Genomic DNA, 57,671 nt, shown 5'->3' with positions numbered 1-57,671 from the left:
TGTTTGCTTGTCATTGCCGCCATTATTGGCAACTAATCCTTGGCTCATCACCGGAAATGCCCATGCACTGTTAATTTCGTTAAACGTCATCCAATACTTTACTTGCTTAAAGTAGCGAGTCAAAACTGTTTCCGCAAAATGCTTATAAAACTCGATAAGACGTTTATTTTTCCAGCCGCCATATTTGGTTACCAGATGCAACGGCATCTCGTAATGTGAAATCGTGACAACTGGTTCGATATCGTATTTCAAGCATGTCGCAATAACCTCATCATAAAATTTCAAGCCCGAGGCATTTGGTGTTTTCTCATCACCTTCTGGGAAAATCCGTGACCACGCAATCGAAAAACGATAGCATTTAAATCCCATCTCGCTGAAAAGTTTGATGTCTTCTTTAAACCGATGATAATGATCAATGCCTTGATGGTTTGGGTAGCGATACTTGCTTTTGTCGATGGTCCAGTTGAAATCTGGCCGATTCACAATCGTAAAACGATCCTTGCCTTGTGGTAGCACATCGGCGATTGAAAGACCCTTGCCATCTTCTTGATAAGCCCCTTCAAGTTGATTGGCTGCCGTAGCACCGCCCCATAAAAAATTCTTTGGAAAATTTAGGTATGTCATTGGTCTGCTCTCCTTAAACGCGCTCCCAGCCGCAGAAACCGCGTCTGCTCACGCTCTTTTAAAACGCCTTCACTGGCGCAGCGCGGCTATGCGAAGAACATTAAAGGCAACAGCCGGTCACCCTTAATGCCGCTTCGCTACGCCGCGCTTACCGCGCCAGTTCACGCTCTTTACGCTAATGTCATGACCGGCCGATCATCGGTGGCTCCCTGTCCAAGCGTCGCGATTTGATACTGGTCGGAATTGGTCACAATCATCATCACGGTACTTTCATACCCTTCTTTTTCAATGGCTTCGTGATCGAATTGCACCAATGGCGTTCCAATTTCAACGTGCTGTCCTTGTGCCACAAGTGGTTGAAAATGTTTGCCTTTTAGATTAACCGTATCGATACCGATATGAATCAAAATTTCCGAGCCTTTGTCCGACTGAATCCCAATCGCATGACCGGTTGGATAAAGCAGTCTAATCACGCCAGCAACAGGTGCCTTCACCATGCCGTTTTCAGGAACGATTGCCACACCTTTGCCCATGGTCTCAGATGCAAAGACCTCATCTGCCAAGCCGGTTAACGGCACAAGCACCCCTTTGACTGGTGCTGCTAACGCTTCGCCTAGTTCGCTGTTGGCAGAAGGCGATGTTTTGGCTTTTGCGCCTGCGTTGATACCGCCAAAAAAGTAAGTGAGCACCGTCCCGAGCGCAAACGCAACCACATCGCCAACCACAGAAAGTCCAAAGCCTTTGCCAATAAAAGTTGGCAGTGAAAGCACACTGGCCAAAGCAGCGGCATTTGCCCCGGCACCGGAAATCGCAACGATCATACCGCCGACTGCTCCTGCCACACAAGCAAGATAAAATGGCTTTTTCAACTTCAATGTAATCCCATAAATTGTCGGTTCTGTGATCCCGAATAGTGCGGTAATGGTACTGGAACCGGCAAGACTTTTCATTTTGGCATCACGCGTTCTAAGAAATACCGCCAGTGCTGCACCAGCTTGAGACAGCACTGCTGGCAGCAGAATCGGCATCATCAAATCGGTTCCATTCTGAGCAATATTGTTCATCATCACCGGTACCAGTGCCCAGTGAACGCCGAAAATCACGATCACTTGCCAGAAACCGCCTAGCACTAAACCAGCCAAAATTGGCACACTCTTGTTCAACGACACAATCGCTGTTGCCAACCAACTGCTGACCGTCGCACTGATGGGTCCAACCACAATCAGCGTCAATGGCACAATGACAACCAAAAGACAAACTGGCGCCAAAATGTTACGAACGGATTCGTGCCACAACTTGTTGAAAACTGGTTCTAAGAATTTCTGAACAACAACAACCAGCAGAATTGGCAAGACTGTCGCGGTATAATTCGCCGGCACGACTGGAATACCGAAAAAGTCAATAGTTGTTGCCTTTGCGCCCAACGCGACAATGCCCGGCGACACCATCGCCGCCGCAATCGCCATGGATACAAATTGATTAACCTTGAGTTGTTTAGCAGCGGTAAATGCTAAGGCAATTGGCAGGAAATAGAAAATACCATCTGCTGCGGCCCACCAAATTTGATACGCGCCGCTTTTCGCTGTTAACCAGCCCATGACCACGGCCAAAGATAGCAAGCCTTTCAAAATCCCGGCGCCGGCCATCGCGCCCAAGAATGGCGTAAATACACCGGAAATGAACGTTAGCAAGCTGTTGAAAGCGCTTTTGAACGTCATTTTTCCTTGTGCGGCTGTTTCACCGCTAGTTTCGCCTTCGCTTAAAGATGGTTCCAGTTTCACGACTTCATGGTAAACATCCCCGACATTGTTACCAATCACGACTTGAAACTGACCACTGGCTTCAACCACGGTAATCACACCATCCAACGCCTCGATTTTATCTTTGGGTACTTTTGCACGATCCTTCAATGTAAAACGCAGACGAGTGGCACAGTGCCAGACCTGATTGATGTTTTGTTTGCCACCAATCAGATTTAATAATTGCTGAGCTAATCCTGATTCATTCATTCGGCCTTCCCCCTTTAGCTACACATAGCTACACTTGCGATTCCCACAGCGAGTGATATGGTTCAGTATCTTGCATCACGATGACTGCACTTCGCTGTCTGGTGTTGCATTCTTTCTTAAACGCGATCGCTAGCCTACTTACACTCCGGTTTCTAGCCGGGCTAGCTCACGCTCTTTCTCAAAACGCGTTCGCTGGCGCAGAAACCTGCACATAAGGACCTGAAGCCTAAATGGTCCAAGCCCAACCATTTAGGCTTCAGGCCGCTTATGCTCCGGTTTCTAACCGCGCCAGCTCACGCTCCACAAAAAAAGCCAGAAAGACCGGACTTGTGGTGTACAAGTCGTGTCTTTCTGGTTTTGCCTAATCCAATAGTTACAAGCCAGATGGTTCTGTATTCGCTTTCAACGACACCATCTTATCGTACGCATTAGCACGCGTCAACAACTTTTTTCACTCCGCCAAACTTTTTGCTAAGCGCGCAATATGCATGGTGAGATAGATTTGCTCGTTTTTAGGAATCGCAATCGCTAACTTCTGTTGCATGAATCGGTCAACGTCTTCCATACAGTGATAAGCACGGGCATAATCTTGTTGAAGATGTTTCAACAAGACATAGTCATAGTTTTCCATCTTTAACGACAAAGGCGACGGCGCAGCAGCATACATGCGTTGTAAGAAAAATTTGAGGTGAATAACTAGTCGCTGATAATCAGGTGTTTTGACGTTCATGTCCAGCCCTAGATTGTAAAAGATTATTTTCGTGAGACTCGCAAGGGTTTGAGTAAAGGCAAGTGAGTTAACAGTTTGCTGATGATTCAGATCGTTACTCACAAACTTTAACGCGATGAATCCCGCCTCATCTTCCGGCAATTGTTCATGCAATTGCGCGGCGATTTGATGCAATGCCCATTCGCCCATCTCGTATTCTTGGGTGTAGGCAACCTGAATCTCCCATAGCAATTTGTTGTGCAATACAATCTTCTCATACAGCCGTTGCACCGCAAAATGAACATGATCGGCTAGCTCAATCAACAAATAACTTTTGAACGTGGTTTGCAATCGCTTTTCTGCCTCCTGAATGATTCCAGCGGCCAAATCCAAATAAGCACTGGGCAGACTGGCAATCGTCGCCGTCGCGATTTTCAGCTTTGCTTGATCCTCTGGCACATAGACTTTCATACTGTCGCGCAAGGCCATCTTGGCGTCTTTTTTAGCGCGGAAACCGATCCCACGCTCGACCACGATCACCTCGCGTTGTTGATGTCTGGCCACGACAGCATTGTTGTTCAGCACGTTTTGAATAATCATGGCGACCCTCCCCCAAAGGTATTCGAATCTTCGCTTTGTCGTATTCTCAAAATAGCGTAACAATGATTTTAAAAATTGACAACGTGAACGACTCAGCCGCCGAAAATATCGACATTCAGGGGAGATCTTTATGCCTGTTATTTAGGCTCGGTGCTGGCAGCTGAAACCTGATGATCCGCAAATCGATACAGCCGATCAGCATAAGCCGCCGACTCTGCACGATGCGAAATCATGATCACGATGCCGTGATAGTAAGCCTTGATAGCGTCCAAAATTAATCGTTCGTTTTCAGTATCAAGATTGCTCGTTGGTTCATCCAGCACCAAAACGCTGCTTGGGTGTAACAAGGCTCTGGCCAATTCCAGCCGTTGTTGTTCCCCACTAGAAAATTGCAGTTGTCCTGATACGACATTTTCATCAAGCCCCTTTTCGGCCTGACGCAACCGCGACGTCAGCTTGACTTGATTAAGCACGGTCCAGATTTGCGCATCTGTGATCGTCGCATCGTGCAACGTGAGATTGTCACGCACCGACTCAGAGAAAAAAACTGGCGTTTGTGGCAGATAATTCACCTGCGCGCGCAGTGATGCTGGATCAATTTTGGTCAGGTCAATGCCATCAATTAAAATTCGGCCTTGGGTGAGCGGATACCAACCCATGATCAATTTGGCCAATGTACTTTTCCCAGATCCACTGGCGCCAACAAAACCGACAATCTCGCCGGCATGCAAGGACAACGACACTTGTCGCAAAACGGTCTCGTCACGGCTAGGATACTTAAAGGTGACGTGATCAACTTGAATGATCGCGATTTGATTCAGTGTTCGGGTAGCGTCAATCGCCGCTGATGTTGCTGGCACCTCTTGCAAAAGATTCAATAAATTACGAGCAGCCGCAAAACCATTCAATAGCGAGGCTGGCAAATTGGTTAAAGCTAATAGCGGTCCGAACGTGAGCGGAAACACGGCCAATAATGCTTGTTGCAAGGGTTGCGGCTGGGTCCAACCGCTCAACCACACAATGAATAGCCACGCTACCAGCATTACCAACGTAGCACTCATATTTTTCAATAATTGACCAAACTGGGATTGTTGAAAGGCGGTCGCCTCATGATCAAATCCCTCATTACCGGTTTTCATGCGCGCATCAGCAACCTCTAACTGACGCAAAACCGCCATGCCGCGAACGGATTCAAGCAGGTACTGCTGATTAACCGCTTTTTGACGATCCGCAGCCTGAGCCTTCGCCGTCATCTGCTCGTGCCGATAATACGGAATTAACAGCCCGACAGCCGCATAGCTCACCAACACAACGGCCGCCGCCGGACCATTTAAGCTGCTATAAACGGCAACCATCAGGACACCATAAATAAGGCCAATCGCAACCGGAACAATCGTATGTGCGTAGAAAATTTCCATTGCCTCAATGTCACTGCCAATCAGTTTAAGCAACTTGCCGCTGCCTTGGCTATCAAGTTTAGCAGGCGCCAACTGCACCAATTTTCGATAAACCGCACCGCGCAATTCGGCCAAGACGTGAAACGCCACAAAATGGCCAGCATATTGTTCACCAAAACTACCCAGACCAACAATCACCACCGCGATGATGCCGGGGATTAAAAGGTGTGAGGCATTCTGGGGATCGAACAACATCATCGCAGCCAAAACTAAAACGACGACTTTTGTTAATTCGGCAACCAAGCCAATCAGAAAACTGATGATAATAGCCCCCGTTAAGTGGTGGGTGTAACGCAGTAAACTTCTGATCATGATGGCTGACCTTCTTTCAACATTGCCTCGGGATTATCAACTAAGTGACGATACGCTGGCTGATCGCGGTAAAGCTGTGCATGATCCGCGCTGATTAACTGATGATCGTGAATAAACCAAACAACGTCAGCTTCGGCCATCGCTGACAGATCATGGGAAATAAACAGCACAATTTTCTGACGGCTCAGTCGCTTGATCGCCGCTAAAATAATGGCAGCATTCGCAGCATCAATACTTGATGTCATTTCGTCGAGCAAATACACCGTTTTGTCTGCCAGTAACATGCGCGCAAAGGCCAACTGCTGCCGTTGTCCCGGCGACAGCAACCGCCCACCTTCTCCAACTTCAGTGGCATAGCCATCTTGCAAATCAGTCACAAAGTGCATCAATCCCAATTCATCAAGATGTTGCTGCCACTGATCACCAAATTGATTGCCTAAAAGCAGATTTTCCTTGATAGTGCCGGAAAAAATATAGTCATTGGCAGCCACATACCCAAACACCGCCGCGCGTTGTGCGTTGCTCAACGCAGTGACGGGCGTGTTGTCAGCCATAATCGTCCCGGATAATGGTGTCAGTTGCCCCAACAATGCCTGTGTCAACGTACTTTTTCCTGTACCATTTTCGCCTGCTAACCCATATAACATACCCGGAACAAGGGTCGCATTAATGTCGGATACAAGCGGTGCGTCTGCTTCGTAACCGATAGCAACATCTTGCAAAACCAACTGCTTCAGCGGTCGATTATCCGTGATTTTGACTGTTGCAGGTGTCGTCTTAGACTTCGCAATGGTTGCCAAAATACCGGCTAGTGCCGGACCGTTCGACTTAACCACATGGAAAAAGTAGCCAAGTTGACGGGCATTCACCATCATCATGGCCAATGCAAACCAAGTGGCAAATGCCCCGGCAGCAGGCAGTTGACCCGCAGCAAGTTGCAGTGCCGTCACAAATCCGCCAGCAAACACTGTCAAATAAACAAAACCATTGATAACAAACAATACTTGCAATTGCGTGCGCAGCAAATTCATGGTTGCCTGCCGAAAATACTCACTATCATCGGCGAACTTTTTAGCATACCGATCCGCTGCATTGTACATCACCAGTGTGTTCATGCCGCTCAAATCATTCATAAAGCGACCACCCATCCGCAGAAAGCCGGCAAGATGTGCCTTGTTTTGCGCTGACATCTTTTTCCCCAAAAACATCATCGCAAAGCCGATTAAAAAAACGCATGCAAGTGGCAAAAAAGCCAGCCATGAACCATACCAAACCGACAAGCCAATCAACAGCAAAAAGGTAAGACCTGCTTGGATTAATGTTGGAAATAAGGTGCTATAAAACATATCTAAATTATTCAAGCCGCCAAGATCGCGCTGAATCACCGCATTATCTGCAGCCGTTGCATCCCCTGCATTGTTACGCTGATACAGCGCCTCGAAATAGTGATCTCGCAACTCACGCTTAGCACTCATAGCCCATGCATGACGATGATGGCGCTCATAGCCAATCACATATCCCAGCCAAATCAACACTAAGATCACTGTGATGATCAGGGCATTCCCCGGTCGCTTTGCCGCAAAGTTCAACGCTATCATGATTGGCAACAGTGTTGGCAACCAGTCAAAAACAGTTTCAATCACCCCGGCCCAACGCTGGTCACGGCCATACTTTAGTAATCCTAACAATGATCTGCCTCTTTCTTTCTTGCCTCGACACATGTCGACTTTCATCCGCAAATACGGCAATAATCTATAAAAATTTAAATTGTTTTTTTAGTTTACCACGAGAACTCAATCGTCTTGCAAACATTTTTCGACAACCTTCATCACATAAAAGACCGTCACCAGCTGACAACAGGCTAGTGACGGCCCGGGACTCTCATTATGGGTGAACCAAGCCACCAGTGTCACCGCTCGTTCCCGTACCTGCTTGTGCTGGCTTGATCTCAATCAGTAGTTTATGCGGCAGACAAATACTTTGCTGACCGATCTGACTGATCCATCCTGTATGAACAGCGATTTGATCAGGTGAATTGTCTTCCTTATCCCGAATGCGCGCCCCTTGCACTTCAATGATGTTGTATTGGCCCTTTGCCGGATACAACGTGAACTGCTGATGGCGCGTATGAGTAGTGAGTTGAATACGCCGTTTAACATGACCGTTGATCGAAATCACAGCCACTTTTTGATTTGTATTCACGTTCGCTTCCGTCAACGAAAAAATGCCAACCGGAAGAAAGCATGCCACAAATAAGACGATGATAATCACATAATCAAACGGTCGAACATACTTTTTCAACCAGCGCACTCGAATCCCCCCCTTGTCGCCGTCTATTTTACACGTCATCAACATGCATCGTATGCACAGATGTTGCTATTTTTCCGGCAAATGAAAAGCAAAAAAGCTACGAATCTCATAGGACTCGTAGCCTTTTTGAGGTTATCTTCATCAACCTCACTTACTTAGCGGCTTTTGCGGCACTGATAATCGCGGTCAAATAACCCGACGTATCAGTAAACGTTGCACCAGAAACGACATCGCTGACTTTCTTTTTGCCCTTCAAATCACTAACAGCTGTTTCCAGTTCAGCAATCGTCTTTCCTTTAGCAAATTCGTCAATCGCATTTGAGTTTTCTTGCCAAGTCTGGGTCGCCTTGCCTTTTGACTTCATAATTGCTGAATAAGCTTCGGAATTGGCCCGCTTGGAAGCTAACACGGTGCCAGATTTGATTCCCTTGCCAAAATCGGCATTGGAATTAGGCACACCGCCAAAATCTTTACTTGGCATATACTGGAATTCATCCAAGAAGACATTCGCGATCTTATCCCCTTGCATGGCGACCGTCACGATTCCAAATGATTGGGTACCATGCGGCGCAGCAAGCACTTGCCCTTCCGTGATCGTGTTGTCTGTTGTCTGAATCCCTTCAGCTACCATCCCGGTTGTTGCGGCGTCATAGATAGCCTGTAAGTAACCAGCCGTGTCAGCAAAAGTTGCACCAGAGACAACATCGCTAACCTTTTTAGTATCTTTAACCTTGGCAACATCCGCCTTCAAATCTTCAATCTTTTTACCTTTTACAAAATTCGTGATGGCTGTTTCGTTTTCCTCCCAAGTATGGGTCGCCTTGGCCTCTTTCTTCATCAATGCAGAGTACGGATTGCTATTTTCCGCCTTGGCAATCAAAAACTGGCCTTTAGGATAACTCTTGCCAAAGTCCTTGTTTGAATTCGGGACACCAGTCCAATCGGAACTCTTTTTGACATACTGGAACTCATCAATCTTAGCAGAAACAATCGTGTCGCCATTCAGCGTCACATTTACAGCGGCAAAGGATTGCTTGCCGTGTGGTGCAGCATAAAGCTGACGCATCACTAAGGTGCCGGCTGCCGGCACCTTGGCACTCGCATCGGCGCCGGTATTAATCTTCACCTTAGCATTGCTCGTCTGGCTAGTCGTGCTGCTGCTCTTGCTCGAACTAGAGCTCGATCCACTACTACATGCGGCCAACCCCATGCTGACCAAAAGTGTGGCGCTGAGCACTATTAGTTTTTTCATGTCGTTCTTCCTCCTCGTTGTGTAAGCGATTTCATATATAATGAATTCTATCACAAGAGGAGTTAGATAGCACTTAGTTTTTGATTGATATATCACCGCATGAGTGTATGTGGTTACTACGATATTGCTTTAGACGGCGGCTTTTAAGCTGAACGTTGAAAGGTTCAGCTTTGTAAATATTGAGGCTTGGTTCACACAATAAATAGTGAAACACCTTATTTTGTCACAAAATGAGGCACTTTTTGACAAGTTTAGCTTCAGTTTAGTCTCACTGCTGTTTGGAATTCAACTGATTGATTCGGCATCTACCTGAGAGCATCAATTGCGGGAAGAACTCGAATTTCCTGCTCTTGAACTGATTGATTCGACATCTACCTGAGACCGAAAGTAGTTGATCGTCCGACCTTCTCGGGCTCTTGAACTGATTGATTCGACATCTACCTGAGACACAAACATCTGCGCAACGAGGAAACTGGGTGCTCTTGAACTGATTGATTCGACATCTACCTGAGACCCGGATTCAATCGCCTGAACGTAAGCCTTTGCTTTTGAACTGATTGATTCGACATCTACCTGAGACAGTTGTCAGGATTAAGTGGCGCTAACCCTTGCTCTTGAACTGATTGATTCGACATCTACCTGAGACCCTTGCGCACGGTATAACCGTTGACGTAAGGCTCTTGAACTGATTGATTCGACATCTACCTGAGACCAGAAATGCAACGTTCACAACGTCAATATGGCTCTTGAACTGATTGATTCGACATCTACCTGAGACGATTGACTCCAAGACGAATGATGGTTTTACGCTCTTGAACTGATTGATTCGACATCTACCTGAGACGACGCCTCCAGTATTCACAGCCAAGGTTAGGCTCTTGAACTGATTGATTCGACATCTACCTGAGACAGCGTATATCTATCGTCAGCCCACAATCCCGCTCTTGAACTGATTGATTCGACATCTACCTGAGACCTCGTAAATCGCCGATAACATCAGTGAGATGCTCTTGAACTGATTGATTCGACATCTACCTGAGACGCTGACTAACATCAAAGATTTGCTCACCTTGCTCTTGAACTGATTGATTCGACATCTACCTGAGACTAATCTTGATTATGATGCGAGTTATATTGAGCTCTTGAACTGATTGATTCGACATCTACCTGAGACAAACGCTATTGCCACACAAGACCTTGAAGAGCTCTTGAACTGATTGATTCGACATCTACCTGAGACATAACCGGTGTAAACAGTTCTTCATAAAAGGCTCTTGAACTGATTGATTCGACATCTACCTGAGACGCCGGCGTTAGCTTTTGTGAGGGTACGATGGCTCTTGAACTGATTGATTCGACATCTACCTGAGACGGCGACCCCTCCAGCCAGTCCAGTGGTTAGGCTCTTGAACTGATTGATTCGACATCTACCTGAGACGCGCGCGAGCACCCAGTTGGCAGCACCGTTGCTCTTGAACTGATTGATTCGACATCTACCTGAGACACTTGTTAGTTAATTCATCATTAGATGAAGGCTCTTGAACTGATTGATTCGACATCTACCTGAGACACCAAGATACAACTAACAATCAGAACTCAAGCTCTTGAACTGATTGATTCGACATCTACCTGAGACGCGCGCGAGCACCCAGTTGGCAGCACCGTTGCTCTTGAACTGATTGATTCGACATCTACCTGAGACTGACGTTGAAACCCGTGTCACAATTGTCGAGCTCTTGAACTGATTGATTCGACATCTACCTGAGACTACGGTAATGCGGAAAATTCGCGGCGACGTGCTCTTGAACTGATTGATTCGACATCTACCTGAGACGCGGCTATAGCTTCCACCGCTTCAATTGTTGCTCTTGAACTGATTGATTCGACATCTACCTGAGACGGACGTCAGCAATGAATCGCTGCCACCAACGCTCTTGAACTGATTGATTCGACATCTACCTGAGACTGATCAAACCATCGATGCAATGTTCAGGCGGCTCTTGAACTGATTGATTCGACATCTACCTGAGACTGATGGCTATGATTTTGGAAGTGCGAAATAGCTCTTGAACTGATTGATTCGACATCTACCTGAGACCAGTCGTAATCTTGCCAATCCCCAATTTTTGCTCTTGAACTGATTGATTCGACATCTACCTGAGACAAAAATGACAAGTTAGCGCTACGCCACGCTGCTCTTGAACTGATTGATTCGACATCTACCTGAGACCCTCCTTTAACTTTCGAAGAGGCTATTTGAGCTCTTGAACTGATTGATTCGACATCTACCTGAGACAATTTGGTACTATCATGCTGAATAAACTCTGCTCTTGAACTGATTGATTCGACATCTACCTGAGACCCATACGGCAGTTTCATCGTCTTAAATTCGGCTCTTGAACTGATTGATTCGACATCTACCTGAGACAGATGGGGTACCCGTATATCGAGGTGCCCCGCTCTTGAACTGATTGATTCGACATCTACCTGAGACTGATCAGCTAGTTCTTCAGCATTCGAAGTCGCTCTTGAACTGATTGATTCGACATCTACCTGAGACGTCTGGTACAAATATTGGCTTATCCTTCGGGCTCTTGAACTGATTGATTCGACATCTACCTGAGACTTGGCCCGAAGCGGTTAGATTTGCTCGTCCGCTCTTGAACTGATTGATTCGACATCTACCTGAGACAACCGCTCTTGAAGAACTTCTGTAAGGTTGGCTCTTGAACTGATTGATTCGACATCTACCTGAGACTTATTGGTACTAGGGTTTATGTTGCTACTGGCTCTTGAACTGATTGATTCGACATCTACCTGAGACCGCGAAAGACATTGATTCCAATATGAGCAAGCTCTTGAACTGATTGATTCGACATCTACCTGAGACCGCTGCTAATTTCCGAATGGCTTCGTTGTAGCTCTTGAACTGATTGATTCGACATCTACCTGAGACCGTTGTTTTCACACAATCTCCTAATCAATCTAGTTCACGACTATCAACGAAGTCCTCGTCAATATAGATATACTGGCATTTCTCAAAGTATTTCTTTCGGTTCACTTTTGAGAACTCGATGAGAATGACCTGAAGTTCTGTATCGCCGATCTGTTCAGTCACCGCAAAGAAATCTCTGGCACTTAAATAATGACTGACATTTGTAAGAATGACAAGTTTCTTTTCCTCCAATTTAGTTAACGTCTGAATAAGCGCCTCAATCTTCGAGATTGACTCTGTCGTGACAGCCTCATCAAAATGAACGTTGCAGTATTTCATGATTTGTTCAAGCTTACCACCTGGTTCAACCGTGACTGGCAAGTCGCTCAAAAATGGATCTTGAAGTAAATACATCGCCATTTGTTGCGATTGATCGATCAGTTCGACAAGCCGCTGATTCTCAATCAACAACTCCATCCTCTTATAGATTAGACGTTGAAAAAGTTTATCTAGATCAAGCTCTAGCATTGGATCGCCTATCCACAAACTAGCTTTGCGAATCTCTTGTGGCTCAAGTTGATCATTGCTAAGCACAACTTTATCAAGATCATTGCGCAGCGCTTCAATTAAATCCGTCAACACCTTGGGCGATGCTGTGTCGATAACAGTTACTTCAGAAGGTTTTGTTGTTATCAGTTGGAACGGATAGTAGGCAAGATTCAAATAATCACCGTCCTATCTGCCGAATTGCGAATGTCTTGTTTTGCTTCACCAACCAAGAAGTGCATCGCCTGATATTGAGCCTCTGTTACCATTAGCGTCTGCACAGTCCCAATCGGCGGTTTCATGGCAGCTATTCGATGTTCCAAAAATTCTGCTGATTTTTTTGTTGAACACACCCTAACGTAGATTGAATACTGCATCATCAAAAATCCTTCGTTGATCAACGCTTTTCGAAATTTTCGGTAATTTCGTCGATTCTCAGAAGTCAAAACTGGCAGATCAAACATGATCATTAAACGCATCACTCGATACCTCATTCGGAAATTCCACCTCAATTCGACAATTGTTACGCTTGCCGTCTAAATAGGCTAGACAGTTTTCAACGTGCTCGTCCAATGCGTTTTGAAGAAGGGCTTTCTTGCCATTAAATGTCACTTCTAGATTCAGAAGTGCTATCAAACCATACTTGATGTTTGGCGTCAGGTCAGTGAACTTTTGATTAGCCACCCAGTAATCAATTGCCGGTCTAAATGGTTCCATTAAATCTGAGCCAAGGTTATATTGATTGGCAACGCTGCTATGGTGCATCCCTATTTCTGTGATATGGCCAGCACTTACGATTGCTCGATTCGTTGTAGAAAGCAAGATCGAATACCCGTAATTAAGAGCAGCATTTGTTGCACAGATATCAGAGCGTGAAAAGTCATCTCCGAATATGAGTTTGAAATACTTTCGAGCTGCAGTCGCTTCACGATTTGAATGATCATTGATTTCTAACGTATCAAGGTCATCTAACAATGATTGGTTGTCGTAACCACACAGTTTTGTCACTTGAGCTTGATTGCTCACCTTGGCCGCAACAATCTTCGTCCACAAATTTTCGACCAAGCTTTTTGGCCAATTGACTTGTAAGCGAACCAAATCAGCTTTTCTTCGATCAGAATACAGATTCGTTGTTTCCGTCACCGGCTGACCATCTCTTCCAGAAAAGATAACCTTAGCATTAGCTTCTGCTAGTGTTGTGATCGCATCAGCTGATAGTAGCGCTCGAGTTGTTGTGAAAACAACCTGATTGATATCTTCAATCGGCACATTATTCACTTCACCATCAGTTTGAACAACCAGCGTTCGGTTTTTGGTCGTCACCTTACAATGCTGCGTCACGATCAATGATCGCCATCCCATTCTGCATACCCCCTTGTAATCGCTTCCCCAATATGATTTAATACAAGTGTTGGGACGACATCCCCAACGTTTTGAACTGATTGATTCGACATCTACACGTTGAGATCAAACAAAGCTTCGGCTGAGTTTCAATTTTTGAGCCCATGTTGGGCCATACATACGCCATCCGGGAAAACTCGGGTGGCTTTTTTTGCTTACAAATCGGTTAAGGGAACTTCTCGTTCAAACAAACCTGTTGGAGACTGGTAAATAATGGAGGTGTCCAAGTCTAAGGTTATTCCTGTACCAATCTGTAATAATCCGAAAGGTGTTTTTATATCGAGATTCCTTAAATCACTTCTCATAGCATTTGCTTGAAGGCCAATTAACAATTGACCTATTGTCGCAATTTTCCCTCGTGCGTTATCTGTATCATGCGTTGGAAGTTTAGCGAACTTATCAGTTGCGTCGGCTATTTTTTTACGAAATTGATTAATATCATATAGATTAAAGTAGCTGTTCACTTGAGAAACAATAAACTTGAAAATTTGATCTAACTGGCCTTCTAACTGAGCATCACCGTGATTAGATAGCAAAATATCTTTCCACATTCTCTGATACTCACGTGGCATCCACAGTTCTTGGTAATTGTGCATGTAGGTATCCGAATTAACTAGAAATTGATTGTATTTGCTATTTTTAAATAAGGTCTTTTGCCCCACCCGAGGTAAAACAATCTCAAATAATTGATGTGTGGTTTTTCCCTTTTTGCTTGTCTTTGAAAGCTTTCCATCAATAATCTTTTTTAACGTTTCATTTTCCTTTTGCTCAGAAATACTCTTAGCAACTGCCAATTTAGCAGCATCTCTCGTCGATACTTTCACGACAGCGTACATCGCTTTTTTTGTTAGTCGAACAACAGATAAATAACTACCCGTTTCTTGCGTATATCCTCCGTAGATATCAACTAAATACCCCTTTTTCTTTGGAATTAGTTGTCTTGATCCGCCGCGATTCTTTGAATTTTTGGCTGCATAAAGTGTTTGTTTAAATAGACTTGCCGTCTCAAACCGCACCTCATGCGTAATCAACATACGTTTGAAATTGTAAATACGATCCAACTCATTGATATCACTTGCATTATCCCAGACAATCTCTCCGGTCTCTTTGGCAACGATTTTATCTTTTGCATGTGTCATGTCACGAATAAAGTTGAAGCTCTTTAATTTCTTTACTTCCGTCTTTTTGAATTTTCCATAGGTAAAGAAGGGTTCAAGATTAGGATACCGTTTGAGCAGATACGTCCCGATACGCGCAGCTAAGAAGGCATCGAAGGCGTGATGATAGTGATTTACCTCGCGATTCTTTGGAAAGTCCAGTTCTTTGCGTAACTGAGATGAAAGTCCCGCTTTGACAGCGATAATCTTAGCGTCTGGATATTGATCCGCCACAATTTGTTCAGTGAGTTTGATAATTTGTCGCGTTTCGACCAGTTGCCGAGCAACAAATCCACTCGCGTATTTATCAATTTCGTCAGGCCGCATCTGTAAGTTTCGCAGCTTCCGGCTACTAATCAATCCCGCTGCATGCCATTGACGCCACATTCCATTCATTTGTTTGGCGAATCGCGTCGAAGCGAAGATTGTATCTTTTTCGCGATTGACGAGGGGATGAACAAGAACGCGATTGTCTAAAGAATTATCTTTAATCAACGATTGAGGGAGAATGTGATCAATATCGTAGCTACTTAGATTATCGATATTCAATGGTTCGCCTGTGTAGATGTCACGGCCGCCTTGCATAAAATAAAGCACTAAGCGATCCGTAAAGTCAGCTCTACTGGCAATTTTATCTTCAAGTTCTCCCCGAACACTGCCGGTAATCAGTTCTTGGGCAGCATTTACATAGATCTCTTGAATTTTTCGTTGCCGCGAATTCGTCCGTTTTCCGGGTACTCCGTCTCCGTCCGCTGTCTCAATATAGAGTCAATTTGGAGCTTGCCCAGCAGCGTTTGTGATGTCATCAATAACGCTAAGTACCTGACGCAAAGCTTTCTTGTTGCTCGGTGACGTATAAGCATCATCAATCGCGGCATAAATACCTGATGCTTTTAATTCATGAGCATTTAACTCGGCGATTTTCTGCTTCAGTACCTCGTCTGTCAAAATTTGCATCAGGTTATGACTAGATATAAGTAGTTCTTCAAAAACTGTGCGCCCAGTACTGAGCGTTAACTCATTTAATAGTTTATGAGAAAACTGTCCCCATCCCCGGTAACGAATATTGGCTAAACTGTTAATCATCCCAGCATTTAGCCAACTGATTTCGTTAAGCTTCGTTTTAAAAATCGCCTTATCCTCAAAAATCGTTGACCAAGCAATAATTTTTTCGATATCAGTTTGTTTGTCCGAGTCGTCAATTGCCTCATGCAAAATCCCCTTAAGCTGATTATAAGTAGACAACGAACTCAAAAAGCGTTTCTCATCAGCCAGACCACGAACTTCAGGAATGCGGTCATAATCCCCATGAGCGAGTAAATTGTCAACAAACTGTTTAATAGTGACGGTGTTATGCCTTTCAAAAAGTTCACCTAAGACCTGTTGCTTCTGGTCAAAGCTTAATTTATTGTCATTAACCCGAACATTGTTCAACTCATTAAGCACTTCATAACTCTGATACAGCAAACTTTGCTTAGGCAACACGTCTTCACCAATCAAGTATGTGTCGGTCGTCTTCATCCGCTGAATAAAGGTATTAGCCGAAGCTTCGCGATCTACCTTTTCGTCAAAATTATAAGGCGTGATATTACCATCAGGATCTTTCCGAACCATCCAAGCAAAAACCCCGCCTTGTGCTGCCTTTTGCTCTTTAGCCGTCACCAGTGGCCCAACGTAATACGGAATTCGAAAATTAAGCAATTCATCCAACTGATAAGGCATACTTTGTCGATGCTTTTCCACCGGATTTGGCGCAGCCAGCCAGTCATAATAAACAGACTGATTTTTGATGATCTGATCCAATTCCCGCTGCTGCATTTGGACCGGAATAGCCCCATTTGCTTTGTTGCGTTGCTTAAGCATGAAGTCCGGTTGCACCAAACGTTCAAGCAGTTCAGGAGACTTGGCGTTTGGATGAGCCGTCACTTCTTTAGTTAACGCTTTAACAAAATCTTCACGTACAAATGGCTTAGCATCGTCACCGTCTATATAGCGATCGTAAAGCTGTCGGATTGCTTTAGCCATTCCATCATCTTCAAGTTGTTTTAGATAGTCTTTGAACAATTCGAGATCTTCATGATGTTGTTCATAATCATCAACCTTAGCCTGAGAAAGCGTCTTTCCTGCGGGCACAATACCATTAAGGAGCCGAGCTCGATAAAGATCACGAATCTGGTCCAGAATTTCGGTACCTTCATCAGTCATGGCTGACTCAATGCCTGCCCATTTATCGTCAAGCTGCCCTAATGAAAAGTTCCAAGCAGTGGCCTCAGAACTATCAACTTCGGTCCCTAGCGCCACATTGAGCTTCGTTTTCAGTCCGACCACTGCTTTAGCAAACTCAGTTAAAACCTGCTTCTGCTGCTTCAATATATCCTTGTCGCCATCTTCAGCCAACAAAAGATTGACTAAAGCTCGTTGCGTGTCACTTGGCGTCGCTTTCTCATCCAACAGAACTGTTTTAAACTCATTCACCTTGTTCTCATCAAAAGTGATGTCCAGATCCGGATAAACTTGAGCGTAGGCATCCTGCAATGCAGGGAAAATCTCGTTTAACGCGACCTTGTTTGTATTAAAATCTTTGGCATACCCAGACGTCAAAAAGTGCCCGCGACTTTTCAAAATATGATGAATGGCAAAATAAATCTCGCGAACATCGGCTTTGCTTGGATCTGTCAAAAGCCGAGTGCGCAAATGATACATCGTTGGATACTGTTGGTAAAACTCAGCATCCGTCCGATCATTAAAAAGCCGCTTCTCATACTTGTAACGGGCCTTGTCCTTCGGCGAGATTTCCGAGTACTTTTGCCGCATGAAGAAATTCGGGTCAGTAGGCGTGATATGCGATTCAAAAAAATCACGCAAAAAACTGAGCCGCCAACGATTTCGACTCAAACGACGGCGAGTGGTACGGCTTGCTCGGCGATCCGCTGCTGCTTTTCCTTCTTCAAACAGTCTTGCCCCAATAACCGTTTTTCCCTTCAATCGAATAAGATGACTGTTCTCATCCACAGCCGCAAATCCAATCGAGTTTGAGCCGATATCGACTCCAATGCCATATGGTTTACCTAACTTTGTCATGCTTAGACCTCCAGTCAATATTTGAAACACTTTTAGTATGGCGATTGTTGTAATCGTTTTCAATTCATAAGTTCTAATAATCACCTATTTATCATAAAAATCAGTCAAAAAAACCGTCATCATCAGTCGATACCGGTCGATAACATCACTACCCTAACATCACTGCCAGCCCTATCATGACGTGCATCAAAATAAATGCACTCAGCGTCACCACCAAAATGTTCCGCGAACGTCGATAGACCCAGTATAGTGGCAGCTGTGCGATCAACCCACTGGCGATATTGACAAAGACATGCGGTGCAAGCGGTGTAGTCGTCACAACAGCCGTTACGGTCAGCGCCAAGAGATAAGTTAAAAACAATGCCCAACGCCGATGTTTAGTCGCCAATCGACTAAATAACTGTTGACTAGCTAGGAAAATCATCACCGCAGTTAATTGCGTTGCAAGCGTCATGAAAAAGGCGCGGAAACTAATGAGGCTAAAAGCACCTAAGTTACCAAACTGGGCGGCCTCCAGCGTATTGACAAAATCAACGCCAAACCGAATTGGCACCAAGTCGCCAAGAATCCCGCCAAGTGTGGTCGCAATCAGGTACAAAATGCCATAAGCGAAAACATACCAGATATCCCGCCAACGAAAACTTGCAAAAAGCTGACTCAAGCCATCCCAGCCAGCTGCCCATACAGCGCCAGCAAAAATGATGGCACAGTAAAGAACGCCGCCGAACACGACAACGGCTCGAGTCCAGCCATTAGCAACATTCAGAAAAGTGGTGCCGGACATGTTGAAAAATCCGCCAATCGGATTGCGTGTATAAAAGAGCAGATAGGCAAACAAAACAACCGAGAAGAACTTCAGCCAGTTATTGAACGTAAAATGTGGTTCAGTTTGACTAAAAGGAACTGGCCATTGTTTGCGTTTAGCTAATTTTGTTGCTTCCAATTATTTCTCCTCCTTTAACACAAGTTGAACGAAGCCTTCCAAGTTCATTGAGAGGACCCGGTCTAATTGATTGGTACTGCGATGCCGATAAGCATACGCCGCCGATTCAAACATCATGTACATCCGCCCATCATGCGTGCTGATCTGTTCTAAGTGCGAAGGCATATCAAACGTGTCAATCGCATCACTAGCGCGGAAGATGGTCTTCTTAGGATCGGTTTTAAAGATATATAACGTCGAGTTGCCACCACCATAAGATTGCGACAGAATCGTATAATCCCCATAAAAGGCCATCCCTTGGATTTTCGATAAAATGTCTTGATGCAAAACGGATTGTGTTAACACGTCAAATTGATTCGAGATGCTGGAGGTGAGGCTTTTCCCAACAACCTGCCCCTTATCATTTAAAGGATAACGTTGAATGTTACCTTTTCCGGTTGGATTAAAGAAGCCGACGAACAGCGCATTTTCGTAATAAGTGACAAAAGAAGCTCGGCTAATATTGCCAAGTTGGGCGCGTTGAGAATAAGCCACAGCCTTGGCTTTCTTATCAACATTGTAAGTCAAGGCTGTTTTTAGCTTGATTGCAAAAACTTCAGCCGCATTGTTCCGGCGTCCGCAGATCCAAATGTTATCGTTTTTGGCATCATAAGTTAACCCACCAACATGGGGACGGCCATTCAATACCACTGTGTTAAGCAACTTACCGGTTTTCAAATCCTGAATATACATCACTGAGTTATGAAAACCGTCATGATCATATGCTGTGGTTAATAAGTAATCACCGGCCACCGTAACGCCTTGTGGGGTCATGGTTGTACAAACTTCAACTTCGCCGGTTTCAGCATTGAGTGTTTTCGTTGCCTTTAGACCAGATACTATCGGCTGACTGCTATATTTAACATTGAATTCGTCTGGCGTATAGTTAAATGTTTTAGCGTCTTTAACCGGGCCTAATCGAACCATTAAATCCAAGCGTTTAAACTTTTGCAGCGTTTTTTCGAAGCGACTTTCTGAATATAAGCTGTCAGTGTTGGTCTCTGTCCGTGACGTGTTCGGCTCAACTTGGTAACGTTTAACCGTCCCAATCCCCCAGCCAAAGCCGCCAATAAAAATGATAATGAGTACCAAATCGACAATCAAAATCATGAGATTTTGGCGACTCAATTTTTTCTTCCCATCCCTATTCAAAATACGTTCACCCTTCACGTTCTATAATCGTTATATCAATGTCATCATTATAGCAAACCTTGCTTCTGATCCGCATCACATGACCTTTTGTTTAACAAGGTTTCCTTATAAGGTAATCGAGTCATTTTAATGTTCGAATGAATGATATTATTGTTATAATTTATACAATAAGTTGCATATACACCGTTTGGGAGGGGATATGAATATGAAAAAAATCTTGATTGGTATTGGCATCTTCATTGGCCTCGTCATTCTTGGCGGTGCAGGGTTTTACGCTTGGTATACTCAAAGCACCCCTTATTACACCCAGATTACGACGACAGGCAAGAAGTTTGATGTTATCGATGATGAGACCGGTGCTGCGCGGGATATTGATTATGCCTATACTCAGATGGCCTATGATGAAAAAGGCCACGGTACAGAGGTTGATTTCAACGGTCACAAATCTCGGCCTTTGAAAATGCAAGCTTATCTCCGCCTCGATTACAGCACGCGTCGAAACCAAGTGATTAGTTGGGAAGCCGTACCAAAGGAAAAGGTTCCTAAAGCAGCTTTAGCAAAATTAAATCGCTAATTAAAAAAGGTGCGCTGGCGCAGTTTGAAACCTGCGCCAGCGAACATATTTACAAGGAGATGTTTATTATGACGAATGAACACAAAGTTTTACGTGGGTTGTCTTATATTTCGGTCATTTTTGCCCCCATTCTCTTTCCAATTCTCGTTTGGATTTTCACCCCGCAAGGTTCCGTCACACGGGACACAGCTAAACACGCACTTTGGCTGCATATTATTCCCACCCTACTGAGCATCTTTATCTTTATGATCATTGGCGGTGTCGGTTTCTTCACAAACAGCATCAACGCAACATCCGCCGTTTCACTTATCTTGCTACTTGTTGCCATGGTCGTTGACATTGGGATGGTAGTCTACAACATCTACACAGGCATTAAAATTATCACTTCCTGATTAACCACTCAATATCGCCAAAAAAGGGCGCCTCTCGTCATGAGAAGCACCCTTTTTGGTTTATCAAAATTTCACCGTAGCCCCGCATCCAAAGCATACAAGTTCTGATACCGCTCGTCGTTCTTAGCCAAGTGACTAGGGGTATCATTCATCGTCAAACGGCCATCTTCAAGAAAAATGACGCGATCAGTTTGATTGACGCCTTGCAAATGATGCGTCACCCAAAGAATGGTTTTGCCTTGCAATACTGTGAACATCGTCTCCAGCAAAGCCTGTTCCGTAATTGGATCAAGGCCGACTGTCGGTTCATCCAACAGCACAATCGGCGCATCCTGTAAAAGAATTCGAGCTAGCGACAAACGTTGCCGTTCACCACCTGAAAAGCCGAAACCTGCTTCCTCGACACTGCTGTTAATACCATTCGGCAATTGGGCTACGAGCTGGTCTAACTTGACTGCCTTAAGAGCAGCGGCAACATCAGCATCGCTGGCCTGCTCATTGCCTAAGCGGACATTGTTGACAATCGACGTGTTGAATAAAAACGGACTTTGATCCAACACGGCAAAAAGATTGGTGCGATGCTGCTGATAAGTCAGGACATCTTGACCGTCGACCAACACGTTGCCAGTTGTCGGCGTTAGATCACCAAGTACCAGTTGCAACAACGTGGTTTTGCCCATGCCACTGGGTCCGAGAATCGCAATTTTCTCGCCGCTGTGAACGGTTAGATCAATATCGGTAATTAATTCAGGATCTTTTGGCGTGTATTGAAAACTGAGATGCTGCAATGTCATCTCTTTGAACTGAGTCGGTACTGCTTGTTGTTGCGGTAATTGTCGCGTGACCGGCTGCAAATCGTTGAGATGACGAATCGCATCGCGGTATGTCGGCCATTCGCCAACCCCTTGTGCGATACCGGAAAACGCCTGATCGAGTGGGAAAACAACCAGTACAAACGCCCCAACCCAGTTAGCACTCGCTTGATTACCGGTCCACTCAAGGTTTGTCCAGATCAACATACTAATGACAATTAAGACAAACAGCAGTTGGCCGACAAAGTCTCGGCGCCATTGAAACCGCTTGGACTTCACCGTCGATGCGGCCAACTTTTTAGGCGCCGCCAGACTTTGAGACATAAAATCCTTTTCGCGATGAGTAATGACCCAATCGGACAAACCGAGCACTGAATCCGTCAATGAGACATAGGCATCATGATTCAATTGCTTTTGTTCTGCCTTTCGAAAACGCTCAACTACCAGTCCCCACCAAGGCAGAATCAATACTTGAAACAACAGCAACAACATAATCCATAGTGCACAGCCCCAGTTGAACCAGCCTAGCAACAAAGTGGCAATAACCGTTAGACCAGCGCCGACCACAGTTGGGAAAATCATCCGCAAGTATAGATTCTGAATGTGACCAATGTCATCGGCGAGCAAGCCTAGAATATCGCCGGTTTGATGATGTTCGGACACAAAGGCAGCATCAGTTTCCAACACTTTGTACAATTTTCGCCGCATGTGGCTAGTAATGCGCAACACCCAGTTGTGACTGGTCAACCGTTCAATGTATTGAAACACCGGTCGCCCAATCCCAAAAGCGCGGGTCAAGACAACCGTGACATAAATAGCTGCAAACAATGGCTTCGTGGCACTTTTGTCAATCAGAAAACCTGACGTGAACATCAAGGCACCAGCAAAGACAAAGGTCATAACCCCCAGAATTAACGACCAGAAGAGTAAGCCGCGATAGCGTTTCAAGTCTGGGCGAACCCAGTGCTCATTTTTCAACCAATGCATTGAATTCACCTCGCATTTCGTGCACAAGGGCCTGATACGGCTTAGAATGTGCCGCCAGCTCACTTGGGGTCCCTTCAGCAATGATCTTGCCACCATCAACCACAATCACGCGATCCATTTGGTTGAGCCAGTGTAGCCGATGAGTCGCAAAAATCACGAGCCGGTTTTTGAACAGCGGCACAAGCGTTTCTTTTAACTCGGCTTCAGTTTCAATATCCAAATGGGCAGTTGGTTCGTCAAACAACCAAATCGAGCGATTCGTATCAATCAAAGTCCGCGCCAACGCAATTCGTTGGGCCTGACCGCCGGAAATACCACGGCCGCCTTCCCCGATTCTCGTTGCATAGCCGTCTGCCAAAGTTTCGATCCAATGACTCAACCCCGCCGCCTCAGCTGCCTGTTTCACATCTTCATCTGACGCATCCGGCCGATAAAACCGGATATTGGCAGCGATCGTATCCGCAAATAGATACGGATCTTGTGGGATATAACTCAAATGATCTTGCCAAGCTGCTTGGGTCATATGCGGTACCTTCGTTCCTCGAACCGTCATGGCAGCTTTTTGCGGCTGCAAGAAACCGCCAATCAAATTGAGTAATGTTGATTTACCTGACCCGCTAGCACCGATAATCGCTACTTTTTCCGTGCCGGTAAACTGCAGATTAGCATCTTGAATGCCCGCGCGTTCATTTGGATAGGTGAAATCGAGGTGGTTAATGGTTACCGTATCCTGAGCCTGCCACCTTGAAAAAGCCGGTAACACATTGGTATCAGTAGGTAATGGCTGATCAATCACTTGCCAAATCGCCTTCATCGCATTTTTGCCATTCAAGGTGGCATGGTAGTCAGTCCCAAAATCACGAATCGGCATGAAATATTCCGGTGCCAAGATCAGCGCAACCATTGCTGGATAGAGTGGAATCGCACCATCCATCAACTTGATCCCGAGGAAAACCGCAACAACTGCAATCGACAAGGTGGTGAAGAAGTCTAGCGCAAACGTTGAGAGCATCGCGATGCGCAAGACGCCCATGGTTTGTTTTCGATAGTCTTCCGACACATCGTACACATTATTCGCGTATTGCCGACTAATCCCCATCAACTGCAAAGTTTTTAAACCACGCAAGGAGTCAATGAAATGATTGCTCATCTTTTGAAACCCAGCATATTGGCTTTCAGATTTATCCTGTGCTGCCAAGCCAAGAATCACCATGAACAAAATGATGATTGGAAACATGATCAGCAAGGTGAAGCCAGTTAACCAGTTTTCGTACCAAATATAGGCAACTAAAACCCACGGAATAATACTCATGTTCAGGATTTTGTTCAAAATCAGTTCAATATAATTTTCGGCTTCGGGAATGCCATCCAGCGCCATCGTGACCAAATTACCGGTTCCTTCCTTGGCAACGGCAGCCGGCCCCAAGGCATACAAGTGCTTGAGCAATTGGGCTTGTAGCCAGGCCGAACTAGTCATGGCAAATCGTGCCCCGATGCGATTGCGCACCCAAACAATGAGCTGACGAATCACAAAGGCAGTCGCAAAAAGTCCTAACGGAAGCCATAAGCCAGCTAAACTTTGCCGGTTCCAAGAATGAACGATCCCTTCAGCAAGAAATTTTCCTTGTAATAAAATAACAAAAGCTTGCACGAGCGCAAACCCGGCAAGCATTGTCATAATTCGTTTCATTCCCGAAAGGCGCATGAGCGTCTTATCGATCATTCACTAACCGCTCCTTTTGCTTGAATCCGCTTGTGGAAGACCACATAGCTCCAGATGAAGTATGCCAAGGCAATTGGCAGCAGAATCACAGCGACAATCGTCATAATGGTCAGCGTCAACGGACTAGCACTGGCGTCTTTTACCAAAATGGACATAGCCGCATCTTGGCCAATCATAACGCGTGGGAACAAGCCGTTGAAAATCACACCGACAACCCCGACAAGCCCTAGGGCACTGCCAACAAATGACAACACTTCATTATCTTTAAGCACGCCAACATGAGCGGCAACTGTCGAGCCGACAATCACAACCAAAATCAACAAAGTGCTGATTGGGCGTTCTTTGAAGAAGTCGGTCATAAAGAATAGAAGGACAGCGAAGACAATTTCACCAGCATACAACAAGTAGTACAACTTGCTGTTCCAGTCACGTGCACGCTTGCGCAAGTCGCCAGTCGTTTTCAGACGAATAAAGTTTAAACCGTGCATGAGCATCATCAAAGTGACCGCAACTCCGCCGACAATTGTCAAAAGGTTGATTTGATTACCTAAAGTAGGATAAACATCACCAGCCTTGGTAATTGGTAACGGTTGAATGATCGCGGTAAAAATCATCCCTAAGATGAACGGTGGGATTAAACTGCCGCAAGCCAAAGCCCAACGCCAGATATTTCGACCTCTTTTGGTCTCGGCATGTGCAGCAAATTCAAACGACACGCCGCGAACAATCAAACCGAACAACACAAGGAAGAACATGATGTAAAACCCCGAGAAGAGGCTGGCATACCACATTGGATAAGAGGCAAACATCGCGCCACCAGCTGTAATCAGCCAAACTTCGTTCCCATCCCAATGTGGGCCGATTGTGGCAACGAGTTGATCTTCTTCGTCAGAGTTACGCGCCAATAGCTTGGTTGACATACCAACCCCGAAGTCAAAGCCTTCAAGAACGAAGAAGCCGCTGAAAAGGACAAACAATAAGAAGAACCACAAAATCTGTAACCAGCTCATTTTGCGAACGCCTCCTTAGCAAACGGATCACTGTTGATCCCGTAGTCAGTGTTCAGATCGCCTTCAGGACCCTTCTTAAGCACGCGATGTGAGTAATAAATCATGACACCGCCGAGCAAGGTGAAGATCAAGAAGTAGCAAATGTTAGTGAACAGTAACTGTCCAGCTGTCGTTGTCGGCGAAACCGCATCGGCAATTGAATACAGGCCGTAAACAACCCATGGATACCGACCAAGTTCAGTGATAAACCAACCAGCCGTATTAATGATGAATGGGAGCCACAGCGCAAAGCCGAGAATATACAATAGCCAACGCTGATTAAGCAAAGTATCTTTCTTCTTCCGGCTAAACCAGAGACCTAGAACGCCGAGCAGGAACAGAAGAACGCCACCGCCAGCCATGACCCGGAAGCTCCAGAACAAGGTTTTAACCGGCACATAATAGTCCCTGTCTTTGCCATATTTAGCTTGAAGCTCCTTATTAGCTGTCTCCATGCCTTTGACTGCGCCGTTCATTTTATGATACGACAGCAAACTTAATAGATATGGCACTTCAATGTTGCCAGTGGTCGTATGATCTTTAGTATTGATTAATTCGACAAGCGTCCACGGTGCTGGATCACTGGTATCTTTATAAATTCCTTCAGTTGCCGCAAACTTCATCGGCTGATCTTTAATGATGAATTGTGTCTGCAAATCACCAAAACCGATTGCGCATGCAGAAGCGATGGTGCCAACAATCAAGCCAACTCTAAGAGACTTCTTGTAAAAGTCAACTTGATCTTTTTTAAGCAAACGCCATGCGGCCATGCCGGCTACAGCAAAGCCAGCCGTCGTAAAGGCACCAAAAATAACATGCGGAAATTCAACCCACAGTTGCGGATTCGTGATCACAGCACCAAAGTCGACTAGTTTAACCCGACCCGTTGCTTGATTAATCGCAAAACCGGTTGGATGCTGCATGAAGGCATTCGCCGACAGAATCCAAATGGCTGATAGCGTGGTACCTAGCCATGTCATCCAAATAAAGATAGCGTGAACAGCCGGTTTGAAACGATCCCATGTGAACATCCACAGACCAATGAAAGTCGATTCCATGAAGAATGCCAGTAACGCTTCAATCGCCAGTGGCACCCCAAAGATGTCACCCATGAACCGTGAATAATTAGACCAGTTCATGCCAAACTGAAATTCTTGAATAATACCTGTAACGACCCCAACCGCAAAGCTGAGTAAGAAGATCTTGCCCCAGAACTTGGCCATCTTCTTATATGTTTCATTCTTTTTGCGCACATACATCGTTTCCATAATGGCGGTAACAAGCCCCATACCAATTGAAAACGGCACAAAGAAGAAATGGAAAACGGTCGTCATCGCGAACTGAAAACGAGCTAGCGATAATACGTCCATTGCCAATAGCATATGTTTTTCCTCCCTTACTAGATTGATTCCAATCTAAGTATACCCCTGAGTTTTATTTTTTAAAAACCAAAAACCCAAAAAATAGCATTGAAATAATGCTTTTCAGCATCAACATTAAATCAAAACTGTTATGATATGCAGCTGTATGCTTAATTGACGGCGTTTCGGCCACCAAACAAATATTAGCTAAAACCATTTTGAAAACACCTTTGAAAACGATGGAAGAATGAAAACGTATTTAGGGGCGAATCACTTCTTGAATCAGCGGCGTTTTTTTCGGCGCTTTATCGCCAATATGATAAGCGTTTCTGATCATGTTGCTGATAGCGTCAACGTTCTCGGTGTCGGCATGCAGCGTAACCAACGTATCGCCTTTGGTCACAGGTGTCCCCAGTTTTTTATGCAGAACAAGCCCTACTGCCAAGTCTAAAATATCATCTTTTTTCGCTCGACCGCCACCAAGTTGCATCGCTGCCAAACCGAGAGCATTTGTGTCAATTTGGTCAACAATGCCAGATTCGGCAGCTTTCACAGCAATTCGATACTTAGCTTGTGGCAGTTTGCGTGGATCATCCACTACTGAAGCATCCCCGCCTTGTGCTGTGATCAATTGCTTGAAGGCATTCAACGCACGCCCGTCACGCAGCGCATCTTCGGCTAAGCCGCTGGCAATCTCTAGACTTGCCGCCTTGCCGCCAAGCACCAGTATCTGTGCTGCCAACGCAACGGTAAGATCATGGACATCTTTCGGACCACGATTTTTAAGAATGGCAATAGATTCCGCAATTTCCAGACTATTACCAATCGTAATGCCCAGCGGTTGGCTCATGTCTGTCAACAAAGCCACACTTTTAACCCCAGCGGTTTTGCTGATACCCACCAAGGCTTTGGCCAACGCCCGCGCATCTTCGATGGTCTTCATAAATGCGCCATTGCCGACTTTTACATCAAAGACCAAGGCATTCGTACCACTGGCTAACTTTTTACTCATGATCGACCCCGCAATCAACGGAATCGATTCAACCGTACCTGTGACATCGCGCAAAGCGTAAATCCGTCGATCTGCTGGCGCAACCTCGCCGCTCGCACTGATAATGGCTTCATTGATTTGCTGTACCTGCTGCTTGAATTGGGTTTCGCTTTCCGCAACATTGAAGCCAGGAATGCTCTCAAGTTTGTCCAATGTACCGCCCGTGTGACCAAGACCGCGCCCGGAAATCATCGGCACCGGCACACCTAGACACGCAACCAGCGGCGCCAAAGGAATACTAATTTTGTCACCGACACCGCCAGTACTGTGTTTATCGACTTTAATACCCGGAATATCGCTCAAATCAAGTACGTCACCGGAATGCAGCATTGCAAAAGCAAAATGGCTGCGTTCCTCTGGCGTCATACCATTAAAATAAACCGCCATCAGAAAAGCACTCATCTGATAATCCGGAATTGCTTTTGCCGTATACTGTTCAATCATCCAAGTGAGCTCTTCATTGGTTAAAGCTTTGTGATCACGTTTTTTCGTGATTAAATCGACCATGCGCATCTCTCATCACCCTTTTCCCAGTTATTCATTCCATTGTACCGCGTCACGCGCCGCCTATGTTAAACTCTAAACAATCAGAGCGTGAACCAGCCCGGTCAGAAACCGGAGTGTAAGCGGGCCTGAACGTGATGACCGGGTTTGGGTCATTGCGTTCAGGGTCCTTATACGCAGGTCTCTGGGCTGGTAAACGCGTTTAAAAAGACGCGAACCAATCACCCCTCGGTCATGCCGACCACTCTTTATTGCCTGCGAACTTGTTTAGGAGGAAAACTCGATGGACTTTCAAACATTACATCAACTAAGCAAAACCGAACTACATTGTCATTTAGACGGCTCATTGTCGTTAAGCTGCATTCGTCAGCTCGCGAAAATGATCGACCGAAAATTACCGGCGACTGACGACGAGCTGCGACGACTGGTTCAGGCACCAGCAGATTCCGAGAATTTAGGTGATTATCTCAAAGCCTTTGACTTCGTGGCCCCCTTGCTGCAAACCAAAAAGGCCTTGCAACTCGCGGCCTACGATGTCGTTGAACAAGCGGCTGAAGAAAACGTCCGCTATATCGAAATTCGCTTCGCGCCCGTATTTTCCCTAGCAGGCGGATTATCGCTGGTCGAAGCAACGCAAGCCGTCATCGAAGGCTTGCACCAAGGCATGGCAACATATGACATCATGGCGAAGGCCTTAGTCTGTGGCATGCGACAGTTGCCCAACACCGATAACCAAACAATGTTTAAAAACACCGCCCCACTACTTGGTTCAACACTCGTAGGCGGTGACTTTGCCGGCAACGAAGCTGATTTTCCAACGAACGTGTGCGCGCCGGCCATTAAAACTGCTCAATCTCTTGGCGTGCCGCTTACGTTTCATGCCGGCGAATGTCATTGCCCGCAAAACATTGCTGAAGCGGTACGACTCGGCATTCCGCGGATTGGCCATGCCACCGCTTGTTTTGATCAACCGGCACTCATTGAGAAAATTGTTGAAACTGGCACCACAGTTGAACTTTGCCTCACGAGCAATCTCCAAACGAAAGCCGCTCGGACACTTGCTGAGTTTCCGTATCAGGCGCTTAAAAAAGCTGGTGCCAAAATCACCATTAACACTGATAATCGAACAGTCTCGAATACCACGTTAACCCAGGAATATCAGCGTTATCAGCAAGCTTTTGGTACAACAGCAGCTGACTTTTTAGCATTCAATTTAAACGCCATTGATGCAGCTTTCATTCCTGATGCCGATAAGAAATCATTACGCGACCAGTTACATCAAGATTACGCAACTTATTGTTAATTTTCCCCAATTAAAAGACAAGCCATGATCACGACTATTGCTTGTCTTTTTTACTGCAGTTAACCAAGGCTTTGCTGATCAGGCGCTTAATCATTGCTTAATGAAAGCGCCACAACTTCGTCACGAATAAAGCCCAAATTCACCGCACATTCATCCCGCCAAAGCCACAGCCCCTTGTTATGCTGATTTTATCAACAAACGAAAGAAGGATGATGCATATGTTGATTAATCAAACCGATGTCATCGCAACCCAATTACAACAAATTGCTTACCCGTATATTAACGCCATTACTGAAACCGGCGTCCCGATCACAATTACAACCAATCAAAAACAGCGCGATGACCCCGCCTTTTGGCAGAGCATCAGCGCTATCCTGAAAGCTCGTTTATGGGTACCCGTTTCAAAGAAGTACCATGAATTAACCGACCATGACTGGCTGGCGACACCAGAAATGCCCTAACTAAGCTTGATAACTTGAAAAGGCCGTCGCAGCAAGCAGCAAGGTCAACACAGCATCTGGTGAAAGTGCCGCACTGACTGTCTCAATATGGCCGCTGGTTGCGACTGCGCCAATCACTTCAAGCCCGTACTTAACAATATTCAAGTCACGCTGCGGGGTATACCCACCGTCAAAAACGGGTTCATGATTGTATGTAAAATTCAACTGATCATTTTTGATTGAGCCATCCACATGGTTGACCATGATACGGTCATGGGTGGCGGTCAATGGCGCATTGTCATCTGGCAAGTTTAACTTGTGATCAGATTCAATTGTATAATAATCGGCCTGCTTCATATGCAAGTATTTCTCAGCTGGCTTCTTGAGCACCTTCAAATAATCCACAATTGCGTATACTTTGTTGGGGTCAAGCTGGGTTTTCTTGGCCATCAGGTCATCATTATGCGCCTCAAGCCAGTCTGCTAAATTACTGATACTAAATTGATCCATGTTGTGCCTCCATATTCGTTGCTAATTCTTACGCCAGTATAGCATGGTCTTCAAGTCTGGCGAAGCGGGATTGTCATAAACTTGTTACACATACTGTTATATAATAGTGGTGGGAGATGAGGATGATGCTGAGCAATCGCGAGCCATATCCAATTATCGATTATTTAGGCCGACCTATCAAGTTGTCACTGTTTGTGACCTATCGATTACGCATTAAAAACGGCTATATCCTTGCACTGCGCCGAAATCAACATCAGCAAGTGATCCCGAACCTCATGGCCAAGAATGCGAGCTGATTCGGTTGCGGCAACAGCCACTGATGAACGGTTACTAATTGGCTAGGATGGTGTGTATCAATGCACCATCCTTTTTTGATGGCGCCAGATGCGGCATGATCGCTCAGTCCGGGGAGCGATCTTCCAACTTCGGTCCATGCGGCGTCGCCATTGCCATCATGGCGACTGTCAAAATAATAATAACGCCACCCAAGATTTCCGCAAACCCCATATGCATGTGTAAGAAAACGACTGAAACAACCGTTGCACCCAACGGCTCAAAGGCGTCTAGCAACGTGGCTGCCGTCGGAGAAATGAACTGCAAGCTCGCAAGGTAAACCGAATAAGCAATGATGGTGCCAAAAATCACAATGAACCAGTAACCAGCCCAACCTGCGTGATCTAAATGCGGTATTTCCTTCCAAAAAGGATCAAATACGTCAATCAACAAACCACCAATCAGTTGCGCCCATGCCGTGACGACAATCGGCGAGTGGCGGTGCAACAAACCTGCAGGCAATAAGGTATACGCCGCTGCCGCCAATGCTGCCATGATACCCCAGAAAAAAGCATTCGGCGAAATGGCCAGATGAGTAAAATGCCCTTTGGTAACAACCAAAGCCGTCCCCATCATGGCAAAGCAAATCGTCACAATATCAATTCGTCGCGGCTTTTCGCGCAAACGCAGCGCTAAGAATATCAACACAACCACCGGTGACAGATATTGCAAAATCGTGGCAGTTGCAGCATTGGCTACTGCAACTGCCTTAAAGTAAATATACTGCATCCCGATCATGCCAAACAGAATAAATAGAATTAGCTGCAAGGCATCACGAGTATTCCGCCAAGGTGCTAGAATCGCTTTACGCTCTTTCCAAAAAGCCACGAGCATCAAAACAATTCCGGCGATAATCATCTTCGAACTAATCAGCCATGAAACTTTAATGCCTTGATCAAATAAGGCCTCGCTAATTGGACCAGAGATTCCCCAAAAGCTTGACCCTAAAATTGCTAGAAAAATTCCCCACAGTCGGACGCGCTTCACCAGTCTTGCTCCCTCTTGGGCCGATTCGGATCAGTCCTGCATCACAACATGATCATCAATTAATCCGGCGCCTTGCAAATAATTATACACGATTACCGGCCCTACGAACGCAAAGCCGTTATTTTTCAAATCCTTGGCGATTTTGACCGATAAGGCACTTTTGGTCGGAATTTCCGCACGCGACTTAGGTCGATTGACCAACGGCTTGCCGTTCACAAAATGCCATAAATAGTGATCAAGGCTGCCATACTTTGCCTGAATTTTTAACACAGCTCTGGCATTGGTAATTGTTGCCTCAAGTTTCTTACGATTGCGAATGATATCTTGCCGCTGCAATAACTGCTCGACGTCTTCTTCATCCATAGCAGCTACTTGTTTAATCGCAAAATTATGAAAAGCATCGTTAAAAGCAGCGCGCTTGCCAATGACTAGTTCCCAATTCAACCCAGCTTGGAAAATCTCAAGGGATAACAACTCAAATAACTTTTGATCATCATGAACCGGCACGCCCCATTCATGATCGTGGTACGCGCGCATAGCTGGTGACATTTTGGCAACCCAATCCGTATAACGCTTACGTTCCTGATACCGCTGCAATGCTGCTTCTGTCTTGGCCTCTTCAGCGTGATCATTTGGTTTTACCATTGTCCAGCACCTCCATAAACTTGCATAGGCTTCTCTTTTACGGATACATTACGCCGCGCTGGCAGGGATTGCCAGTGAAGATGCTTGCAAGGCGAGATCATGCGTTCACCAGTGCAACGCTGGACAGGATTGCACAGGTGAACGCGTTCGCAGCCACAGATGCCTACATAATAAGGACCTTGAACCGAACTGGTCACTTACACTCTGTTTTCTAGCCGCTCCTGTTCGCGCTTAACAAAAAAACCGATAACAAGTTTTGTCATCGGCTCACAAACAATCACTTACCTATTTAGTTTTAACGATCAGGACATCGCAAGGTGCCGTGCGGTTGACATATTCCGTGACAGATCCGACAAGGACGCGTTCTACAGCGTTCAAGCCAGTTGCACCGATCACAATGAGATCATTGTGATGGTCGTGCGGAAAATCAGTTGCAATTACCGTCTTGGGATTGCCAAACCGAATGTGAATATCAAGATCATCCAGACCTGCACTTTTGGCTTGATCTTTCAAATTATCTAAGTATTCCTGTGCATCTTGCGTCAACTGATAAACCGCATCGCCGGAAATCATGCCGCCGTAACTGCCAATAAACTGTTTGGTATCAAGCACATTCAAAACATCCAAGTGGGCTCGGTTGGCCAGTGCAACCTTAATGGCCTTGTTAAAAGCTAATTCTGCTTCCTTCGAGCCATCCACCGGTACGAGCAAGCGATCATATTCTTGATCCATTCCGCTCACATCCTTACTTTCTGATTAACTTAAGCATAGAACGCCGAGGAAACGAATACAAGAAATAAATTTGAACACTTAACATAGTAATCTATCGCAAGACCCTGTAAAATAAGACTCAACGGCAGGCTTTACTGATGCGCGTACTGAATCTGATCGAACCCGGTTATTATTTATTAAAATATGTTTTATTTCCGTGGGTTTATGATTGATTTAATACGCATTAATGCTATATTAAAGTTAGTGAGCTTGCATTCTTGAATTTAAGGATTCGGCGCCAAAAAAAATTGAAAGAAATGTGGTGGAAATATGATTACAAATGGTGTTGGCAGCGTGCTGCGACAGATCCGAAAGGGTCGCGGCGAATCAATCGTCGAAGTTGCAAAAGCAACCCATACTTCCCCAGCTAGTTTTACTAAGTGGGAAAACGATCAAACAATTCCGAGTGAACGGAGTATTCGCAAACTTGCAGAATACTATAATACAGATCCGCTCGAATTATTGAGTGTGGCTTATCCGGATAAATATGCTCAGAAGCAAGAAAACGAACAACCGGTCGGTGATGGTCCATCAATCCGTGTTGAGGACTTGTTAGGCAACAACTCAGTTCTGACATACAATGGTGTTCCGCTTGCGGCGGGCACCAAGTCGCTGGTAGCGGCTTTCATTGCCGGATTAATTATCGCTCAGCCTGAGTAAAGTTATTCTTCAAAAAAACCGTCATTTGACGGCTTTTTTTGACCCTTCTGATACGCTCAGTCGACATGCCTTATACACGTATAACCCTTGAAAACAATGCATTCTCGCTCACTCATAAAAGCACAGCCTAATGCCCAACTAGCTGGAAAACTTAAGGATGCATTGCCGGTACCAACAACTTTCGCGTATACTGGAGTCAAACGTTTTCACGATGGAGGAATTAAATTTGGAACCCAATGTTCTTGACATTAAAAATGGACTTAACTTTCGCGACCTCGGCGGCTATAAGACAAAATCCGGACAATTAGTCAAACCTCAGAAAGTCATTCGCTCTGCTAAGTTGAGCGAGTTATCTGACGAGGATTTGCAATACCTTTCCGATTACGGGCTCATCGCCGATGTCGACTTTCGCTCACCCGAAGAACAAGCAGCTGAGCCCGATCGATACCCAGAACACGCGACCTACCATTTTGTGCCGGTTTTCCCAACAGACGAAACCAAGAGTAGTGAACAGGCGGATGCCTTGCAAAAGAGCTTCTCACGTGATCCGCACGCAGGTTTTGAAAACATGGTTAAAACCTACGCCGACATCGTCAAAATGCCTTCTGCACAAAAGGCTTATCGTCAATTCTTCGACATCCTCTTAAGTAACGATGACGAAAATGGTGCTGTTCTTTTCCATTGCACAGCCGGTAAAGATCGAACCGGGATGGGCGCGGTATATCTACTTTCAGCCCTCGGTGTTGATGGTCATACCATTCGCCAAGACTACCTCGCGACAAACGATCTCATTCAGCCGATGGTCGAAAAGAATTTGGCAGCTGCTCGTAAGCATGGCGCAACTGATGCTCTTCTTGCCAACATTCAAGATCTCGGCACGGTTTCGGGTGCTTTTCTTGACAGCGCCTTAGCCACGATCGATGCTGAATATGGCAGCATGCGCGACTATTTGCAAGATGAATTAAAGCTGACCCCCTCTGAAAAACGGGATCTCCGCGAACTTTATCTACAGTAAAAAGCTACGCGAATGAGTTACAACAGTTGATGGCTCAATCAGACAATATCTTTGAGCACATCTATTAAGAAACTGGGAAAACACCTCTGTTGAGTCCCGCAAGCGCGGTGTTCTTTGACAGGCGATGTTTCAGTCCCGGTTTCTTTTTTAATTATGCGTGATCACTTTCTGCGTTCTTAACGATACTGATAACAACAAAAAATAGCTAAATTTAATCGGCATCTTTGCGTTCCTACTCTAACTTGGCTAGAATAATGACATCAATGACGTTAAGAGGTGACCGGGATGGATTTAAAAATGATGATTAAAGCTCATGCTAAAGAGTTGGGAATCGACAAAATCGGCTTTACGACCGCTGATAATTTTGCCGCGCTCAAACCTAGCTTGCTCGCACAAAAAGCGGCCGGTCACACCACTGGCTTTGAACATCAAAATATTGATGAACGCCTATATCCTGATAAAATTTTTGACCAGCCACAAAGTATAATCGCAATTGCGCTAGCGTATCCGGCTAAAATCCATGAGCGACCGCCGCGAACAGGACCCAAACGTGGCCGATTTGCGCGGGCCAGCTGGGGCATTGATTATCACACTGTGCTTGATCGAAAAATGGCGTCACTTATCAAGTTTATTAAACGAACGGCAGAAACTGATCCTAACTTACGTTTCAAACCCATGGTCGATACAGGTGAATTAATCGATGTTGTCGTTGCGCAACGCGCCGGCCTCGGCTTTATCGGCAAAAACGGTCTACTCATCACCCCTGAATTTGGTTCGTATGTGTACCTCGGTGAGATCATTACCAATATTAAGTTTGCCCCTGACGAATCGATGGCCTCACAGTGCGGTGATTGTACTCGCTGTATTGATTTTTGCCCGCCAAAAGCCCTGCTTGGTGACGGTCGCATGAATGGTCAACGCTGTCTTTCCTATCAAACCCAGACTAAAGGCTACATGGATCCAGAATTTCGGCCCATGATTCGCAACGTCCTATACGGCTGCGATATCTGCCAGCAGGTTTGTCCGTTTAATAAAGGCAAGGATTTTCATATCCATCCAGAAATGGAACCCGACCCGGAAACGGTATTACCGGAACTGATTCCAATGTTAACGCTGACCAACAAGGACTTTAAAACGCGCTTTGGCAAACTGGCTGGTGCTTGGCGCGGCAAAAAACCACTGCAACGTAATGCCATTATCGCACTGGTCAACCTGCATGACCGCAGCGCCATTCCTCACTTGCTCGAGGTCATTGAGCATGATCCGCGACCAATGATTCGAGCAACTGCAGCTTGGGCCGTTGGTGAATTACAGCCATCGTCTAATCCTGAAATCGAGACTTTTCTCAAAACGGCCTTGGCAAAAGAAACGACGCCAGAAGCGCAAGTCGCCTTTCAGGATGCACTTGATCACCTAACCCAACATTGAGCATGTTATAATGACTCTTAAGAATACGAGGTGCCTATATTGAAACTATATCAAGGACTCACTCAGGTGCAGGTCAATGAAGAAATGGCCGATGATACACCTGACTTCACCATTACCACCGATCTAACCAAACCGTTGCACTACTCACCATCGGAACTTTACCACTACTTGGATGCGGTCTTAAAACCCGGTAGCCGGCACGATCAGAATAATCTGAAGTATGTCACGGATGCTGCCTTCATCGGCGAAAATTTTGATTTCAACTCAATCCCTTACACTGCTAAGCTAAAGGATTTTGAAGAAAAAATGGCATTTGCTCGCAACCTTGTCAGTGATCTCAATCGTCACGTCAGCGTCAATCTGAATACAAAAAATCATACGTTTGAACTTTTATTCGTTGATTAAGAAAAAATAAAAACCGTTGTTCGGGAAGTTTTCCCCGACAACGGTTTTTTTGTACTTTCAATTTAAGCAGGAATCTGCTATCTAGCGCAAGGCCGGGATCACAGCTGTCAATTGTTGAACAACCAACACACTGAGCGCCATCTTGAGCAAGTCACCAGGAATATAAATCAAAACACTCGCAAGCGCTGGGACAAAGCCCAAACTGGTAGTCGCAGCTAACCACGCGGCACCCAGAAATTCCGTCAAAAGAACCCCACCAAATGTCATACCCAGTACTTTGGTTAACCAAAAATCAGGTTTCAGATAGTGCGTTATGGCCGCATATGCTATCGGTGTCAACAACCAGCCGTACATGAAACCAGCAGTCGGTCCTAAGAAAATAGCAATACCGCCTCGACCGCCTGTCAATACTGGCAAGCCTAATGCTGCCAATGCCAATAACATACCAATTGTGATCGTTGCTGGCCGCGTTGGTAACAACATTGCAACCAACATAACACCCATGTTCTGCAAGACAATCGGCACACCAAGAAAGCCAACAGTGATCGGTGGCGCAAAGGCCAAGCCAATCAAAACTGCCAACAATAGTCCCATCCGTGTCAAAGTTTTTGTTTGCATGAAGTCACCATTCCCATCTTATGTTTCACTTAGGATACCATATCGTGACGCCATGCAGTACCAAAAATCGTTCAGGGCATGTCTCTTTTGTGTTCTTTTGCCGAAAAATCGCCTTTTTGTGGCTAAAATACCCGATTGTTACTTTTCTTCGGTCAATTTACCTTCATAGGCCAGTTTCTCGTTTTCGTAGCCCAGCATGTGATCTTCAAAATGATCAATTTTATAGTCTAGGTAGCGAAGAGTCTTGTTAATATTATCGCGCCGTTCAATCAAAGCATCACGTTGTTCAATAAACAAAGACTTTCGGGCTGCAATTGTTTGATCGCCTTCCCGTAAAAGCTTAACAAACTCGGAAAGCGATTCAATCGACATCCCAGCCTTACGGAGAACCATGATGTAATAAACCCAGTTGACCGCATGTTCATCGTAGTCACGATAGCCACTCTGATTCCGTTGAATTTCAGGCAATAACCCAATTCTTTCCCAGTAACGCAATGTATCCTTTGTCAGATTAAACTTTTTACTAACTTCATCAATTGTCACGCTTATCGCTCCTTCAACAGTCTTAGCAGATCAACGCCATGATTATCTGGCATTCACCCGCAAACTAAGTTCAGTGGTCTAATACCGATCACAACGGACTTTTGACTCAGATAGTCAAATGATCCTTTGCATGATGTGACTCACCATGAGCTCCAATCAATACCTGATAAACCTTTGTCCAAGCATCTCAAAATTTTTAGCACACCAAGACGTTTCTACAACGTTGTCAGCCATGCAGAGATTTCGGCCTTCTTTTGGGCGACATTGTCACCCGCCATACCAAATCCTTGTTTGACTTGCAGTTGCCCAGCTGCCTGTTTAAACGCCTGTTCATAGGTGCCGGGTGTGCCAGCATCGGTATAAAAAGGCCTGAATACAGCTCGACTGCCTTGCACCTGTTTTAGAAAACTCAAAACTGGTGTTGATGGCGCTGCCGACCAAACCGGACCACCAACCAAGATCGTTTCATAACCGGTCAGATCAGGAATAACCGTTGTCAGATGCGGTAAATTTCCGGACGCTACTTGGTGTTTTGCCCGACCAGAGGTGTCATACATATCTGACGAAAAAGTTTGCTCAGGAACACGTAGAGCTAACAGGTCTGCATCTGTCGCCTGTTGTAAATATTTCGCCAATGTAGCAGTATGCCCTGACCATGAATAATACACAATCAGTACTTTACTTGCCATGACAGTCTCCTTTAACCTTCAACCACGATTAGTGACTTAATGGCCTTCCGCTGATCCATCGCATCATAAGCGTCTTGAATATGTTCAAGATCAAAGCGTTGCGTGAAGACTTTGCCTGGGTGAATCTCGCCATTCAAGACGGCTTTGAGCAGCAATTGTTTGTCATCTGTCGTGACCGAAGCGATCCCCCCACGCAGACCAATATTTCGCCAGAACAGATTATTCGTGTTCATCTCTGGCTTTTGAGGTACGCCGACACGACCCACAACTGCGCCTGGACGACCTACTTTAGTGGCAGTATCCACTGACTGTTCAGTGCCAACACATTCAAGCACAGCATCAGCACCTGCGCCGTTCGTCATTGCTAAGACTTTCTGAACTGCTTCATCCCCACGTTCGGGTACAATATCAGTTGCGCCAAAAGCAATCGCCATTTTTTGCCGGTCTTCATGCCGACTCATCGCAATGATGCGCTTAGCACCGCGTAACTTGGCAGCAATGACGCCGCAAAGGCCAACTGCCCCGTCGCCCATGACAACAACTGTATCGCTTTGTTTAACCTCGGCGCTTGCAGCAGCATGATAACCTGTCGCCATGACATCAGCCAGTGTGACAAATGAATTCAACATCTCATCTGAATAATCGCTCGGCTGACCCGGAATTTTAACCAAGGCCCAGTTTGCATTCGTGAAACGTAAATACTGCCCCTGATAGCCACCATTGCCGCCTGCTTCCTGATTCATGCAATCACCATCAAAACCGGCAAGACAAGCCGCACAGTGACCGCAACCATGTGTAAACGGCGCAATGACAAAATCACCGACATGAATATCATGAACTTCAGCACCAACTTCTTCCACAATGCCAATCGCCTCATGACCAACAAGACTATTAGCGTCTCGATGTGAGATGCCGCGGAACCACCATAAGTCTGATCCGCACACACTGGCTCGAACAATCTTGATGATTGCATCAGTTGGCTTTTGAAGCTGCGGTTTTGGTACATCTTGTGTTTCGACTTTACCTGGTTCTAAAAAAACAGCTGCTTTCATTTGAAATACCTCCTAAATGTGAGCGCGAGCCAGCACGATTACCAACCGGCGTGTAAGTGACCTTGGGCGCGATGGTCGCACTTTGACCATTACAACCAAGGTCCTTACACGCAGATTGCTGCGCTGGCGAGCGCGTTATCGTGAGCGCTTTTCCCCAGTTAATAAACCGGTCGATCTGATCCGGCCGTATCAGGATCGGCAATCCCGACACTGTCGTTTTTCAAATAATCAGGATCCGCAATGATCTTAAGCACCACGTCGGCCACACTCTTGCGTGAACCCGAAACTCCGACATAAGTTTCATCTTTATGCGTCAGTTGATACTTAACGTCACGATCATTTAGCCAAGGTAGGCGTAAGGTTGTGTAGTCGAGACCCGACTGTTCAAGAAGTTGATCTGACTTCAGAGCTGATGGTAACCCATTGCCGATAGTCGCCTTGTTCCACTTGCCAAAGGTGCCTGGAACTTCGTCATAGATCCCGAGAACATTCGTATAAATCACCCGCTGCACATGACCAGCCTTCATCCCCGCAATGACATTTTGGGTTTGTTGGCTGCCTTTGCTATGATCAACCACGCCGACAAATACAAAATCCTGGTCAACCATTGCTTTTTTGACATCATCCAACCGATCAAGACTGCCCTCAACCAGTGCGACCCGCGGATTTTTCGCCAACTGCGCCAAGCGTGATTGATGGCGTAAGAACAAGGTTAAATGTACATTGGCGAATTGATCATCGTTGAGAATTTGATTTTCAATCAGTCGTGAAATCTGGCCGTTTGCAGCCATTATCAAAATATTCTTTATCAAAACATCGCCTCCATGTAGATGTGCATCACTTGCTTGAGTTTTCCCCGTAAACTGATATCGCAGTCATCACTGCCGAATCAGCTATAGGGGGATCACCCCAGTCAAGAAAAACGTTATCTGTATCTAATTCGTTTATGGCTGAATCAATAAAGATGCCATGATCGTGGCCAAGTTGCGTTATCTAAACCTTACTTCTTACGAACAAAGGCTATATTAAACCTTTGTGTGCACTCCAATGCAACCACAATCATCATCATTGTTTCGCTAATGAATGTGTTGTTGTCGCTCAATTTACGCAAACTCAATCCAGAGGCTAACTTTGGCCTGTTGTATGCCACACCTACCGTAATCGTCGCCCTTGATTTATTGCTCAAGCTAGTCGGTCTCCTTATTTCTGTGACCATTTTCCCAGCCGCAATGGTGCTGTCAATCTTATTGGCCAGCCTTCTATTGATTTTCTTTCCAAAATCAGCATGAAACAACATGGCACTTTATGAAAATTTGCAAAAAAATAGCTGTGAACGAAATTTCGTTCACAGCTTTCGACTGCCCAGGCTGGATTCGAACCAGCGACCCTTTGATTAACAGTCAAGCATTCTACCACTGAACTACTGGGCAATGAGTATGTATAGTATATTCTCATGTTTCTTAGAAAAATGCAATATTTTTCGTCTTTCTTTTTTGCCATTTCCCTTTAAAAATTTAAAAATAGTTTTGACGTGCGCAGTATGACCACAAAAACACTGACAGTCTTTGGTTATCGCTCGATGAACCTGCATAGTGCCCGTGAAATGGCCGCACGCTGACAAGCAGTTTCATCTATAATAAAGGTGAAAGGTCGTGAACCTATGGATGCTCCTTACCCGAATATGCAAGATCTGCCTGATTTGCCGTCTGAATCCGGCAACGATCAACCAATATGGCAAGCACTTGCCAAAAAAATACCCTCAGTTGCCGATCGCCGTGTTCTCGTCATTCATTGCGGCGATGGTTGGTTTTGTCGTCATGCCCTCAACGGCGGTGCCACCGCGGTTCTCGGTATTGACACCGATGCGGTTGCCATTCAAGATGCCCGCGCTGTTGCCAGCTCCGATCGCTTACGTTATCGCATCATGCCGGATAAATGGCTAAAACTGTTAACTGGACCATATGATCTCATCGTCGGCTCATTTGATCAATCACCAGAGGAGCTACGTGCCATGACTCATGTTTTAAGTGCGCTGCTTAGTCCTAAAGGCCAACTTATTGCCGCTGTTGCACCATCAAAGCAGCCCATTAGCGATGATCTCGCAGTTGATGAACTGATCAGCTCACAACTTGTGATCAATCGTTGGTACCAAGTGACGGATAAGCGGCTCACCCAAACGGAACAATTATATCTGTTGCTTAGCTCGCGGGTTTCGCACTGACATCTCAAGGTGAGCAACGGTCATTGACCACTACAATTAAAATGAGCACAAAAAAAGCCGAAGCACTTGCTCCGACTTTTTTGATGCATTCATTTAATTACTGAAGTACTTCAACGGTTGCGGACAAGATCCCTGCTGCAGGAATCTGGCCACTCGGCATTGCAACATCTAACTGATTAGGATTGCCTGCAGCAAAACTACCAGTATCATTAACTGTCCGAGTCAATGTTTGACCATTGGACATGGTGATACGTAATACGGTGCCTTTAGGGAAGACGCTCAAATTAGCAGCAACGCCACTGTAGCCCATGTTGCTACCTAGAACAGCCGGATCATAGAAGCTGATCTTGAAGGTGCCTTTGTTAGTTGCACTTTGGGTTGGTTGTGACGTCTGAGTTGTCTGAGCAACTGGTTGGCTAACCGCCTGCTGTTGTACTTGTTGTTGCTGCTTTTGTTGCGCAGCTGCCTGCTGAGCCTGTTGCTGTTGAACTTGTTGCTGTTGTGCTTGCTGAGCTTGTTGAGCCTGTTCAGCAGCCTGTTGTTGTGCTTGCTGGTTAGCGTCCGATTCAGCAGCAGCTTGAACTGACGCAGCTGATTCAGCGGCAGCACTTTGCGCGGCAGCACTTTCAGCGGCGCTTTGCGCTGCTGCGGACGCAGCGGCACTCTGAGCAGCAGCGCTTGATGCTGCTTGCGCATTAGCTGACGCAGTTGCGGCCTGAGCAGCTTGTTCGGCTGGTGACGTTGTCTGAGTCGGTGCGGCAGCCGCATCAGCCTTTTTCGTCAATGGTGCCAACTGCTGCAAAGTATTAATACTCAGATAGCGTTCTGGAATCCAGCCGTGGTCTTCAGTTTCATACCAAATTTCTGCGAAGACTTTTTTACTATTCACAAATTTAACGTGTTCACCAGTTGTCACATAACGCTTAACTTGTTGACCCGCTGTCGGTGAGGTCCAAACAGTCGTAGCACCACCGTTGTAGGTAACATCAGCTTCGGTTTTGTCGCTAGCTGGTGCACTGACGGTCGCGGTTTCAGTATTCTTCGTAGCAGCGCTGACGTGACTTGGCTTGGACAATGCCACGGCAGACAGTGCAACTGCTGAGAATAATACTGTACTTAAAAGCTTTTTCATGTTCGTATTCCTCCTGGGTTTGTGTGGTGATTTAACTAACTGAGACTTAGTATAGCTATCCAGTGTTACGAACATGTATTCTGTGTGTTGCGATTGGGTTAAGTTCTATGACAAAAGATTACATTAGATGACATCCTTAACAAACTGACACTTTCTTTTTGTTAAACCAAACTAAAACGGCATCTCTGTCAAACAGATGCCGTTTCACTTCTATAGGAAGAGTCGATCCAATGTTGCTGCCAAAACCTGATGTCCGTGATCCAGTATCCCCGGATTGACGGGGCCTTGCGGTTTGCCTGCTGCCGCACCAATTTCAGCAATCATGTCTGGGGTCACTTCCAGATGGAACTGGAAGCCAACGATATGGTCATGATAAGCGAAGCCTTGCAGCGCATGCTCATTTTCGTAAAGTAATGTACTTCCTGGTAAGCGGCTCATCGCTTCCCCATGCCAGTGGAAAACATTGAGTAACGAGCCATCGGTACCGCGCACGGTGCCGATGCCTTCTTCTGGTTGCGGCATCCGATAAACATTGGCACCAAATGCTTTGGTAATCTGCTGGGCACCTAGACAAATCCCCAACACCGGGCGGCCCAATTTATTGAGGCTGCGGATCAAAATTCGTTCTGCGGCGAGCCAATCAAAGTCATCATTGACGCTCATGGGTCCCCCTAGCAAAATCAATCCATCCATCTCTGCTGGGTTCAGTTGTGCAATTGGATCCCCTTGATCAGGGCGGTAAGTGACCATGTCAACTTGCTTGTCTGCGGCCCAGTCTTTAATCGTGCCAAGATCCTCTGTATCAGTATGCTGCATGACTGTCAGCTTCATGCTGTCGTGCTCCTTTCGTGGCCGCTTAATCTTGGCCTTTCAACGCTGCTGCAAATGGCTTGATTGTGGTCATTGCGGGATCATAAATCGCAAAGTAAACCCGCTTAAACGCCCCTTCAAATTCGGACAATAATAACGCTTTTCGAAACAACTTGGCGACTGGTGCAACTGGATTGCCAAATACGCCGGTTCCAAACGCGCCTAAAATGACCTGATCGACATCATGCGCCTTAAACGCCCGAAGCGTCTGCAGAATTTTAAACGCGATATCGTTCATGGCAGTGGCATCATCTAGCGTTGCATCAATTCGGCGATTAGGTGCTGCGACGGTGACAATGTCGACATATTTGTCTGTTAATCGCCGCCCTTGATCATCGAAAAGCTGGCGAACATGTTCTGCATAGATCAACTTCTGACTAAAAAGCCCGCGATTTGGCTTGCGACGATTAAGCTCATAATAATCTGCCATGTGCTGCTCAAGGGCTGGAACCAAATAAGTCCCCTTGGCAATGGCTTCTTCCTGCGCACGTGCGCCAACTGCAACCCCGCCGCCTGGATCGACCGGACTTGCAAAATTCATGACGCCGATTTTGCCCGTCAGTTCACTCATCAATTGGAAAACATCAACATTACGCAAGGCAATTTGCGGCGGTTCTGTCCCTTTCGCTGGCGTTTGCGGCAATGGTTCGCTAATGACCTGTGTTTTGGGCATTTCTGGTCGTGCCTTAAATGCTGCCATTGTCTCTTGGTACATCTTGACTTGTTCCATTCCTGCCACCTTCAATTAAATATTTTCGATTGACCCAAGCATAACATAGAAGCAAAGTGATGGAATTATCGGTCATCTTTGTCATTCAATGTTAAAATTAACTTTGTACGATACATGAAATGAGGAATGGAATACATGGAAAGTGGCCAAATCGTCCCCAATTTATTGGTGATGCTCGTCACCTTTTTATTCGCGGCATTTTTTGTCGCGTGTGAATTTGCTCTGGTGCAAAGTCGTCCAAGTGCCTTGGAAGAAATGATTGATAATGGTACTGGCCGTAAAGCTAAAGTCGAGCGGGCTTTACGAATGGTGCATAATCTAAACGAGTATCTCTCAACGACACAGGTTGGTGTTTCGCTTGCTGGCATTATCCTTGGTTGGATCGGGGAAACAACCGTTGAGTTTTTGTTGGTTGATCTTTTTGGCTTGACCCACCTGAGCTTGCCTAATGGTAGTCTGCACGCGGTTGGCGCGATTTTAGGCGTGATTATTTTAACCTATTTAGAAGTCGTGTTAACCGAAATTGTTCCAAAGAACATCTCGATTGATTATCCGATCAAAACCTTAATGCTGGTTGTAACACCGCTACATTATTTCCATATTTTGTTCTATCCTTTTGTTTGGCTGCTGAATGTCAGTGCCACCGGGATTGTCAAAATGATGGGGATGAAGCCCGCAGACGAAGGCAACGAAGCCTTTTCGCAAGCTGAGATTCTGAGTCTGAGTAAAAATGCCGTCACAACTGGTGACATGGAACAAAATGATGTTATCTACATGCAGCGGGCATTTGAACTGAATGACAAGACCGCCAAAGACATCATGGTGGATCGAACCAGCTTGTTTGTCATTGATATCACCACCACCGTCAAAGAAGCTTTGCGGGATTACTTAACGCAAGGTTACAGCCGATTCCCGGTTGTTGCGAATGGCGATAAGGATAAGATTCTCGGGTATGTTTACATCTATGACTTGGTCAAGCAAGGTCAAGTCGACCCGTCTGTGAAAGTCTCTAAGCTGTTACGTTCCATCATTAATGTGCCTGAAGTAACACCGATTCATAGTATTCTGGCACAAATGATCAAGAAACAGACGCCAATTGTTGTGGTCGTTGACGATTATGGTGGTACTAGTGGGATTGTCACCGACAAGGATATTTACGAAGAACTATTTGGTACCGTCAAGGATGAAATTGATGATGTCTCTGATGAATACATTCGGCAAACGGATGATCCAAAGGTCTTCCGAGTCAGTGGCAAAACAACCTTGTGGGATTTTGAACGTTACTTCCACACCAATATTAAAGCCTTCACTGATTCAGAAATCATCACCATTGCTGGCTTTATCATGGAAGATCATCCCGATTTGAAACTGCACGATAAGGTCAAGATTGATCATTTCAACTTCACCGTTGCAGATTTTTCCCGCGGCTTTGCTAACTGGTTTGATGTCACACAAGATCCAAAACCAGTTAAACAAACGGTTGCTGAAGAGGTTAAAGAAGCTAAAAACGACGATAACAAGCATTAATCAGGATCAAGCTAAACTTTCAAAAACGTGGTACTCGTTGAGGGGATCACGTTTTTTTATCGTAATCTATTTTTGTGCAATACCGCTAGGCGCACCTACCAGCCGATAAACTAAACCCTAATGACAGCAACGATTTCATTATTTACCCAAAGCCGTTGAGGACGTGCTAGACTGGATTATAACGATTTTAAGAAAGGACACGATATTGTTGACAACAACAGACGTTAATGGTCATCCATATAATCGCTTGCTGCTTGTGATTACCTTGTTGATCGGTACTTTTACAACATTCTTGACGCAAACGATTTTGACCACGGCTTACCCGACGCTGATGGCGGATTTTCACATCAGCGCGAGTGCAGTCCAATGGCTGACCACTGGCTTCATGCTGATTATGGGTATTATGATCCCGGTTTCCGCATGGCTGCTGGATAAATTCAATGTTAAGTATCTCTACTTAACAGCTATGACAATCTTTTTCCTTGGTTCCTTGATTTGTTGGTTAGCACCAGATTTTCAAGTTCTGCTGGCTGGTCGGCTCACGCAGGCGATTGGCGTTGGTATGTCAATGCCGACTTTCCAAACAGTCATGTTCACGATTTTCCCACCTGGCAAACGTGGTAGTGCCATGGGCCTAGCTGGGATTGTTATTGGCCTAGCTCCTGCCATCGGCCCGACGCTTTCTGGTTGGATTCTGCTTAATCATACTTGGCGGGCTTTATTTGCCGTTATTATGCCAATTGCTGCTGGGGTCGTGCTGCTGGCCATCTATAGCATGCGAAAAGTTTTGCCGACCTCGAATCCAAAAATTGATATTCCTTCCATTATTGCTTCGACTTTGGGTTTTGGCGGCTTGCTTTATGGCTTCTCCACAGTTGGTGATGCTGGTTGGACCGATTTCCAAGTACTGATTAGCTTAGCCATCGGCATTATTTTCGTTGCCTTATTCTGCGTGCGCCAGTTACGCCTCGAAACGCCTCTGCTAGAACTGCGCGTTTTCAAATCACGCACGTATACATTGAGCGTCATTTTAACAGCGGTGGCGTTTATGTCGATGGTTGGTGTAGAAATGGTCTTGCCAATGTACATCCAAACGATCCGTGGTGAATCTGCCTTTCACTCTGGGATGATCCTTTTTCCCGGAGCCATCATGATGGGGATTATGAGTCCAATTACCGGCCGGATTTTCGACAAAATTGGGGCCAAGCGGCTGGCTGTTGCCGGTCTGTTCCTGCTAGTTGCCGGATCGCTGCCGCTGGTCACCTTAACTGCTAACACGCCGATTATCTATATCACGATCATTTACACAGTGCGCATGTTCGGCATTACCATGGTCACGATGCCGGTCACCACTGCTGGTATGAACGCCTTGCCAACACACCTGATCAATCACGGGACGGCGGTCAATAACACGGTTCGGCAAGTCGCCGCCTCAATTGGCACCGCAATACTGGTGTCAGTATTATCAGTAGTCACTAAAGATGCAACGCCAGCCGCTAGTGGTCGACTGCTTGACCCGATCCATTACACCAACGCTATGAACAATGCAGTCATTGCCGGTTATCGCGCGGCTTTTGCCGTCTCACTAGTCATGGCAGCGCTTGGTCTCGTTCTCAGCTTATTTTTGAAAACAGACGTCATTGATCGGAGGGACGCCTCATGATTATCTTGTTATTGATCGTCGGTGCGCTTGCCTTTTTCTGGGCTGTTGTGTTAATGCAACCAAGTCGGCGCCGTCAATTAACGATCTGGGTAAGCGCGGGACTTGTCTTGGCCCCCATCCTATTGTTAAGCGTGAATGACCTTTATCACGTTGGCTTCAACATTGACGAAACCACTGAACTGCAGCCATTAGCACCGATGGACGACCAGTTGCAAATTTCGCGGCGGCCCATTGGCACAGCAAAAAAGCATTTCAGCTATCGTTACCTTATCATTTCCGATGCAACCGTTCATACCGCTACACCTAGTACCACGGTCTCAACTCGCATCGAACACGGCACCATTCCGCAAGTTGCAGTGACAACTCAGAAGCTGACTTATAGCAATGCGCTAACCGCTATTTTGTTTGCTGGATCAGGCGAACAAGGTAAAGCAATTGGCAAAATTTACACCTTCACACTGCCAGCAAATTGGCAGATTGTTGATCAGTAAACGCCATCTTGCACTCGCAGAAACCGATTCACGTTCCGTCATCACGCACTCGCCAGCACAAAAATTTGAAGCTGAGCCATACACTTATGATTTGTTAGATCTCAATTGATCTGAGTAATGGGTCTGGCAAAAAGTTTCTTGCCGTGCCAAACTCCGCAATCTCCGGCCAGATGGGTGGCGACGCGAAGCTAGAGCGGAGACGGCGCTTCGAGCCCAAAGACCGGTCTCGAAGTCGCCTAACAACATCAGCGCCAAAGCTCGTCGCTGTGTTGTTTGCACGGCTGAGCCCCATCTGGCCTACGATTGCTACGCTTTGGCACTGAAATCTTTAAAGCCCACCCTGCGCTTTCTATCAAACTACTTAGCGCTAAAAAAAGTCTGACGTTCAGCGAAACACTTCATCTCGCTGAGGATCGTCAGACTTTTTTGATTGCCCGTATTTATTGCGGTTCGGCCAACAGCATGCGGTACAAGGTGCTGATGGGCAGGCCCATGACATTGTAGAAATCACCCTGAATTGACTTGACCAGTAGTGCTCCGGCATCCTGAATGCCATAGGCGCCTGCTTTGTCTTGGTAGGCGTCTTCCGTCAGATACGATTCAACATCCGCTTCACTTAGCGGCCAGAAGGTAACATCAGTCGTCACGACCTGCTGCCGTACGCTACCATTGTCCAAGCGCACCCACAAACCGGTATAAACCTGATGTGTCTGACCACCCAATGCCGTGATCATCTGTTTGGCTTCGGCGCGGTCATGTGGTTTGCCTAATAACTTGCCTTGAAACGCCACCATGGTATCGGCGGCGATAATCGTTGCCCCGGGGTAACTTGGTACAAGTGATTGTCCCTTAGCTGTCGCCAAGCTCTGAACATATGCTGGCGGATCCAACACTGGCAAAGCGCGTTCATTGATACTGGCAGGATGGCTTTCAAAGTCAGGCACAATCCGCTTTAACAATTCCTGTCGCCGTGGTGAATGACTGGCCAAAATGATCATGCTTGCATTTCCCCGCTTTCGTGACTGTCTTGAATCCGTTTGAACATTTTCTCAAGATCGGTGTTTGAAAAGTGAACCAAGACCGGCCGACCATGCGGGCAATTGAAGGGATTCTCACATTCCGGCAACTTCTGCAATAATGCTCGCGCCTGTCTGTCGTCCAAATGGTGATTGGCCTTAATGGCACGCTTACAGCTCATCATGATAGCAGTTTTCTCCCGAAACGCTGCGACTGTCATGCGACCATCACGCAAAACCCAATCCACCATTTCTTTAATGGTATCTTCTTCCTGCCCAGCTTTAAACCAAGTCGGATGATGTTCAACAACAAAGCTGTTTTGGCCAAAATCTTCCAGATATAGTCCAACCGACTCAAGCACGTCCCGATGATCACGAATGCTAATGGCATCAGCCGCGGAATAGTCTAACACAATCGGTACGAGTAAATGTTGTTGGTCGTTGCTGACTTCGCCAATAGCTTGCCGATAATACTCATAGTTCACCCGTTCTTGCGCAGCATGCTGGTCCAAAATATATAACCCATCGCCTGATTCCGCTAGCAAATAAGTGCCGTGGACTTGCGCCAAGTACGTGAGATTTAGAAAACGCTCAGCTGATTCGACATGCGAAATATCAGGTTCCGGTTCATCTGCCACCAAGGTTGGGACCACATTCGAAGCTAGCCGCTGATACCGCTGATCCCATGCAGCCAGACGTTGCGGTTCGTTAAAAATCGGCTGATCATCCAAATCGCCAATCTCAAGATCTGGTGAAGTTGGTGCCGGTGTCGGCTCCTCAGCAGCCGCGTCTGCCAAGTTAGTAGTTGTGTTTTCGCGCAACTGCTGCCCTTGCTGCGGCTGAACTGAGGGCATCGTCTTGGGACTGATCTTATTCAATGTCAGTTCCAGTTGATCCAGATCATACCGTTCTCTTTTTGGCAGATTATCGAGCGCATCCGGAATCAGGTTTTCCTTCGCCAATCGTGTTCGAATCGCCTCGCTGAGCAAATGACTGAGTTGATCTTCCTTGCTCAGACGCACCTCGGCCTTTGTCGGGTGAACGTTGACATCGACCAAAGCAGCATCCATCTCAATGTTGATGACGCCCATTGGATAACGCCCCACCATTAACTTCGAACCGTAACCGGCAATAACCGCCTTAGTCAGTTGGAAGTTCTTAATATAACGGCCATTGACAACTAAACTCAAGTAATTACGCGAAGCTCGGGTCGTTTCAGGCAAACTTGTTAACCCGCTAACCCGAAAATCAAGATCTTGTGCTTTGAAATCAACCATTGAGCGCGCCACAGACAAGCCATAAATTCCGGCCAGCGTCTGGCGCAAATCACCTTGACCAGCTGTGCGCACCACCATATTGCCATCATGTGAAACCGTGAAGGCAATATCAGGATTTGCCATCGCCAATCGGCTGACGATATCCACAATTTTTCCCAGTTCAGTTTGCTGCGACTTCATATACTTCAGCCGCGCCGGTGTGTTGAAGAACAAATCATTCACTTCAACATCCGTACCGCGTCGGTGAGCCGCTGTCGACTGCGCTTCAACTTCACCGCCTTTGACGTGAATCTGGGTGCCAATCCCTGAATCCGTTGCCGTTGTCAACTTTACGTCGGCAACCGCGGCAATACTTGCCAACGCTTCGCCACGGAAGCCCAATGAATGCACATTAAATAAATCACGCGTCGTCAGAATTTTACTGGTGGCGTGCCGCAAAAACGCTGTTGCAACGTCATCCGGGGCAATCCCGATGCCGTTATCGCTAACCCGAATCTCCTGCAAACCAGCCGCGGAAATCAAGACGTCAATTTGCGTTGCTTGTGCATCGATACTATTTTCAACCAGTTCTTTGACAACACTGGCAGGGCGTTCAATGACCTCCCCAGCAGCGATCTGGTTGCTTAATGTTGCCGATAGTTGGTGAATCTTTGGCATAAAATCACTTCTTCTTTAAATGCTTCTGCAGGTCAAATATGAAATTCATCGCGTCCATCGGTGTGGCCGCCATCAAGTCAAATTTCGCAAGTTTCGTCAGAATCGGACTATTCTTTGGCGTCGGTTTTGGTTCTTCAAACAACGACAATTGTTGCTCTTCAACTTGCGGCGCTGGTGCTGGCGCCGTTTTATTGGGTGCATCGGCTTCAAGCTGTTTCAAAATCGTATCAGCACGCGCTAACAAGTCTGCCGGTAAGCCGGCGAGCTTGGCAACGTGAATCCCATAACTCTTATCGGCAGGGCCAGGCATCATTTTGTGCAAGAAAACCAGATTGCCATGCTCCTCAACGGCACCAACATGGACATTCTTTAACTTCGCCAAGGAGTCTGACAAACTAGTTAGCTCATGATAATGCGTTGAGAACAGCGTTTTGGCGTGGACATGATCATGCAAAAACTCAATAATTGCCTGTGCCAGCGCCATCCCATCATACGTTGCCGTGCCGCGGCCGATCTCATCAAAAAGAATCAGGCTGGAAGCCGTCGCGTGGCTTAATGCAGCATTGGCCTCCAGCATTTCAACCATGAAAGTACTTTCGCCATTGGCAAGATCATCAGCTGCTCCGATTCGGGTAAAGATCTGATCAAAAATCGGTAAGTCAGCTACATCTGCCGGGACAAACGAACCCGCTTGCGCCATGATAACAATCAAGGCTAATTGGCGCATGTAGGTACTTTTCCCTGACATGTTAGGCCCGGTGATCAGCAACATATCGGTGTCGTGATTCATGATGACATCGTTAGGAATATAACTGTCTCGGCCAAGTACATGTTCCACGACTGGGTGGCGACCACCCTTAACATTGATATCATGAGTCCCGGCATGCATCGTTGGTCGGACATAATGACTATTTTCAGCCACTGTTGCAAAGCTTTGCAACACGTCCAAAGATGAAATTTGGGCGGCTAAAGCTTGTAGTCGTTTGATCTGGGCTTTGACCTTGTCGCGAATGTCTTGGAAAAGATCATACTCGAGCGCTGTTGAGCTTTCCTGCGCTTCAAGAATCAAGGTCTCCTTTTCTTTCAGCTCTGGGGTGATAAACCGTTCAGCGTTTGTCAGTGTCTGTTTGCGTTCATAGCGCCCTTCCGGTATTTTGTCCAAATTGGACTTAGTCACTTCGATAAAGTAACCAAAAACCTTGTTGTAACGAATTTTAAGTGTGTGAATGCCAGTTGCTTTGCGTTCCGATGCTTCTAGTTCAGCGATCCATTGTTTGGAATTCTTCATGGCATCACGATAGCTGTCCAGTTTTTGATTGTACCCTCGGAGGATCAAGCCACCGTCTGTCACTGAAATCGGCGGTTCGGGTTCAATCGCACGGCGAATCAATCCGGCGACATCGCTGACTGGGTCCATTTTACTGCGAAGTGCCTTAAAACTGCCATCATCAAGCTTACCCAGCACATCCTGAATAGCCGGGATCTGATCCAAAGAGGTTTGCACCTGAATTAAATCACGACCATTAACGGTACCAAAAGCAACTCGGCCAGCTAACCGCTCAAGATCATAGACTTTAGTCAGTCGTTCCTGCAACTCACTGCGTTCAAAAAAGTGATCCAATAAATCCTGAACCTGATTTTGCCGCACACTGATCGCATCAATATCCAGTAATGGTCGATCCAGCCATTGTTTCAATAAGCGGCCACCCATCGCTGTTTTGGTCGAATCAAGCAACGACAACAAAGTGTCACCTTTGCGTCCCGTTCTGCTGTTTTGCAAAATGTCGAGGTTACTACGTGCGTCCTGATCCATTTCCAGATAGGCGGAAGGTTGATAAGCAACCGCTTTTTGAATATGGGCCAAGCTGCGTTTCTGCGTGTTCAATAAATAGGCCATTAGCATCTGCACAACGGCAGCCTCTGCAGGATCAGTTAGCGCCTGTGACACATAACTGCCTTCACTCGTCGGCTCGGCATCAGGTTGGACTGACAGAAGCCGTTCCCCTTGCTTGAGCATTCCCGCGTCGTCATCGGTCAATTCCTCAGGCACAACGATTTCTTTGGTGGCCAGCGCACTCAGTTCGTTTTGCAGAGCAAATTTGCTTTTTAGATCCGTCACTTTGAGCTCACCGGTCGATACATCGGCATACGCAAACGCATAACCTGCTGCATGCGGCATCACAGCGGTAATATAGTTATTCGACTTGGCTGCACCGGCTTTGATGTCAACATTTGTCCCTGGCGTTACCAACTGAATGACGGCTCGTTTAACCATCCCGACAGCTTTTTTAGGGTCCTCCATCTGTTCACAGATCGCAACTTTGTAACCGTGGTCAATTAAAATATCAACGTAACTTTGGACAGCGTGGTGCGGGACACCAGCCATTGGGATAGGATCGTCAGCACTCTTGTTTCGTGCAGTTAATGTTAGTTCGAGCAACTGAGCACCTTTGATGGCATCATCATTGAATAATTCATAAAAATCTCCGATGCGGTAAAACAAAAACGCATCCGGATATTGCGCCTTGATTTCGTTGTACTGCTGCATCATAGGCGTTTCACTGGTTTTTTGCGGCACGAAATTCACCCTTCGTCCTTTGACTTTCTTTGACGTTCTATATGATCCATTTTAACAGGTGCGTCAACTTTGAGCGACCCCCTGGCAAGTGCAAAGAGTGAGTTGTTGCGGTTAGAAATCGAAGCATCGGTAAACTTGAAGTTAAATGGCTGGTTTTGAGCCATTTAGCTTCAAGTTTCTTATGTACAGATTTCCGCGGCTACGTATACGTTCAAACCAAAAAACGATCAGATCATCATGATCTAACCGTTTTGCAAGTAGTCTCCCTACTTCTTCAAATGATAACTGTAAGTGGCAATGATGACATTCTCGCGGCTTGCAAAGGCGGCGCGCAGGCGGAAGTTGGTTTGGTTGTGAAGAATATTCTGCCATTTTTTACGTGGTACGAACTGCGGAATGAGTACCGTGGTTGTAAAGTTCCGTTTGGCGGCGTTGCGCGCGACGATGTCAACGAAGCGAATAGTTGGGGCTTCGATGGAACGGTATGATGAGTGGATATCAACAAATCGCACCTCTGGAAAATCCGCGCGGAATTCGCTTTGGGTTTCTTTTTCCTTATTGGGATTCTCGTCCATCGAAACGTGCATAGCAATGACATAGTCGCCAATTGACTGAGCATAATTTAAGGCCGCGCGCGTAACCCGAGTGACATTACCGACCAAAACAATGACGGTGCTGCCATCGTAATCATGTTGTGCCACTTCGACCGGCAAGCGTAATTGCTCAGCAACTTTGTCATAATGATCGCGAATTTTATAAAACATGAAAATGGCGAGTGGCATCACAATAAAGAATGGCCAGATATCAAGCAATCGGTAAGCAAACAGGATGACGAGAATTGCAAAGGAAATCAACGCGCCAGAGAAGTTAGCAATCGTTTTGCCAATCCAACCTTTTCCGCGATGACGGAACCAATGGATAATCATCCCACTTTGCGACAAGGTAAATGGAATGAACACACCAACCGCGTACAACGGAATCAGCCGTTCAGTTGATCCTTGGAAAATCGTAATCAGCGCCGCGGCTCCTAACGCCAGTGTCAAAATCCCGTTAGAGTAACCCAAGCGATCGCCACGATCCAGATACATATGCGGCATAAACTTATCTTTGGCCAAGTTAAAAGCCAAAACTGGAAAAGCTGAAAATCCGGTATTAGCTGCCACAGCCAAGATCAAGGCGGTCGCAAATTGAACAACGTAGTACATGATACCTGCTCCGCCAAAGGTCTCTTTGGCCACCTGCGAAAGCACCGTCACTTTGGCCACCGGCACAATACCGTACCAATAGTTCAAAAATGTAATACCAGCAAAGAAGAAGCCAAGGATGGCAGCCATGATGGCCAACGTTTTAGCCGCATTCTTTTCTTTAGGTATTTTAAAGAACGGCACCGCATTACTAATTGCTTCAACCCCAGTCAGTGAACTGGACCCACTGGAAAATGCCCGGAAGATCAAGGCCATCGAGACTCCCGGAATCGCTGCACCGACAAAGGAAGTTGCCTTGTACGGAATAGCGCCTGTTGCCACTTGGTAAAGTCCCCAGATGATCATACCCGTCATGACGACAACGAATAAGTAAACCGGGACCATCAAAAAATTGGCCGATTCACTCATGCCACGTAAATTCATGCTCATCAAGATGAAAATGATGATCAGTGAAATGATCACCTGCTTGCCATAAAGCGCAGGAATTGCACTGGTAATCGCTTCAGCACCCGCGGAAACTGAGACTGAAACCGTTAGCATATAATCAATCAGTAATGAAGCGCCTGCGGTTAGACCGGCATTTTTACCTAGATTTTCGCTAGCGACAACATACGCGCCGCCGCCACTAGGATAGGCGTGAATAATCTGGCGATAGGATAGTGTCAATGAAATCAAGAGCACTAAAACAAAGGCAGCGATCGGCAATGAGTACCAAATCGCAGCCGCTGACAATGTCGTCAGAACTAAGACAATTTGTTCAGTCCCGTAAGCCACACTTGAAAGCGCATCTGACGATAACATCGCCAGTGCCTTGAAAATGTTAAGCTTTTGACCGCCTTCCTCAGAAGATTTCAGTGGTCGCCCAATAAACAGGCGCTTTAAATGCATCATTTTCATTACTCCTATATGAACCGAATGTATCGGGAAAATTTAACCAAAACACAAACAATCATCAGTGTAACCTAAATAGACGCTCAAGCCTACCTTATCTAACGCAACATGACAACTTGGTGAGATTCCCTGACGAAAAGCCCCAACAATATCGTCCTAACTAGCATGATGTGCAAAAAAGCAAAAACGGCCACCTTCTCGGTGATGCCCGGGAAAGTGGTCGTTTTCGTTACGCCTTTTCGATAATCACAACATCATGGACCTTCAACTTGCGATGAACCTCGTGCTCGATCTCGCTTTTAGCAGCGTGGTCAATTTTAAGGTCAGCTTTAGGCGTATCAGGCAACAGTTTTTCCAAGACAAAATCAATCTCAGCATCTTTAATGGTGCGTTTGTCGTGGGTTAAGACGACATCGACTTGGTCAAATCCTTCAACGTAATAAACATGAACAGATCCTAACGTATATAATTCAAAAAACTTAACCGGCTTTCGATTATAAAGATACCGCATTGTGTTCGGTAACATTTTGTGCAAGCTGGCGTTAAGCCGAATGGGATTTTGAATCAGCTTCATCAAATCGCCCCTTTTTTTTGTGTGAGCGTGAGCCAGCGCGCTTAGCGACCGGAGTGTAAGTGGACCTGAATGTGATGGCCGGGTTTGGGCCATTGCATTCAGGGTCCTTACACGCAGGTCGCTGCGCTGGCGAACGCGTTATGACTGAGCGTGAGCCAGCGCGCTTAGTGACAGAAGTGTAAGTGGCCTTGGACGTGATGGTCGGTCTTTGACCATTGCGTTCAAGGTCCTTACACGCAGGTTGCTGCGCTGGCGAACGCGTTATGACCGCGACATCGCTTTGATGTCCACGGCTGATGATCTTACTAATTAACCATCAGACAACATGAAACTATCTTTATTTTACCAATGAATGCCCCTTAGTGACTAATGATTAGGCACAGAAATGTTAATTAACTCCTAGATTGCAATAATAAAGTTACCACTTAGAAAGAGGCTTGCTCACTGCTTGAACTGGGGT

At 46.0% G+C, this 57,671-nt stretch carries 48 protein-coding genes, 1 tRNA gene, 1 pseudogene and 1 CRISPR repeat array (1 of these 51 running past the window's edge); of the genes and pseudogenes, 14 read left to right on the top strand and 36 right to left on the bottom strand.

Features of this window, described 5'->3' with window-relative positions:
- The 13 genes and pseudogenes from ACWPAB_RS07120 to ACWPAB_RS07060 form a co-directional block, all read right to left on the bottom strand.
- A protein-coding gene (locus ACWPAB_RS07120) for a glycoside hydrolase family 1 protein (protein WP_003580476.1) crosses the window boundary here: on the bottom strand, window positions 1-624 show its start. 825 nt of this gene lie to the left of the window's left edge; 624 of the gene's 1,449 nt are visible here — the first part of the coding sequence; its start codon is at window positions 622-624; its stop codon lies beyond the left edge, outside the window.
- Between the two features lie 170 nt (window positions 625-794).
- Window positions 795-2,633 carry a beta-glucoside-specific PTS transporter subunit IIABC gene (locus ACWPAB_RS07115; RefSeq protein ID WP_003580477.1) on the bottom strand — a complete coding sequence of 613 codons (1,839 nt, stop codon included), beginning with the start codon at window positions 2,631-2,633 and terminating at the stop codon, window positions 795-797.
- Between the two features lie 451 nt (window positions 2,634-3,084).
- Window positions 3,085-3,942: a PRD domain-containing protein gene (locus ACWPAB_RS07110; RefSeq protein ID WP_003580480.1), complete on the bottom strand. Its 858-nt coding sequence runs from the start codon at window positions 3,940-3,942 to the stop codon at window positions 3,085-3,087.
- A gap of 137 nt (window positions 3,943-4,079) precedes the next feature.
- Entirely contained in the window at window positions 4,080-5,711 is a 1,632-nt protein-coding gene (locus tag ACWPAB_RS07105; protein WP_003580481.1) for an amino acid ABC transporter ATP-binding/permease protein, read from the bottom strand.
- The gene (locus tag ACWPAB_RS07100; protein WP_016381600.1) at window positions 5,708-7,399 is read right to left on the bottom strand and encodes an ABC transporter ATP-binding protein/permease; all 1,692 of its coding nucleotides are present in this window, start codon (window positions 7,397-7,399) and stop codon (window positions 5,708-5,710) included. The genes ACWPAB_RS07105 and ACWPAB_RS07100 overlap by 4 nt, the downstream gene beginning before the upstream one ends.
- A 196-nt stretch (window positions 7,400-7,595) precedes the next feature.
- A complete protein-coding gene (locus ACWPAB_RS07095; protein ID WP_003580488.1) occupies window positions 7,596-8,021 on the bottom strand; it encodes a NusG domain II-containing protein in 426 nt (141 codons plus the stop codon).
- Between the two features lie 151 nt (window positions 8,022-8,172).
- Entirely contained in the window at window positions 8,173-9,273 is a 1,101-nt protein-coding gene (locus tag ACWPAB_RS07090) for a hypothetical protein (RefSeq protein ID WP_016382231.1), read from the bottom strand.
- 280 nt (window positions 9,274-9,553) lie between these two features.
- Window positions 9,554-12,229: direct repeats of the CRISPR family, unit length 36 nt; unit sequence GCTCTTGAACTGATTGATTCGACATCTACCTGAGAC.
- Between the two features lie 24 nt (window positions 12,230-12,253).
- On the bottom strand, window positions 12,254-12,931 hold the full coding sequence (gene csn2 / locus ACWPAB_RS07085) for a type II-A CRISPR-associated protein Csn2 (RefSeq protein WP_003586316.1): 678 nt from the start codon (window positions 12,929-12,931) through the stop codon (window positions 12,254-12,256).
- Window positions 12,928-13,233 carry a CRISPR-associated endonuclease Cas2 gene (gene cas2, locus ACWPAB_RS07080; RefSeq protein WP_003586314.1) on the bottom strand — a complete coding sequence of 102 codons (306 nt, stop codon included), beginning with the start codon at window positions 13,231-13,233 and terminating at the stop codon, window positions 12,928-12,930. The genes csn2 and cas2 overlap by 4 nt, the downstream gene beginning before the upstream one ends.
- Window positions 13,211-14,116: a type II CRISPR-associated endonuclease Cas1 gene (gene cas1 / locus ACWPAB_RS07075; RefSeq protein WP_003586311.1), complete on the bottom strand. Its 906-nt coding sequence runs from the start codon at window positions 14,114-14,116 to the stop codon at window positions 13,211-13,213. The genes cas2 and cas1 overlap by 23 nt, the downstream gene beginning before the upstream one ends.
- 194 nt (window positions 14,117-14,310) lie before the next feature.
- Window positions 14,311-18,393: pseudogene (gene cas9, locus ACWPAB_RS07070) on the bottom strand (type II CRISPR RNA-guided endonuclease Cas9).
- A gap of 148 nt (window positions 18,394-18,541) precedes the next feature.
- Window positions 18,542-19,336, bottom strand: a complete 795-nt coding sequence (locus tag ACWPAB_RS07065; RefSeq protein WP_003584827.1) for a hypothetical protein — start codon at window positions 19,334-19,336, stop codon at window positions 18,542-18,544.
- Window positions 19,337-20,503 carry a YncE family protein gene (locus tag ACWPAB_RS07060; protein ID WP_003571221.1) on the bottom strand — a complete coding sequence of 389 codons (1,167 nt, stop codon included), beginning with the start codon at window positions 20,501-20,503 and terminating at the stop codon, window positions 19,337-19,339.
- A 223-nt stretch (window positions 20,504-20,726) separates the two neighbouring features.
- Here ACWPAB_RS07060 and ACWPAB_RS07055 point away from each other — a divergent pair, with 223 nt between their 5' ends.
- Together ACWPAB_RS07055 and ACWPAB_RS07050 are read left to right on the top strand one after the other, a co-directional pair.
- The gene (locus ACWPAB_RS07055) at window positions 20,727-21,101 is read left to right on the top strand and encodes a YxeA family protein (protein ID WP_003566940.1); all 375 of its coding nucleotides are present in this window, start codon (window positions 20,727-20,729) and stop codon (window positions 21,099-21,101) included.
- A gap of 68 nt (window positions 21,102-21,169) precedes the next feature.
- Window positions 21,170-21,493 (top strand): DUF4870 domain-containing protein, encoded by a 324-nt coding sequence (locus tag ACWPAB_RS07050; protein ID WP_003566944.1) that lies wholly within the window; start codon window positions 21,170-21,172, stop codon window positions 21,491-21,493.
- 71 nt (window positions 21,494-21,564) lie between these two features.
- Here ACWPAB_RS07050 and cydC read toward each other — a convergent pair whose 3' ends face one another.
- The 5 genes from cydC to ACWPAB_RS07025 form a co-directional block, all read right to left on the bottom strand.
- Window positions 21,565-23,292 carry a thiol reductant ABC exporter subunit CydC gene (gene cydC / locus ACWPAB_RS07045; RefSeq protein WP_003584829.1) on the bottom strand — a complete coding sequence of 576 codons (1,728 nt, stop codon included), beginning with the start codon at window positions 23,290-23,292 and terminating at the stop codon, window positions 21,565-21,567.
- Window positions 23,273-25,015: a thiol reductant ABC exporter subunit CydD gene (gene cydD, locus ACWPAB_RS07040; protein WP_003571227.1), complete on the bottom strand. Its 1,743-nt coding sequence runs from the start codon at window positions 25,013-25,015 to the stop codon at window positions 23,273-23,275. Before cydD ends, cydC begins: the two co-directional genes overlap by 20 nt.
- On the bottom strand, window positions 25,012-26,025 hold the full coding sequence (gene cydB / locus ACWPAB_RS07035) for a cytochrome d ubiquinol oxidase subunit II (RefSeq protein ID WP_003584830.1): 1,014 nt from the start codon (window positions 26,023-26,025) through the stop codon (window positions 25,012-25,014). The genes cydD and cydB overlap by 4 nt, the downstream gene beginning before the upstream one ends.
- Window positions 26,022-27,446, bottom strand: coding sequence for a cytochrome ubiquinol oxidase subunit I (locus ACWPAB_RS07030; RefSeq protein WP_003584831.1), 1,425 nt, complete (start codon window positions 27,444-27,446; stop codon window positions 26,022-26,024). Before ACWPAB_RS07030 ends, cydB begins: the two co-directional genes overlap by 4 nt.
- A 238-nt stretch (window positions 27,447-27,684) precedes the next feature.
- Window positions 27,685-28,989, bottom strand: a complete 1,305-nt coding sequence (locus ACWPAB_RS07025; RefSeq protein ID WP_016382081.1) for a pyrimidine-nucleoside phosphorylase — start codon at window positions 28,987-28,989, stop codon at window positions 27,685-27,687.
- A 274-nt stretch (window positions 28,990-29,263) separates the two neighbouring features.
- Between ACWPAB_RS07025 and add the strand changes: the two genes are divergently transcribed.
- Together add and ACWPAB_RS07015 are read left to right on the top strand one after the other, a co-directional pair.
- The gene (gene add, locus ACWPAB_RS07020; protein WP_003584833.1) at window positions 29,264-30,283 is read left to right on the top strand and encodes an adenosine deaminase; all 1,020 of its coding nucleotides are present in this window, start codon (window positions 29,264-29,266) and stop codon (window positions 30,281-30,283) included.
- Window positions 30,284-30,501: 218 nt separating this feature from the next.
- Window positions 30,502-30,744 (top strand): hypothetical protein, encoded by a 243-nt coding sequence (locus ACWPAB_RS07015; RefSeq protein ID WP_003566960.1) that lies wholly within the window; start codon window positions 30,502-30,504, stop codon window positions 30,742-30,744.
- On the opposite strand, the gene ACWPAB_RS07010 is transcribed toward ACWPAB_RS07015, so the two are convergent.
- Window positions 30,745-31,233, bottom strand: coding sequence for a hypothetical protein (locus ACWPAB_RS07010; RefSeq protein ID WP_016382082.1), 489 nt, complete (start codon window positions 31,231-31,233; stop codon window positions 30,745-30,747).
- Window positions 31,234-31,358: 125 nt separating this feature from the next.
- On the opposite strand from ACWPAB_RS07010, the gene ACWPAB_RS07005 reads away from it, so the two are divergent.
- A complete protein-coding gene (locus ACWPAB_RS07005; RefSeq protein WP_003566964.1) occupies window positions 31,359-31,529 on the top strand; it encodes a hypothetical protein in 171 nt (56 codons plus the stop codon).
- Between the two features lie 103 nt (window positions 31,530-31,632).
- Here ACWPAB_RS07005 and ACWPAB_RS07000 read toward each other — a convergent pair whose 3' ends face one another.
- The 3 genes from ACWPAB_RS07000 to ACWPAB_RS06990 form a co-directional block, all read right to left on the bottom strand.
- Window positions 31,633-32,553 carry a DMT family transporter gene (locus tag ACWPAB_RS07000; RefSeq protein ID WP_003566966.1) on the bottom strand — a complete coding sequence of 307 codons (921 nt, stop codon included), beginning with the start codon at window positions 32,551-32,553 and terminating at the stop codon, window positions 31,633-31,635.
- A gap of 30 nt (window positions 32,554-32,583) precedes the next feature.
- Window positions 32,584-33,198, bottom strand: a complete 615-nt coding sequence (locus tag ACWPAB_RS06995) for a DNA-3-methyladenine glycosylase I (protein ID WP_003588566.1) — start codon at window positions 33,196-33,198, stop codon at window positions 32,584-32,586.
- Between the two features lie 285 nt (window positions 33,199-33,483).
- Window positions 33,484-33,930: a universal stress protein gene (locus ACWPAB_RS06990; RefSeq protein WP_003566971.1), complete on the bottom strand. Its 447-nt coding sequence runs from the start codon at window positions 33,928-33,930 to the stop codon at window positions 33,484-33,486.
- 309 nt (window positions 33,931-34,239) lie between these two features.
- Here ACWPAB_RS06990 and ACWPAB_RS06985 point away from each other — a divergent pair, with 309 nt between their 5' ends.
- From ACWPAB_RS06985 to ACWPAB_RS06970, 4 genes are all read left to right on the top strand, one after another.
- The gene (locus ACWPAB_RS06985) at window positions 34,240-34,629 is read left to right on the top strand and encodes a helix-turn-helix domain-containing protein (RefSeq protein WP_003566973.1); all 390 of its coding nucleotides are present in this window, start codon (window positions 34,240-34,242) and stop codon (window positions 34,627-34,629) included.
- 226 nt (window positions 34,630-34,855) lie between these two features.
- On the top strand, window positions 34,856-35,644 hold the full coding sequence (locus ACWPAB_RS06980) for a tyrosine-protein phosphatase (protein ID WP_003584839.1): 789 nt from the start codon (window positions 34,856-34,858) through the stop codon (window positions 35,642-35,644).
- Window positions 35,645-35,929: 285 nt separating this feature from the next.
- A complete protein-coding gene (queG, locus tag ACWPAB_RS06975; protein ID WP_003584840.1) occupies window positions 35,930-37,072 on the top strand; it encodes a tRNA epoxyqueuosine(34) reductase QueG in 1,143 nt (380 codons plus the stop codon).
- Between the two features lie 39 nt (window positions 37,073-37,111).
- A complete protein-coding gene (locus ACWPAB_RS06970; RefSeq protein ID WP_003566980.1) occupies window positions 37,112-37,477 on the top strand; it encodes a hypothetical protein in 366 nt (121 codons plus the stop codon).
- 81 nt (window positions 37,478-37,558) lie between these two features.
- Here ACWPAB_RS06970 and ACWPAB_RS06965 read toward each other — a convergent pair whose 3' ends face one another.
- From ACWPAB_RS06965 to ACWPAB_RS06945, 5 genes are all read right to left on the bottom strand, one after another.
- Entirely contained in the window at window positions 37,559-38,095 is a 537-nt protein-coding gene (locus ACWPAB_RS06965) for a biotin transporter BioY (protein WP_003571251.1), read from the bottom strand.
- Between the two features lie 138 nt (window positions 38,096-38,233).
- Window positions 38,234-38,638 (bottom strand): MerR family transcriptional regulator, encoded by a 405-nt coding sequence (locus tag ACWPAB_RS06960; protein ID WP_003566985.1) that lies wholly within the window; start codon window positions 38,636-38,638, stop codon window positions 38,234-38,236.
- A gap of 215 nt (window positions 38,639-38,853) precedes the next feature.
- Complete coding sequence (locus tag ACWPAB_RS06955) at window positions 38,854-39,327, bottom strand: flavodoxin (RefSeq protein ID WP_003584841.1); 474 nt, start codon at window positions 39,325-39,327, stop codon at window positions 38,854-38,856.
- An 11-nt stretch (window positions 39,328-39,338) separates the two neighbouring features.
- Window positions 39,339-40,379 (bottom strand): zinc-binding dehydrogenase, encoded by a 1,041-nt coding sequence (locus ACWPAB_RS06950; RefSeq protein WP_003584842.1) that lies wholly within the window; start codon window positions 40,377-40,379, stop codon window positions 39,339-39,341.
- 158 nt (window positions 40,380-40,537) lie between these two features.
- Window positions 40,538-41,191: an SDR family oxidoreductase gene (locus ACWPAB_RS06945; protein WP_016382176.1), complete on the bottom strand. Its 654-nt coding sequence runs from the start codon at window positions 41,189-41,191 to the stop codon at window positions 40,538-40,540.
- Window positions 41,192-41,416: 225 nt separating this feature from the next.
- Here ACWPAB_RS06945 and ACWPAB_RS06940 point away from each other — a divergent pair, with 225 nt between their 5' ends.
- On the top strand, window positions 41,417-41,668 hold the full coding sequence (locus ACWPAB_RS06940; protein WP_012491880.1) for a hypothetical protein: 252 nt from the start codon (window positions 41,417-41,419) through the stop codon (window positions 41,666-41,668).
- 69 nt (window positions 41,669-41,737) lie between these two features.
- Here the strand turns inward: ACWPAB_RS06940 and ACWPAB_RS06935 are convergent.
- A tRNA-Asn gene (locus tag ACWPAB_RS06935) sits at window positions 41,738-41,809 on the bottom strand.
- Between the two features lie 230 nt (window positions 41,810-42,039).
- Here ACWPAB_RS06935 and ACWPAB_RS06930 point away from each other — a divergent pair.
- Window positions 42,040-42,600, top strand: coding sequence for a class I SAM-dependent methyltransferase (locus ACWPAB_RS06930; RefSeq protein ID WP_003606616.1), 561 nt, complete (start codon window positions 42,040-42,042; stop codon window positions 42,598-42,600).
- A gap of 97 nt (window positions 42,601-42,697) precedes the next feature.
- Here ACWPAB_RS06930 and ACWPAB_RS06925 read toward each other — a convergent pair whose 3' ends face one another.
- The 3 genes from ACWPAB_RS06925 to ACWPAB_RS06915 all read right to left on the bottom strand — a co-directional run bounded on the left by ACWPAB_RS06925 (window position 42,698) and on the right by ACWPAB_RS06915 (window position 45,332).
- Window positions 42,698-43,732 carry an RlpA-like double-psi beta-barrel domain-containing protein gene (locus tag ACWPAB_RS06925; protein WP_016382177.1) on the bottom strand — a complete coding sequence of 345 codons (1,035 nt, stop codon included), beginning with the start codon at window positions 43,730-43,732 and terminating at the stop codon, window positions 42,698-42,700.
- A gap of 210 nt (window positions 43,733-43,942) precedes the next feature.
- Window positions 43,943-44,563 carry a type 1 glutamine amidotransferase gene (locus ACWPAB_RS06920; RefSeq protein ID WP_003599692.1) on the bottom strand — a complete coding sequence of 207 codons (621 nt, stop codon included), beginning with the start codon at window positions 44,561-44,563 and terminating at the stop codon, window positions 43,943-43,945.
- A 25-nt stretch (window positions 44,564-44,588) separates the two neighbouring features.
- Window positions 44,589-45,332: a TIGR02452 family protein gene (locus ACWPAB_RS06915; protein WP_016382288.1), complete on the bottom strand. Its 744-nt coding sequence runs from the start codon at window positions 45,330-45,332 to the stop codon at window positions 44,589-44,591.
- A gap of 135 nt (window positions 45,333-45,467) precedes the next feature.
- On the opposite strand from ACWPAB_RS06915, the gene ACWPAB_RS06910 reads away from it, so the two are divergent.
- From ACWPAB_RS06910 to ACWPAB_RS06900, 3 genes are all read left to right on the top strand, one after another.
- Window positions 45,468-46,859 (top strand): hemolysin family protein, encoded by a 1,392-nt coding sequence (locus ACWPAB_RS06910; protein ID WP_016382289.1) that lies wholly within the window; start codon window positions 45,468-45,470, stop codon window positions 46,857-46,859.
- 205 nt (window positions 46,860-47,064) lie between these two features.
- Window positions 47,065-48,522 (top strand): MDR family MFS transporter, encoded by a 1,458-nt coding sequence (locus tag ACWPAB_RS06905; protein ID WP_016382290.1) that lies wholly within the window; start codon window positions 47,065-47,067, stop codon window positions 48,520-48,522.
- Entirely contained in the window at window positions 48,519-49,013 is a 495-nt protein-coding gene (locus ACWPAB_RS06900) for a DUF4811 domain-containing protein (protein WP_003571266.1), read from the top strand. The genes ACWPAB_RS06905 and ACWPAB_RS06900 overlap by 4 nt, the downstream gene beginning before the upstream one ends.
- A gap of 440 nt (window positions 49,014-49,453) precedes the next feature.
- Here the strand turns inward: ACWPAB_RS06900 and ACWPAB_RS06895 are convergent, their stop codons facing one another.
- From ACWPAB_RS06895 to ACWPAB_RS06875, 5 genes are all read right to left on the bottom strand, one after another.
- Window positions 49,454-50,011, bottom strand: coding sequence for a Maf family protein (locus tag ACWPAB_RS06895; RefSeq protein ID WP_076665409.1), 558 nt, complete (start codon window positions 50,009-50,011; stop codon window positions 49,454-49,456).
- Complete coding sequence (mutL, locus tag ACWPAB_RS06890) at window positions 50,008-51,963, bottom strand: DNA mismatch repair endonuclease MutL (protein WP_016382294.1); 1,956 nt, start codon at window positions 51,961-51,963, stop codon at window positions 50,008-50,010. Before mutL ends, ACWPAB_RS06895 begins: the two co-directional genes overlap by 4 nt.
- A gap of 4 nt (window positions 51,964-51,967) precedes the next feature.
- On the bottom strand, window positions 51,968-54,541 hold the full coding sequence (gene mutS / locus ACWPAB_RS06885; RefSeq protein ID WP_076665410.1) for a DNA mismatch repair protein MutS: 2,574 nt from the start codon (window positions 54,539-54,541) through the stop codon (window positions 51,968-51,970).
- A 266-nt stretch (window positions 54,542-54,807) separates the two neighbouring features.
- Entirely contained in the window at window positions 54,808-56,637 is a 1,830-nt protein-coding gene (locus ACWPAB_RS06880) for an APC family permease (protein ID WP_003571271.1), read from the bottom strand.
- A 229-nt stretch (window positions 56,638-56,866) separates the two neighbouring features.
- Window positions 56,867-57,211 carry a DUF1827 family protein gene (locus ACWPAB_RS06875; RefSeq protein ID WP_003567020.1) on the bottom strand — a complete coding sequence of 115 codons (345 nt, stop codon included), beginning with the start codon at window positions 57,209-57,211 and terminating at the stop codon, window positions 56,867-56,869.
- Window positions 57,212-57,671: the final 460 nt, after the last annotated feature.

It is taken from the genome of Lacticaseibacillus sp. 30 (assembly GCF_053819265.1).
This window is presented reverse-complemented; position numbering and strand designations above follow the sequence as displayed.

What these genes read in the sequence shown, in the direction of transcription:
- ACWPAB_RS07115 (WP_003580477.1), bottom strand. Translation starts at nt 2,633, where the DNA reads ATGAATGAATCAGGATTAGCTCAGCAATTATTAAATCTGATTGGTGGC.
- ACWPAB_RS07110 (WP_003580480.1), bottom strand. Translation starts at nt 3,942, where the DNA reads ATGATTATTCAAAACGTGCTGAACAACAATGCTGTCGTGGCCAGACAT.
- ACWPAB_RS07105 (WP_003580481.1), bottom strand. Translation starts at nt 5,711, where the DNA reads ATGATCAGAAGTTTACTGCGTTACACCCACCACTTAACGGGGGCTATT.
- ACWPAB_RS07090 (WP_016382231.1), bottom strand. Translation starts at nt 9,273, where the DNA reads ATGAAAAAACTAATAGTGCTCAGCGCCACACTTTTGGTCAGCATGGGG.
- cas2 (WP_003586314.1), bottom strand. Translation starts at nt 13,233, where the DNA reads ATGCGTTTAATGATCATGTTTGATCTGCCAGTTTTGACTTCTGAGAAT.
- cas1 (WP_003586311.1), bottom strand. Translation starts at nt 14,116, where the DNA reads ATGGGATGGCGATCATTGATCGTGACGCAGCATTGTAAGGTGACGACC.
- ACWPAB_RS07055 (WP_003566940.1), top strand. Translation starts at nt 20,727, where the DNA reads ATGAATATGAAAAAAATCTTGATTGGTATTGGCATCTTCATTGGCCTC.
- ACWPAB_RS07050 (WP_003566944.1), top strand. Translation starts at nt 21,170, where the DNA reads ATGACGAATGAACACAAAGTTTTACGTGGGTTGTCTTATATTTCGGTC.
- cydC (WP_003584829.1), bottom strand. Translation starts at nt 23,292, where the DNA reads ATGCATTGGTTGAAAAATGAGCACTGGGTTCGCCCAGACTTGAAACGC.
- cydD (WP_003571227.1), bottom strand. Translation starts at nt 25,015, where the DNA reads ATGATCGATAAGACGCTCATGCGCCTTTCGGGAATGAAACGAATTATG.
- cydB (WP_003584830.1), bottom strand. Translation starts at nt 26,025, where the DNA reads ATGAGCTGGTTACAGATTTTGTGGTTCTTCTTATTGTTTGTCCTTTTC.
- ACWPAB_RS07030 (WP_003584831.1), bottom strand. Translation starts at nt 27,446, where the DNA reads ATGCTATTGGCAATGGACGTATTATCGCTAGCTCGTTTTCAGTTCGCG.
- ACWPAB_RS07025 (WP_016382081.1), bottom strand. Translation starts at nt 28,989, where the DNA reads ATGCGCATGGTCGATTTAATCACGAAAAAACGTGATCACAAAGCTTTA.
- add (WP_003584833.1), top strand. Translation starts at nt 29,264, where the DNA reads ATGGACTTTCAAACATTACATCAACTAAGCAAAACCGAACTACATTGT.
- ACWPAB_RS07015 (WP_003566960.1), top strand. Translation starts at nt 30,502, where the DNA reads ATGTTGATTAATCAAACCGATGTCATCGCAACCCAATTACAACAAATT.
- ACWPAB_RS07010 (WP_016382082.1), bottom strand. Translation starts at nt 31,233, where the DNA reads ATGGATCAATTTAGTATCAGTAATTTAGCAGACTGGCTTGAGGCGCAT.
- ACWPAB_RS07005 (WP_003566964.1), top strand. Translation starts at nt 31,359, where the DNA reads ATGCTGAGCAATCGCGAGCCATATCCAATTATCGATTATTTAGGCCGA.
- ACWPAB_RS06995 (WP_003588566.1), bottom strand. Translation starts at nt 33,198, where the DNA reads ATGGTAAAACCAAATGATCACGCTGAAGAGGCCAAGACAGAAGCAGCA.
- ACWPAB_RS06990 (WP_003566971.1), bottom strand. Translation starts at nt 33,930, where the DNA reads ATGGATCAAGAATATGATCGCTTGCTCGTACCGGTGGATGGCTCGAAG.
- ACWPAB_RS06985 (WP_003566973.1), top strand. Translation starts at nt 34,240, where the DNA reads ATGATTACAAATGGTGTTGGCAGCGTGCTGCGACAGATCCGAAAGGGT.
- queG (WP_003584840.1), top strand. Translation starts at nt 35,930, where the DNA reads ATGGATTTAAAAATGATGATTAAAGCTCATGCTAAAGAGTTGGGAATC.
- ACWPAB_RS06965 (WP_003571251.1), bottom strand. Translation starts at nt 38,095, where the DNA reads ATGCAAACAAAAACTTTGACACGGATGGGACTATTGTTGGCAGTTTTG.
- ACWPAB_RS06955 (WP_003584841.1), bottom strand. Translation starts at nt 39,327, where the DNA reads ATGGCAAGTAAAGTACTGATTGTGTATTATTCATGGTCAGGGCATACT.
- ACWPAB_RS06950 (WP_003584842.1), bottom strand. Translation starts at nt 40,379, where the DNA reads ATGAAAGCAGCTGTTTTTTTAGAACCAGGTAAAGTCGAAACACAAGAT.
- ACWPAB_RS06930 (WP_003606616.1), top strand. Translation starts at nt 42,040, where the DNA reads ATGGATGCTCCTTACCCGAATATGCAAGATCTGCCTGATTTGCCGTCT.
- ACWPAB_RS06925 (WP_016382177.1), bottom strand. Translation starts at nt 43,732, where the DNA reads ATGAAAAAGCTTTTAAGTACAGTATTATTCTCAGCAGTTGCACTGTCT.
- ACWPAB_RS06920 (WP_003599692.1), bottom strand. Translation starts at nt 44,563, where the DNA reads ATGAAGCTGACAGTCATGCAGCATACTGATACAGAGGATCTTGGCACG.
- ACWPAB_RS06915 (WP_016382288.1), bottom strand. Translation starts at nt 45,332, where the DNA reads ATGGAACAAGTCAAGATGTACCAAGAGACAATGGCAGCATTTAAGGCA.
- ACWPAB_RS06910 (WP_016382289.1), top strand. Translation starts at nt 45,468, where the DNA reads ATGGAAAGTGGCCAAATCGTCCCCAATTTATTGGTGATGCTCGTCACC.
- ACWPAB_RS06900 (WP_003571266.1), top strand. Translation starts at nt 48,519, where the DNA reads ATGATTATCTTGTTATTGATCGTCGGTGCGCTTGCCTTTTTCTGGGCT.
- ACWPAB_RS06895 (WP_076665409.1), bottom strand. Translation starts at nt 50,011, where the DNA reads ATGATCATTTTGGCCAGTCATTCACCACGGCGACAGGAATTGTTAAAG.
- mutL (WP_016382294.1), bottom strand. Translation starts at nt 51,963, where the DNA reads ATGCCAAAGATTCACCAACTATCGGCAACATTAAGCAACCAGATCGCT.
- ACWPAB_RS06880 (WP_003571271.1), bottom strand. Translation starts at nt 56,637, where the DNA reads ATGATGCATTTAAAGCGCCTGTTTATTGGGCGACCACTGAAATCTTCT.
- ACWPAB_RS06875 (WP_003567020.1), bottom strand. Translation starts at nt 57,211, where the DNA reads ATGAAGCTGATTCAAAATCCCATTCGGCTTAACGCCAGCTTGCACAAA.